General features: G+C 33.5%; 48 protein-coding genes, 1 other RNA gene and 1 pseudogene (1 of these 50 running past the window's edge). 31 read left to right on the top strand and 19 right to left on the bottom strand.

The window, feature by feature from the left end:
• The 3 genes from KO493_RS10235 to KO493_RS10225 form a co-directional block, all read left to right on the top strand.
• On the top strand, positions 1–2,697 hold the 3' portion of the coding sequence (locus tag KO493_RS10235) for a PQQ-dependent sugar dehydrogenase (protein WP_216067868.1). Its footprint begins 672 nt before the window's first position; 2,697 of the gene's 3,369 nt are visible here — the last part of the coding sequence; the start codon falls outside the window, past its left edge; it ends in the stop codon at positions 2,695–2,697.
• Positions 2,698–3,021: 324 nt separating this feature from the next.
• Positions 3,022–3,978: a bestrophin family protein gene (locus tag KO493_RS10230; protein ID WP_216067867.1), complete on the top strand. Its 957-nt coding sequence runs from the start codon at positions 3,022–3,024 to the stop codon at positions 3,976–3,978.
• A gap of 547 nt (positions 3,979–4,525) precedes the next feature.
• Positions 4,526–4,855: a phosphotyrosine protein phosphatase gene (locus KO493_RS10225; protein WP_216067866.1), complete on the top strand. Its 330-nt coding sequence runs from the start codon at positions 4,526–4,528 to the stop codon at positions 4,853–4,855.
• A 685-nt stretch (positions 4,856–5,540) separates the two neighbouring features.
• Here KO493_RS10225 and KO493_RS15930 read toward each other — a convergent pair.
• Positions 5,541–5,810: a hypothetical protein gene (locus KO493_RS15930; protein WP_252723212.1), complete on the bottom strand. Its 270-nt coding sequence runs from the start codon at positions 5,808–5,810 to the stop codon at positions 5,541–5,543.
• A 35-nt stretch (positions 5,811–5,845) separates the two neighbouring features.
• Complete coding sequence (locus tag KO493_RS10220) at positions 5,846–6,712, bottom strand: porin (RefSeq protein ID WP_252723211.1); 867 nt, start codon at positions 6,710–6,712, stop codon at positions 5,846–5,848.
• Positions 6,713–6,933: 221 nt separating this feature from the next.
• Here KO493_RS10220 and KO493_RS10215 point away from each other — a divergent pair, with 221 nt between their 5' ends.
• The 4 genes from KO493_RS10215 (at position 6,934) to mgrA (ending at position 10,307) form a co-directional block, all read left to right on the top strand.
• A complete protein-coding gene (locus KO493_RS10215) occupies positions 6,934–7,551 on the top strand; it encodes a YqaA family protein (protein WP_216067864.1) in 618 nt (205 codons plus the stop codon).
• Between the two features lie 54 nt (positions 7,552–7,605).
• Positions 7,606–7,902, top strand: coding sequence for a DUF3817 domain-containing protein (locus KO493_RS10210; RefSeq protein WP_216067862.1), 297 nt, complete (start codon positions 7,606–7,608; stop codon positions 7,900–7,902).
• Complete coding sequence (locus KO493_RS10205) at positions 7,899–9,146, top strand: mechanosensitive ion channel family protein (RefSeq protein ID WP_216067861.1); 1,248 nt, start codon at positions 7,899–7,901, stop codon at positions 9,144–9,146. Before KO493_RS10210 ends, KO493_RS10205 begins: the two co-directional genes overlap by 4 nt.
• Positions 9,147–9,293: 147 nt before the next feature.
• Positions 9,294–10,307, top strand: a complete 1,014-nt coding sequence (gene mgrA, locus KO493_RS10200) for an L-glyceraldehyde 3-phosphate reductase (protein WP_216067962.1) — start codon at positions 9,294–9,296, stop codon at positions 10,305–10,307.
• 29 nt (positions 10,308–10,336) lie between these two features.
• On the opposite strand, the gene KO493_RS10195 is transcribed toward mgrA, so the two are convergent.
• From KO493_RS10195 to KO493_RS10185, 3 genes are all read right to left on the bottom strand, one after another.
• Complete coding sequence (locus KO493_RS10195) at positions 10,337–11,002, bottom strand: hypothetical protein (RefSeq protein ID WP_216067860.1); 666 nt, start codon at positions 11,000–11,002, stop codon at positions 10,337–10,339.
• 184 nt (positions 11,003–11,186) lie between these two features.
• Positions 11,187–11,558 (bottom strand): 3D domain-containing protein, encoded by a 372-nt coding sequence (locus tag KO493_RS10190; protein WP_216067858.1) that lies wholly within the window; start codon positions 11,556–11,558, stop codon positions 11,187–11,189.
• 66 nt (positions 11,559–11,624) lie between these two features.
• Positions 11,625–13,601 carry an alpha-ketoacid dehydrogenase subunit alpha/beta gene (locus tag KO493_RS10185; protein WP_216067857.1) on the bottom strand — a complete coding sequence of 659 codons (1,977 nt, stop codon included), beginning with the start codon at positions 13,599–13,601 and terminating at the stop codon, positions 11,625–11,627.
• A 223-nt stretch (positions 13,602–13,824) separates the two neighbouring features.
• On the opposite strand from KO493_RS10185, the gene KO493_RS10180 reads away from it, so the two are divergent.
• The 8 genes from KO493_RS10180 to KO493_RS10145 all read left to right on the top strand — a co-directional run bounded on the left by KO493_RS10180 (position 13,825) and on the right by KO493_RS10145 (position 21,835).
• Positions 13,825–14,772 carry an isopenicillin N synthase family dioxygenase gene (locus KO493_RS10180; protein WP_216067856.1) on the top strand — a complete coding sequence of 316 codons (948 nt, stop codon included), beginning with the start codon at positions 13,825–13,827 and terminating at the stop codon, positions 14,770–14,772.
• 16 nt (positions 14,773–14,788) lie between these two features.
• Positions 14,789–15,118 carry a translation initiation factor gene (locus tag KO493_RS10175; protein WP_216067855.1) on the top strand — a complete coding sequence of 110 codons (330 nt, stop codon included), beginning with the start codon at positions 14,789–14,791 and terminating at the stop codon, positions 15,116–15,118.
• A gap of 3 nt (positions 15,119–15,121) precedes the next feature.
• Positions 15,122–16,063 carry a DUF1835 domain-containing protein gene (locus KO493_RS10170; protein WP_216067854.1) on the top strand — a complete coding sequence of 314 codons (942 nt, stop codon included), beginning with the start codon at positions 15,122–15,124 and terminating at the stop codon, positions 16,061–16,063.
• Entirely contained in the window at positions 16,053–16,928 is an 876-nt protein-coding gene (locus KO493_RS10165) for a nucleoside phosphorylase (protein WP_216067853.1), read from the top strand. Before KO493_RS10170 ends, KO493_RS10165 begins: the two co-directional genes overlap by 11 nt.
• A 4-nt stretch (positions 16,929–16,932) precedes the next feature.
• On the top strand, positions 16,933–17,502 hold the full coding sequence (locus KO493_RS10160) for a GNAT family N-acetyltransferase (RefSeq protein ID WP_216067852.1): 570 nt from the start codon (positions 16,933–16,935) through the stop codon (positions 17,500–17,502).
• A gap of 74 nt (positions 17,503–17,576) precedes the next feature.
• Complete coding sequence (locus KO493_RS10155) at positions 17,577–18,431, top strand: substrate-binding domain-containing protein (RefSeq protein WP_216067851.1); 855 nt, start codon at positions 17,577–17,579, stop codon at positions 18,429–18,431.
• A gap of 224 nt (positions 18,432–18,655) precedes the next feature.
• On the top strand, positions 18,656–20,296 hold the full coding sequence (locus KO493_RS16010) for a polysaccharide lyase family 7 protein (protein ID WP_216067850.1): 1,641 nt from the start codon (positions 18,656–18,658) through the stop codon (positions 20,294–20,296).
• Between the two features lie 165 nt (positions 20,297–20,461).
• Positions 20,462–21,835 (top strand): TlpA family protein disulfide reductase, encoded by a 1,374-nt coding sequence (locus tag KO493_RS10145; RefSeq protein ID WP_216067849.1) that lies wholly within the window; start codon positions 20,462–20,464, stop codon positions 21,833–21,835.
• A 170-nt stretch (positions 21,836–22,005) separates the two neighbouring features.
• On the opposite strand, the gene KO493_RS10140 is transcribed toward KO493_RS10145, so the two are convergent.
• Positions 22,006–23,574, bottom strand: a complete 1,569-nt coding sequence (locus KO493_RS10140; RefSeq protein ID WP_216067848.1) for an NAD(P)H-hydrate dehydratase — start codon at positions 23,572–23,574, stop codon at positions 22,006–22,008.
• Positions 23,575–23,917: 343 nt separating this feature from the next.
• On the opposite strand from KO493_RS10140, the gene thrA reads away from it, so the two are divergent.
• From thrA to thrC, 4 genes are all read left to right on the top strand, one after another.
• Positions 23,918–26,362 carry a bifunctional aspartate kinase/homoserine dehydrogenase I gene (gene thrA, locus KO493_RS10135; RefSeq protein WP_216067847.1) on the top strand — a complete coding sequence of 815 codons (2,445 nt, stop codon included), beginning with the start codon at positions 23,918–23,920 and terminating at the stop codon, positions 26,360–26,362.
• Between the two features lie 89 nt (positions 26,363–26,451).
• Entirely contained in the window at positions 26,452–27,372 is a 921-nt protein-coding gene (locus KO493_RS10130) for a homoserine kinase (protein ID WP_216067961.1), read from the top strand.
• A gap of 163 nt (positions 27,373–27,535) precedes the next feature.
• Positions 27,536–27,892, top strand: coding sequence for a four helix bundle protein (locus KO493_RS10125; protein ID WP_216067846.1), 357 nt, complete (start codon positions 27,536–27,538; stop codon positions 27,890–27,892).
• A 216-nt stretch (positions 27,893–28,108) separates the two neighbouring features.
• Positions 28,109–29,404, top strand: a complete 1,296-nt coding sequence (gene thrC / locus KO493_RS10120; protein ID WP_216067845.1) for a threonine synthase — start codon at positions 28,109–28,111, stop codon at positions 29,402–29,404.
• A gap of 56 nt (positions 29,405–29,460) precedes the next feature.
• On the opposite strand, the gene KO493_RS10115 is transcribed toward thrC, so the two are convergent.
• Positions 29,461–30,933, bottom strand: a complete 1,473-nt coding sequence (locus KO493_RS10115) for a carbohydrate porin (RefSeq protein ID WP_216067844.1) — start codon at positions 30,931–30,933, stop codon at positions 29,461–29,463.
• 161 nt (positions 30,934–31,094) lie between these two features.
• Positions 31,095–32,777 (bottom strand): hybrid sensor histidine kinase/response regulator, encoded by a 1,683-nt coding sequence (locus KO493_RS10110; RefSeq protein ID WP_216067843.1) that lies wholly within the window; start codon positions 32,775–32,777, stop codon positions 31,095–31,097.
• A gap of 345 nt (positions 32,778–33,122) precedes the next feature.
• Here KO493_RS10110 and gcvT point away from each other — a divergent pair, with 345 nt between their 5' ends.
• From gcvT to KO493_RS10080, 6 genes are all read left to right on the top strand, one after another.
• Positions 33,123–34,202: a glycine cleavage system aminomethyltransferase GcvT gene (gene gcvT, locus KO493_RS10105; protein WP_216067842.1), complete on the top strand. Its 1,080-nt coding sequence runs from the start codon at positions 33,123–33,125 to the stop codon at positions 34,200–34,202.
• Between the two features lie 4 nt (positions 34,203–34,206).
• Positions 34,207–35,121: a glutaminase gene (locus KO493_RS10100; RefSeq protein ID WP_216067840.1), complete on the top strand. Its 915-nt coding sequence runs from the start codon at positions 34,207–34,209 to the stop codon at positions 35,119–35,121.
• A gap of 23 nt (positions 35,122–35,144) precedes the next feature.
• Entirely contained in the window at positions 35,145–35,978 is an 834-nt protein-coding gene (locus KO493_RS10095) for a sugar nucleotide-binding protein (protein ID WP_216067839.1), read from the top strand.
• 55 nt (positions 35,979–36,033) lie between these two features.
• Positions 36,034–36,327, top strand: a complete 294-nt coding sequence (locus KO493_RS10090; RefSeq protein ID WP_216067838.1) for a 4a-hydroxytetrahydrobiopterin dehydratase — start codon at positions 36,034–36,036, stop codon at positions 36,325–36,327.
• Between the two features lie 107 nt (positions 36,328–36,434).
• Positions 36,435–37,145 carry a YebC/PmpR family DNA-binding transcriptional regulator gene (locus KO493_RS10085; RefSeq protein ID WP_216067837.1) on the top strand — a complete coding sequence of 237 codons (711 nt, stop codon included), beginning with the start codon at positions 36,435–36,437 and terminating at the stop codon, positions 37,143–37,145.
• A gap of 791 nt (positions 37,146–37,936) precedes the next feature.
• Positions 37,937–38,923, top strand: a complete 987-nt coding sequence (locus tag KO493_RS10080; RefSeq protein WP_216067836.1) for a Gfo/Idh/MocA family protein — start codon at positions 37,937–37,939, stop codon at positions 38,921–38,923.
• A gap of 85 nt (positions 38,924–39,008) precedes the next feature.
• Here KO493_RS10080 and KO493_RS10075 read toward each other — a convergent pair whose 3' ends face one another.
• The 6 genes from KO493_RS10075 to KO493_RS10050 form a co-directional block, all read right to left on the bottom strand.
• On the bottom strand, positions 39,009–39,740 hold the full coding sequence (locus KO493_RS10075; RefSeq protein WP_216067835.1) for an NYN domain-containing protein: 732 nt from the start codon (positions 39,738–39,740) through the stop codon (positions 39,009–39,011).
• Positions 39,741–40,020: 280 nt separating this feature from the next.
• Complete coding sequence (locus KO493_RS10070; RefSeq protein ID WP_216067834.1) at positions 40,021–40,569, bottom strand: 1-acyl-sn-glycerol-3-phosphate acyltransferase; 549 nt, start codon at positions 40,567–40,569, stop codon at positions 40,021–40,023.
• Positions 40,570–40,573: 4 nt separating this feature from the next.
• Positions 40,574–41,662, bottom strand: coding sequence for an iron-containing alcohol dehydrogenase family protein (locus KO493_RS10065; protein WP_216067833.1), 1,089 nt, complete (start codon positions 41,660–41,662; stop codon positions 40,574–40,576).
• Positions 41,663–41,791: 129 nt separating this feature from the next.
• Positions 41,792–42,493 carry an HAD family hydrolase gene (locus KO493_RS10060; protein WP_216067832.1) on the bottom strand — a complete coding sequence of 234 codons (702 nt, stop codon included), beginning with the start codon at positions 42,491–42,493 and terminating at the stop codon, positions 41,792–41,794.
• Entirely contained in the window at positions 42,487–43,197 is a 711-nt protein-coding gene (gene kdsB, locus KO493_RS10055) for a 3-deoxy-manno-octulosonate cytidylyltransferase (protein WP_216067831.1), read from the bottom strand. Before kdsB ends, KO493_RS10060 begins: the two co-directional genes overlap by 7 nt.
• 79 nt (positions 43,198–43,276) lie before the next feature.
• Positions 43,277–44,701, bottom strand: coding sequence for an ATP-dependent DNA helicase (locus KO493_RS10050; RefSeq protein ID WP_216067830.1), 1,425 nt, complete (start codon positions 44,699–44,701; stop codon positions 43,277–43,279).
• A 129-nt stretch (positions 44,702–44,830) separates the two neighbouring features.
• Here KO493_RS10050 and KO493_RS10045 point away from each other — a divergent pair, with 129 nt between their 5' ends.
• Genes KO493_RS10045 through KO493_RS10035 form a run of 3 tightly spaced genes read left to right on the top strand, consistent with a single transcriptional unit; the run spans position 44,831 to position 46,918 of the window.
• Entirely contained in the window at positions 44,831–45,568 is a 738-nt protein-coding gene (locus tag KO493_RS10045) for a hypothetical protein (RefSeq protein ID WP_216067829.1), read from the top strand.
• Positions 45,552–46,373: a DUF3822 family protein gene (locus KO493_RS10040; protein ID WP_216067828.1), complete on the top strand. Its 822-nt coding sequence runs from the start codon at positions 45,552–45,554 to the stop codon at positions 46,371–46,373. Before KO493_RS10045 ends, KO493_RS10040 begins: the two co-directional genes overlap by 17 nt.
• Positions 46,373–46,918 (top strand): RsmD family RNA methyltransferase, encoded by a 546-nt coding sequence (locus KO493_RS10035; protein WP_216067827.1) that lies wholly within the window; start codon positions 46,373–46,375, stop codon positions 46,916–46,918. Before KO493_RS10040 ends, KO493_RS10035 begins: the two co-directional genes overlap by 1 nt.
• 248 nt (positions 46,919–47,166) lie before the next feature.
• Here the strand turns inward: KO493_RS10035 and rnpB are convergent.
• Positions 47,167–47,519, bottom strand: an RNA gene (gene rnpB / locus KO493_RS10030) — RNase P RNA component class A.
• Positions 47,520–47,883: 364 nt separating this feature from the next.
• Between rnpB and dnaX the strand changes: the two are divergent.
• Both dnaX and KO493_RS10020 read left to right on the top strand, forming a co-directional pair.
• Positions 47,884–49,600: pseudogene (dnaX, locus tag KO493_RS10025) on the top strand (DNA polymerase III subunit gamma/tau).
• Positions 49,601–49,631: 31 nt separating this feature from the next.
• On the top strand, positions 49,632–50,213 hold the full coding sequence (locus KO493_RS10020; protein ID WP_216067826.1) for a tRNA-(ms[2]io[6]A)-hydroxylase: 582 nt from the start codon (positions 49,632–49,634) through the stop codon (positions 50,211–50,213).
• Here KO493_RS10020 and KO493_RS10015 read toward each other — a convergent pair.
• The 4 genes from KO493_RS10015 to KO493_RS10000 form a co-directional block, all read right to left on the bottom strand.
• Positions 50,210–50,803 (bottom strand): porin family protein, encoded by a 594-nt coding sequence (locus tag KO493_RS10015; protein ID WP_252723210.1) that lies wholly within the window; start codon positions 50,801–50,803, stop codon positions 50,210–50,212. The two genes, KO493_RS10020 and KO493_RS10015, sit on opposite strands and share 4 nt — an antisense overlap.
• Before the next feature lie 241 nt (positions 50,804–51,044).
• Complete coding sequence (locus KO493_RS10010; RefSeq protein ID WP_216067825.1) at positions 51,045–51,950, bottom strand: Ppx/GppA phosphatase family protein; 906 nt, start codon at positions 51,948–51,950, stop codon at positions 51,045–51,047.
• Positions 51,951–51,952: 2 nt separating this feature from the next.
• Positions 51,953–54,019 carry a polyphosphate kinase 1 gene (ppk1, locus tag KO493_RS10005; protein WP_216067824.1) on the bottom strand — a complete coding sequence of 689 codons (2,067 nt, stop codon included), beginning with the start codon at positions 54,017–54,019 and terminating at the stop codon, positions 51,953–51,955.
• A gap of 139 nt (positions 54,020–54,158) precedes the next feature.
• The gene (locus KO493_RS10000; RefSeq protein ID WP_216067823.1) at positions 54,159–54,644 is read right to left on the bottom strand and encodes a SixA phosphatase family protein; all 486 of its coding nucleotides are present in this window, start codon (positions 54,642–54,644) and stop codon (positions 54,159–54,161) included.
• A gap of 530 nt (positions 54,645–55,174) precedes the next feature.
• On the opposite strand from KO493_RS10000, the gene KO493_RS09995 reads away from it, so the two are divergent.
• Positions 55,175–57,671 (top strand): hypothetical protein (locus KO493_RS09995; protein WP_216067822.1); only part of this gene is annotated, 2,497 nt, incomplete at its 3' end.

Below are 57,671 nucleotides of genomic sequence, written 5' to 3'. Positions count from 1 at the left end.
TCGGCTGAAGATGTTTTGAATACAAATTCGTCATTCGGACTTAGTGATTTAAACAATCCTCGTTTAACCGATGGGGGTACAGGGAATTTAGATCTTTCTTCAGATTTTGAAGTACAAATTATCTTAAATAACGGTCAGTTTGGGGTTCGTCATGGCGCTAACAACAGTTATTTTACGAATATTAAACCAGAAAACGATATTGTGTACAACGTTTGGGTAGTAGTTGATAATCAAAATGATCGTTTTCAAGTTTTTGTTCAAGGCGGTGCTTATAGCTTTCCAACACCTGCTTCCATCACAGGCGGACAAACAAATTTTGCGTTTCGTAATGGCAGCATAGAATCATTAAAATCAATTTATTTGTTAAATGATCCAGATCAAGTTGGAACAGGAGTCGTTTATGTCGATCATTTTTACTTGGATAATAACAAAGAAAATATAGCCATGCCTGTAACAGTATCGGATCTTTCGAAATTTGTGGCCATTGAAACTTTTGAAGCGCTTAATATCGGAGAAATTAACGGTCAGAATCAGTGGATATCAGATACCAGTAACGCAACGGTTGAAACAGACCCTGATCATAATACAAATAAAATCATGATTTTTTCAGCTGGAGATGGCACAGTTTATCATGAAATTCCTAACGTAAGAGATTGTGAAGTAGGTACGTTATTTTTCCGAATAAAACGTGATGGTAATCTTAATGAAAATGTAGGACTTTCTGACGCCGTTTCACCTTCAGAATACACCGATTTTGAAAGTCAGATTAACATCACTCAGGATGAGCTAAGAGCCCGAAATAGCGCATCATGGACAAGTTTACAAGACCTCGATAATGATTTATGGTATTGTGTCTGGATGGTTTCAGATAACACTTCAGATAGCTATAAAATTTATATTCAAGGGACCGATGAAACGACACCAAGATTGGTTGGTTCGAATATAAATTACCGCAATGGTACCGCTACCAATCCATTAACCACATTTCTTATGAAGCAAAGCGACCGCAGTGGCATTTCGGGAACTTTTAGTATCGACGATATTTATTTGCATCATAATGAAATTAATTTAAGTCATCCGCATACAAAGACATGTGTTCATGAAGAACCAATTCCTGACCCAAATCAGCCCCTTGATGATCCTATTGCAGAACGCATCACAACTGATGGTTTAGGCCTTATATTAGAAGAGTTTGTAACGATACCGGCAAGTAATAGTGGGGCTCCTAACACAAGAATAAATTTTTTAGGACATGCTAATGATGGTAGCGACCGACTATTTGTTAACGACCTTAATGATAAATTACATGTTATTATAAACGGAATTGTTTCCACCTATTTAGATGTGAGTGCTGCATTTCCTTATTTCGCTGAAGAACCACGTTTGGGGTCTGGTTTTGGCTTTTTCGCTTTTCATCCTGAATTTGCTACTAATGGTAAATTTTATACGGTGCACACCGAAAGGTTTGAAGCTTTAAACACGTATACCCCAGATTATATTTCTGCAGGAACCGATGATATGCATGGTATAATTACAGAATGGACAGCTACAAACCCTGCTTCCAACGTATTTTCAGGAACAAAACGTGAAGTTTTAAGAATAGGATTTGATACGTACCTGCACGGCTTTCAGCAAATAGGATTCAACCCTAACGCCATTAGCGGGAGTGCCGATTATGGATTACTTTATCTAGCCCTAGGTGATGGGGAAGAGAACCCCGTGTTTTCTGGTGCGCCTCAAGATATTAGTGTGCCTCATGGTAAAATATTACGCATAGACCCACTAGGTAACAATGCTCCTAACGGCGCGTACGGCATTCCTTCAGGAAATCCTTTTGTGAATACTGCTGGGGCTTTAGGAGAAATATGGGCTTATGGTTTTCGTAACCCTCATCGTTTTAGTTGGGATTCCGAAGGCACAAATAAAATGTTTATAGGTAATATAGGTGAAAAAAATGTAGATGCTGTTTATCTTGGTGAACCTGGTGCAAATTATGGTTGGAATGCGCGCGAAGGGTCTTTTTTATTTAAAACAACAGACCCTAATAATGTGTATCCACTCCCTGTAAATGACAACTTTGGTTATACCTATCCTGTTGCCCAGTACGATCATGATGAAGGCTATGCATTGCTAGGCGGTTTCGTTTACCGTGGGAATACCTATCCAGATCTTCAAGGTAAATATATTTTTGGAGATGTTGTTAAAGGCCGTATTTTTTATACCGAAGAAAGCGACATGATTTCAGGTCAGTCTTTTGCAAAAATAAATGAGTTCATTATTTATGATGAAAACTTAAATCAAACCAGTTTTTTGAATTTAGCAAATTATTCACGCGCCGACCTTCGTTTTGGTATGGATGCGCAAGGTGAATTGTATGCCCTTTCAAAGCAAAATGGTAAAATTTGGCGTATTAAAGGAGAGCGCACGCTTACTACCGATGCTATTGCTGAAGTTTCAGAAATCAAAGTATTTCCAAACCCGGTTAAAGATCTTTTAAATATTAAACTGAACAACAAATTTGAAGGGTATGGGACAGTGGTCATCATGAATACTTTAGGTCAAATGGTTAAAACAAATAAAATTAATTGTATTTCAGGCCAATTTAGTGTTTCAGTTAACAATTTGCCAAGTGGTATGTATCTTATAAATGTTTCAATAAATAGTGAAGCACATACAGCTAAATTTCTTAAAATTTAAAAGCGAATAAACACCATATTCTGCTTTATTACAAATTTTATAAAGGGTGTCTATCTCAAAAGAGATGCCCTTTTTTAACACCATTTATAAATTGAAATTGAATAAGTTTTTCTTTTTGGAGATTTCGTCTAAATTAGCAGCTTTTCAATATTTATTTTTGAAAAAAGTTAATTTACATTTCTATGTTTTAAAGTTTTTTCCTCAAAAAAGGAGACTATTTTTATATTATTAAACCTACTTATTTATATGATTGTCACTAAAGGTATACGACTAATTTCCATGTTAAAATGGTCTGGAATCCATTTGGCTTGGTAAATGGTGTTTATGACTGCGATAGCGCTTACTTGTCATTTTGAAATTGTTAATTTTAAGGTGCATTGGGTACCCGTTTCAGTTATTGGTACTGCAGTTGCTTTTTACGTTGGTTTTAAAAACAATCAGTCGTATGAACGCTTATGGGAAGCGAGAAAAATTTGGGGAGGTATAATCAATGAAAGTCGTACTTGGGGAATGATGGTTGATGGCTTTGTTTCTAATTATTTTACCAATGAAAAAGTTTCTGAAGAAGAATTAAAAACTATAAAAAGAAGCTTGGTTTATAGGCATTTAGCTTGGGTGTATACCCATCGTAGTCAATTATTGGTAACCACCACTTGGGAACATGCCAGTCAAGGGGGGCACACAGGAAGAAGAACAAAATATTTGCAAAAAAACTACGGGGTTGGTTTAATTAATGATTTAACCGAAACAGAATTGAAATTGTTTTTATCGGAAGAAGAACATGACCGTTTGGTTAAATGTAAAAATACAGCAACACAAATAATTAACGAACAATCTAGGCATTTACATGAATTGAGAGAGAAAGGTTTAATAAATGATCTAAGACATGTTGAAATGCAAAAAGTACTACGCAGTCTTTATACGTTGCAAGGAAAAAATGAACGCATTAAAAAATTCCCATTGCCACGTCAATACGCAAATTTGAGTAGATATTTTGTTGGGATATTTATAGTTTTATTGCCTTTTTCTTTAATACCTGAAATGTTTCAAACTGAAGGTGGATGGGTTAAATGGTTATCTATACCTGTAACGGCTTTAGTAGGCTGGGTTTATGTGTGTATGGAGCTTGTTGCCGACTACTCTGCAAATCCATTTCAAGGCCTCGCGACAGATATCCCTATGTTGTCCTTGTGCAGAACCATAGAAATAGATTTAAGAGAAATGTTAGAGGAAACAGATTTGCCTCCAGCTATTGAAGCTAAAAAAGGTGTTTTAATGTAAAAACAAATTACCATGAAGTCGATGTCATTGTCCTAACTAAGGCAGAGCAAGCCTGAAACATAATTAACCAAGAGGTGTTTTTAAAGTGTAAGCTATTAAAACACCTCTTTTTTTGTAATTCCAAATAATCAGGTCAACTCCTTACGGAACGGCCAACTATTGTTTTTAACAAGAAAAGTGCCTTTACAGAAGCCCAGCCAAATGAAAGTGGGAGAGAAGGAGTAGACTTTATTATTAATACTAAAAATGGTAATGCTTATCAATTATTCTTTAAATGTATTGATGCTGTTACAGAAAAAAGTATTAAAATACCAAAATACGATTTAGGCGAATTAAAAGAAAATCTATTAATTGGTTTAGTTCTTTTAATTGAGAGCGAAGCGAAAGTTTTATATTTAATTCCATCAACCGTATTTTTAACTCCAAATGCTATATTTAAAAGCAATGACGTAATGTTAGCGCATTTATCAAATTGGGAAATTAGTGTGTTTACAAATGCAATTCCAGAATTGAGCAAGTATGCTTTAAATAATACAAAGCTTTAGTAATGAGAAATATATTATTTGTTTGTTCAGCAAACAAAGACCGTTCAAAGACTGCCGAAGATTATTTTAGCAAACATTTTCCCGATTTATATTTTGATTCTGCTGGGACGAATAAAAACACTTGTAATAAGCTTGGAACAAACTATATAAGTGAAGAACAATTAAATATAGCTGATAAAGTCTTTGTAATGGAAAACAAGCATTTAAAAGTAATTAAAGAGGTTTTTGGTAACAAGTATTTTAATAAAATAACTGTACTTAATATTAATGACATCTATAAATATGGTTCTAAAGAATTGATTGAAATTCTAAAGATCAAAATTATTATGTAAAATAGAATTTCTAATAGGAACGAAAATAAAACATTAATAGGAACTCAAAATATAACAAGTGTATAGAAATTTATTTTTCTTAAATTTTATACTCTTGTGGCAAGTTAACGAGAATCTTCTGAAAAAAATTACAACGAAGATTTCCTCGAATACGCAATTTTCAATAACATCTAAAAACTAGCTTTTTTTTTGGCGTTGGCAAGCGGCGGTAAATTGTGTTTAAAAATAAATGTTATTGAAACATTTAAATTTTTAAAAAGCAATCGAGTGATTGGCAGCGGCAATTTTACATAACGGCAAATTATAGTACAGAAATAGAATTATGATGCTTCTTGAGAATCGCATATTTAAAAAATGATTAAGGATTGTACAGAATTTTAAAATTATACGAAAAGCAAAACGATAAAGTTTAATGACCCAAGTTTGAGTTTTCTTTTAATTCTAAAAACTTTCTGGGATATTTTACATAATAGAGAATTATAGCTACACACTAATAAATACAACTACGAAGCCACAATTTGCTTGTACATAATTACTATCAATATAAGTCTGGGACGTTATATCTGTAATTATGTCAAATATCGCCCAAAAGCGCTATTACCCTAATTGTTGTAAAATGCACTATAATTTATATTATGTAAAATAGAAATTCTCAGTATCTACTCTAACTAGAATAATTTGTCTATTACAATGAAATATCCCACTGTACTCTAAAACGTAAACCATCTGCAGGTTCCACAAGTGAATTTGCTTCTATTTGAAAATATGTGAATTCAGTTGTTAATTTGTTTCTATGACCATTAAAAAACCAATTAAAAGCCAATCCGAATTCTTGTTCTAGATCTTTGGCAATTTTGGTATTCGGATTATAGTTTGCAAAACGTCCTGCGATTTCTAGCGGTTTTGGTACGAAATCCAAAATATTTGAAAAAAAGTAACCTGCTTGTAAATACATACCCCTTAAATGGGTTTCGGTATCATTTACATGATCTAATATGCTTTGCGGTGTAATTCACTTTGCCATGAGAACCCTTTATATTTAAAAGCTGTTTCAATCATAAACTGGTCTACTTTGTATTGTCCAGCGATTCCTTGGTCAAAACCTTCTAATTGCCCGCCACCAGATTGCGAAAATCGCGTATAAGGACTTGTATTTGATGCGGTGGCGATTGCTAACAAAGCTTCTGGTTTTTCTACAAAATCTAGATCTGATCCAGACATAGATACTTCGCGTCCAAGTATATTCCATTGTAAACGCCCCACATACATGAGTTTGTTATCATCATTTTCCGTAGAACCTCGTCCTGTTCCTGTTAGCAAAGACAGATGATAAGTTAAGTCTGCAGGCGAAGCTTCAAATAGGCGTCCGAAAAACGAAACCCCTTGTTGTCTGTCGATGGTAAAGGGTCTTGTAATGATTGAACGATCTACCATTTGCTGTTTCCCAGAGGAAATTATACGTTCACGATTATAATAGGTTTTCCACTGGCCTACTTTTATTTTAAACCCTTTCCATTTTTCAAACATAACTCTGAAATCCAGTAAATTAGACTGCGATAATTCATATTCAAAATAATACTTTAAATCTGGATTAAAAGCGTGACCACCTACCTTTAGTCGTGCACGGTTTATTTTAAAAACCGTTTTTTTCGTAGCATAAAAATCGTCATACGTTAGCGGGTTTTGATCGCCCGGTGTTGCAAATCTAAATTGTAATCGAGATTCAATTTGAAGAAGATGCTTATTATCAGAAGTTTTAAATTGCAACCCTTTACTTGTGTATTCAATTGCAATTTTTTTACTGGGTATCGAATCTTGCTTGATATCTTGGCTCATGGCATTAGCCCAGATTAACATAAAAGTTAACAATGCTTTTATAGTCAAGTGGCTCGGTAATTTTAAAAATCGAGTTTGCATTTTAATTTTTTGTTTGCATAAATTTATAGATATTGTTACAATTTTCGTTGCGAATCTTTTAAAAAACACAATAACAATTTAACATAAATCGCTCATAAATCTGTAGTTTAATTTATGTAAATATTAGAGTTAACTGTATATTTGCACTTTCAAAATAAAGAATGAAAAACAGCTCAAAATCTAAAAGTGAGAAATCACGTATTAAGCTATTACATCAGTATTATAGCTATACAGGGTTTTATAGTTTTGTATGGCAGGCAGTTAAAAAAGCTTTGCCTTATATTATAGGTATTGTGATTTTGATTTATGTTATAAATCATTTTTTTGACATCAATGCCGCGCTTACCGAACTCACCGAAATATTGCCAGCTTGGGGAGTGTTAAGTTTCTTTTTTGTATCAGAAACACTTTTAGGTCTTATACCACCTGAAATTTTTATTGCTTGGTCTGGTAAAATGCATAGTCCGTGGTTTTATTTGAGTTTATTAGCCGTATTGTCTTATGCAGGAGGACTTCTAGCTTATTGGATGGGCAGAACCATTACCAAGATTCCATCGGTACATCATTATTTAGAAGTGAAAATGGAAAAGCAACTTAAAAACTCCAAAAAATGGGGTGGTTTTTTAATCGTTGTGGGTGCTTTATTACCACTACCCTTTTCAATTTCTTGTATTGCAGCAGGGATTATAAAATTTCCTTTTAAGGCAGTGATTCTCTATGGATCTTTGCGCTTGTTACGATTTGTAATTTACGGATTGGTTATTTTTCATGCCCTTTAATTTTTTAAGTTATTGGTTTTTAGGGGGTAAATTAATTTAATAAAACAGAAAATTATGTTTTCATCAATCAATATTTTTAGACTCATAGCCCTTTTAGAAGGTGTTTCGTATATTTTATTATTATTCATTGCCACACCAATTAAGTATTTGGCAAACGATCCGCAATATGTAAAAATGTTAGGTATGCCTCATGGTTTATTGTTTGTGGCCTATGTTGCTATGGCTTTTATGTTTAAAAAAGAATTTGCTTGGAACACCAAACAATTCTTCACGGTTTTAATAGCTTCAGTTATTCCTTTCGGAACTTTTTATATTGACAAAGTATACCTGAAAAAATTAAGCGCTAAATGAATAATTTAAAACGTCGTTTTTTCGATTACCTAATTTCTTTGGGTTTAGATGAAAACCTTGCTAAATACATTAACGCTTTTGTTTTACTTTTAGGATTACTTATTATTATTTTTCTGATTGATTTTATCATTAAAAAAATAATTCTTCAAGCATTTACTCAGTTGTCTACTCGTACTAAAACGAATTTTGATGATTTATTGATTACAAATAAAGTACCAAGGAATATTGCTCATATCATTCCTTTTATTATTGCCTTAGAGTTTATCCCAGATATTTTTGTAGACTTCCCCGATTTTGAAATTATGATCGAAAAAGGGTTGCAAGTTTTTGCTATTATATTAATCCTTTGGGTGGTGAGAAGCTTGCTAAATACACTAAAAGATTATCTAAAAACCTTACCACGATTAAAGGACAAGCCCATCGATAGTTATATTCAAGTCTTTATGATTTTCGCATGGACCGTTGGTGTATTTTCTGCTATTGCAATAATGACAGGTATCCCATTTATCAATTTTATTACAGGAATGGGAGCTATTTCTGCTGTGATACTTCTGGTTTTTAAGGATACGATTCTTGGTTTTGTAGCTAGTATTCAGGTGGCAATTAATGATATGGTGCGTATTGGTGATTGGATTACTTTTGAAAAATATGGCGCCGATGGTGATGTGATTGAAATCAATCTGGCTACAGTAAAAGTTCAAAACTTTGATAAAACCATAACGACTATTCCGCCTTATGCATTAATTTCAGATTCATTCAAGAATTGGCGTGGCATGACAACTTCCGACGGACGTCGTATTAAAAGAGCTTTACTGATTAAGCAAGATGGTGTTAAATATCTATCAAATGAAGACGTTGAAGAGCTTAAAAAAATTCAACTTATAACCAGTTATTTAGAGCATAGACAGGCTGATATTGATACTTACAACAGCTCCAATGAAGTTGATAAAAGCTTGTTGCTTAACGGGAGAAATTTAACCAACCTAGGTGTTTTTAGAAAATATATCGATTCGTATCTGAATAATCATTCGGCTGTTAATAAGGACATGATGATTATGGCCAGACAATTAGCGCCAACTACCCAGGGAATTCCTTTAGAAATCTATGCGTTTAGTAGCGACAAACGTTGGGCAAATTACGAGTATATTATGTCTGATATCTTTGACCATTTGATTGCTGCACTACCCTATTTTGGATTAGAAATCTTTGAACTGCCTAGTAATTCAAGTTTTAATTCCAAGTAGTTTTATTTTAAGGTTTGCCTTGTTGAGCGTGATTCATTATTCCTCCCTAGGCAGGTGACTACAATTTACTGCCTTAACTTCAAAGGGTTTTATAATAGTGCACTGTGGAAACGATTGCTTATTTTAACATTTTAAAAGACTACTATGATGCAAATAAACGATAAATCAGGAAATAAGAGCTACCAAGCAGAATCAAAAAGATACGATGGCATGAGCTATAGGCGTTCTGGGAAAAGTGGCGTACTATTACCGGCATTATCTGTCGGATTATGGCATAATTTTGGGTTTGTAGATAACCTTCAAAAAGGAAGAGAGATTCTTAGGACAGCCTTCGATTTAGGGATTACACACTTTGATCTTGCTAATAATTATGGACCGCCTTACGGCTCTGCTGAAGAAAATTTTGGAACCATTTTTAAAAATGATTTTAAACCTTACAGAGATGAATTGTTTATTGCTACCAAAGCGGGTTATGATATGTGGTCAGGACCTTATGGTAATTGGGGTTCTCGAAAGTATTTAATTTCCAGTTTAGACCAAAGTTTAAAACGTATGGGGTTAGATTATGTGGATGTATTCTATCACCACAGACTAGATCCGGACACCCCTTTAGAAGAAACCATGGGCGCATTAGCCGATATCGTGCGTCAAGGAAAAGCATTATACGTTGGTATTTCAAATTACCAACCTGAAGAAACTCAAAAAGCGGCGGCTCTTCTAAAAGAGTTAAAAGTACCTTTTATTTTACACCAAGCCCGTTATTCCATGTTTGATCGCTGGGTTGAAGATGGTTTATTGAATACATTAAATGATAACGGTGTGGGATGCATTGCGTTTTCACCCTTAGCACAGGGTTTACTTACAGATAAATATATCAATGGAATTCCTGAAGGTTCGAGAGCATCAAAAAAATTAACTTATTTAGATGAAGATACGGTGTCTAATAATCTTGATAAAATACAAAAACTTAATGCTGTTGCTCAAAACAGAGGACAGAAACTTTCGGAAATGGCTATTGCTTGGATTTTAAGACAACCTCAGGTGGCTTCTGTTTTAGTCGGTGCAAGTTCTTCTAACCAATTAAAGGAAAACGTCAAGGCTTTGGATAATTTGAAATTTTCTAATGATGAATTGAATCTTATAGAAAAAATAATTTCCTAATATCTAAATTGGGGTTGTTAGCAAAAGTGCTATTCCTTAAAAACGATTACTGTAGCTTTCACGCCAGTAGCGAGATTCCATTGGTTGTGTGTTACAACTTTGCCCGTATCGTCAACAACTCTAAATTCGGCTGTATTTGGTCCAGATTCTCCTTGATTTAGTGCAACGAAATCAATGCGGTTCTCTCCTGGGTGTAAATCCAATTTAAAACCTTGAAATCCGTTGGAAAGAAAAATACGCGCTTGTACCACATCATCATTAACACGAACTTGGATGACATCGCCGTCTACATAGCCGTGGTCCCGATAGACTACATTTACAAACAAAGCACTACTTGTAAAATCACCCAAAAATTGATCGACAGTACTTCCATTTCGCATCTCCATCTCTTCTTTGCTCAACTTTAAATGATCTAGAGTTTTGTTGATTTTATCGACATACAATTCACCAGGATCTCCAAATTCTTCATCTGAAAACATGGAGAATTCCTTTTTTGGAAAAGGTAAGTTCGGTATAGGTTTAGGAATATTTAAATCGGGTTCAGCCTTTATTTCTGTATTTTCCGAACTGGAGTCATTCGTTTCTTTTGGAGCTTCAACTGCAGGAATACTAAAAGACTTATTTCGACTATCAATCTGAGCATAAGCAGATAGTGAAAATAAAATCATAAAAAGATAGACGATATAAGATTTCATTAATCTTTTAGTTATGGTATTAATTGAGGTTTCTACGCCGACAAAGATATTTTTTTCTACGAAACTCAAAAGCTTCATTTCTATATTTAGTAGATGTTTAACAAATAAGGTATAAAAACAACATCATAAGTTCTTAAGCTTTATGTTTTTATGCACACGAAAGTAATTCATTATGGCATCAATATTATTTATGGTCTTTAATTTCTACACCGTATTCAATATTTACCACTCTTCTACCCCATTGCTTCGCAGCTTCAACATCTAAACCCATATAAACATCAATATGATTTTTATAACGCTTATTCATTTTGTCTTTTACTATATAAATACCTTCAAGGCCTTCAATTTTTACTAGTGTATTATATGGCAATTCTTTTTTTAATAAATCGCGTGAAACGGCAATATATTTTTGTCCTGGGTGTATGCTATCACCAAATGCTGTGATATTAGGATTAGAACTTGTTTGTGCTACCAAAGAGTTATAAGCTGAAGCCGAAACTGTTTTTGGGTGCCAGGTATAGAGAATTTTAACGGGCTGTTCTTGTTTGCACCCCATAACTGTCAAAAAAATAATGAATAGAAGTAGTCTCAAAATCTGATTTTATTCTAATAAGATAAGAAATTAATAAGCAATTAAGCTGCTTAGCGCTATTTCAAAACGTGTTTTTGGTAAATATTGATCTTCTAAAGGTTTTGCAAAAGGAATAGGAGTTTCTAAACTACCCACACGTTTAACTGGCGCATCCAAATATTCAAAACAATATTCCATGATAAGAGCAGAAATATCACTTGAAATACCGCCAAATAACGAATCTTCTTGTAAAATAATGGCTTTTCCTGTTTTTTTAACTGAATTATAAATCGTTTCAGTATCTAAAGGCTGAAGTGTTCGTAAATCAATAAGATCGGCTGAAATGTTAGGATGCTTTTCTAAAGTTTCTAAAGCCCAATGTACGCCCATACCATAGCTGATAATTGTGATCTGTTCTCCCTTTTTGATAATTGAAGCTTCGCCAAAAGGTAAAGTATAATAGTCTGTTGGCACTTTCTGACTAATAGTTCTATACAGTCCTTTATGTTCAAAATACAAGACAGGATTGGGGTCGTTAATAGCGGTGTTTAATAAACCTTTAGCGTCATACGGAAATGCTGGATAAACCACTTTTAAGCCTGGGGTTTTTGTAAACCAAGCTTCATTGGTTTGCGAATGAAAGGGACCAGCACCAACACCGCCACCACAGGGCATCCTGATCACCACATCGGCATTTTGTCCCCATCTATAATATGACTTAGCTAATAAATTCACTACAGGGTTAAATCCAGACGATATAAAATCTGCAAATTGCATTTCCACAATACTTTTAATTCCGGCTATAGATAAACCCATTGCCGTTTCAATAATAGCCGATTCACAGATGGGCGTATTACGTATGCGTTCTTTTCCAAATTGTTCGAAAAAGCTTTCAGTGATTTTAAATACACCGCCGTATTCAGCGATGTCCTGCCCCATGATAACCAAATCTGTATGACGTGTCATACTTTGTTTTAAAGCATTAGAAATAGCATCAACAAAACGCATCTCTATTGAAATTGTGGTATTATTAACAATCTCAATATCATCTGCTTGAAATAAGTCATCTAACTCTTTAGTTTCATTTGAGGTAATATCAGGTTCACTAAAAGAATACTCCAAATTATCCTGGATGCTTTGAGTAAAATTCGCTTTTATCTCCTTGATAAGTGCACCTGTAAGTATATGTTCAGATTTCAAAAATTGCTCGAAATTATCAATAGGATCTTTCGTTTTCCATAGGTCAAAAAGAGCTTTTGGCACATAATCGGTTCCGCTAGATTCTTCATGGCCACGCATTCTAAAGGTTTTAAATTCGATTAAAACTGGCCTAGGGGAATTGCGCATACTTACAGCAAGTTCTTGAACTTTAGAATACACCTCAATAATATTATTACCGTCTATAACATGAGATTCCATGCCATAACCTAATCCTCTAAGGGCTAAATTTTCACAGTAAAATTGCTCATTTGTAGGTGTTGATAAGCCGTATCCATTATTTTCAATACAAAATAAAACCGGCAACTGCCATACTGAGGCTACATTTAAAGCTTCATGAAAATCACCTTCACTGGTTCCACCATCGCCGGTAAAAACGGCTGTAATTTGTTTTTTGTTTTTCAGCTTACTAGCCAGTGCTATACCATCGGCCACACCCATTTGTGGTCCTAAATGTGAAATCATCCCCACTATTTTGTGTGCTTGTGAACCAAAATGAAAAGAGCGATCCCGACCCTTTGTATATCCAGATGCTTTGCCTTTCCATTGTGAAAACAATCGATATAAAGGCATATTTCTAGTGGTAAACACCCCTAAATTACGATGCATTGGTAAGATGTATTCATCATTATTTAAAGCCATAGTAACCCCTACTGATACCGCCTCCTGACCAATGCCTGAAAACCATTTACTAATTTTACCTTGTCGTAGTAAAATAAGCATTTTTTCTTCAATTAATCGTGGTAATAACATCTTTTTGTAAAGTGCCATTAAACAGCTATCATCTAGATGTTTGGTATTGTAAATCATCCCTTGTTCTTGCTTTTTTTTAATAAAAATTTAATTACTAAAGCATACCAAAGATAGGATAAAAACTGACTTTATAAGGCTTCCGAAGGAAATGATGCTTTGCAAAATCAATCAATGTTTTTCGTACATTTGTGTAACACACCTGAACTAAACTGGGCCTTTTATCTGTAAATCAAAAAGAAATAAAGGCACCGCCAGATAAGTTCTTATCAAAAAACACCTCATGAACAAGATACCTAGTGTCGATTTAAAAGATTTTATTTCTGAAGATGCTAATAAAAAACAAAACTTTGTTAGCGCTATTGGTAAAGCATACGAAGACATTGGTTTTGTGGCTTTAAAAGGTCATTTTTTAGATGAAAAGCTTGTTGAAAACCTTTATAAAGAGATTAAAAACTTCTTTGATCTTCCTATTGAAACTAAACAGAAATATGAAATCCCTGAAATTGCAGGACAACGAGGGTATGTTTCTTTTGGTAAGGAAAGCGCAAAAGGTAAAAAGGAAGGTGATTTAAAGGAGTTTTGGCATTTCGGACAATATGTCGAAAATGACGAAGCGCTAAAAGCGGAATACCCAGACAATGTTTTTGTAGAAGAATTGCCTAATTTTAATAAAACAGGAAAAGAAGCTTATAAAATGCTTGAAAAAACGGCAAAGTATGTACTTCGTGCTTTGGCAATACACCTCAATTTAGATGAAACTTATTTCGATAAATATATCCTAAATGGAAACTCTATTTTAAGGCCTATCCACTACCCGCCCATTTCGGAAGAACCTAAAGCAGCCGAACGCGCTGCAGCTCATGGTGATATTAATTTAATTACACTTTTAATGGGAGCTCAAGGACGTGGGCTACAGGTTCAAAATCATAAAGGGGAATGGATTGATGCGATTGCAGAACCAGACGAACTCATGATAAATGTTGGAGACATGCTTTCCAGACACACCAACAACAAACTGAAATCTACTATACATCGGGTAATCAATCCGCCAAAAGAACTTTGGGGCACTTCGCGTTATTCGATTCCATTTTTTATGCACCCAATTAGTGCGATGAAGTTAGATGTTTTAGAGGCATGTATTGATGATGCAAATCCAAAAGCATTTGATGATATAACGGCTGGCGAATTTTTAACTGAACGTTTAATTGAACTCGGACTTATAAAATAAAAACCAAACTAACCAAATGGATTTACAAGACCAACTAAAGAACTTATTTCCCGATCATGAAATTGAGGAAAACCAAGCAAACACTAAGGATACTTCAGGTATCTGGATGCAGGACGATCCTATTTTATGTAAGTATGAAAAACGTAAAGGCAAGCCAATTACTATTTTAGATGGCTACACGGGTGCCACCGAGGATTTTAAAATATTAGCTAAAGAAATAAAAACCAAACTTAGTGTTGGTGGTAGTTTTAAAGATGATAAAATCATTATCCAAGGTGACTATCGTGATAAGATCATGGAAATGCTAAAAGAAAAAGGGTTTAATGTAAAACGTGTAGGAGGTTAATTTATGAGCAACAAACCACTTCACATTACAAATGGATCTGTTCTAACAGGCATACTGAATGAGTTAAAAATTGAAGGTGATTTTCTAAGTTGGCAAGCCATGCTTTGTGAGGGCCCAACCACCGAAATGGTTTTTTCTAATCGATTTTTAGAGATGAGAAAAGCTTATTTTAAGGCCTACTACAATGTGGAAGTCGACAATGAACTTATCCATAGTGAATTAGAAAAGTTAAATCACCCTGAGTTATATTCTGAAATTATTTTATGGTTTGAATACGATTTGTTTTGCCATATTAATATGGTCGCGGTTATTAGTTTAATTAAACAAAAGAAAATTGATCTTCCTATTTATTTAGTTTGTAGCGGACGAGAAAAAGGGAGTAAAAACTTAAAAGGTTTAGGTGAATTAAGTCCAGATCAACTAATGCAGCACTATGATAGTAAAATCTTGCTAAATGAAGAAGATTTAGATATGGCTAGAAGTGTTTGGCGTATTTACTGCGGTCTTGACCATAATTTACTAAAACCACTGATTGTAAAAAGTTCTTCCTTCGATTATTTAAGCAATTGTTTAAAAGCACATTTAGAACGGTTTCCAGATGCTATAACCGGGTTAAATGATTTGGAAAGAAACATTCTCGAAATTTTAAATAAGCATAAAATTACGTCAAAAAATCATTTGTTAGGCTACATTCTTAATTATCAGGGGTATTTTGGCTATGGTGATCTGCAATTGAAACGTATTATTGATGAACTCAGTATTTTCTATTCGGTTAATGATGATGGCGTAGTATTAAATAGAAATGGCCTACTAGCCCTTCAAGATCAACATAATTTTGCAGAAGACATTGACAATGGTATAACCTATGGTGGGGTTAAAAAAGCGGCATTCTATTTCAGTAAATCTGCAAATAAACTTGTTAAATCAGTGCATTATGACGATTAAAGATTCTGAGCTTATTTTAAATCCTGATGGTAGTATTTACCATTTAAATTTAAAACCTGAGCATATTGCAGACACTATAATTTTAGTTGGTGATCAAAATCGTGTAGAAAAAATATCTAAGCATTTTGATGCAGTGGAATTTGAAACTCAAAAACGTGAATTTAAAACACATACTGGAATTTACAAAGGCAAACGTATTTCTGTCGTTTCAACTGGTATAGGTCCAGATAATATAGACATTGTATTAAACGAACTGGATGCCTTAGTTAATATTGATTTTGAGACAAGACAACCTAAAGAAGGCTTAAAATCTCTAGACATAATTAGAATTGGTACTTCGGGTTCACTTCAAAAAAACATTCCAGTCGACGCCTTTGTTTTGAGTACACATGGTTTGGATGTTAATGGTATGCTTCACGCCTATCAAATTGACTCTATTGCTAATCCAGAAATTGAAAAAGCATTTATCCATCATACTAATTGGAGCCTAAATAAGGCCAAACCAATCGTAATAAAAGGAAGTGAGTTGCTTGAGAGAAAATTAGAAAGTAAATTAACTTACAAAGGGTTAACAGCTACTGCCGGTGGTTTTTATGGTCCGCAAGGGAGGGTTTTACGTTTAGCTGTTCAAGACCCTGATTTAAATGATAAAATGGATCAATTTAGTTATGAAGGTATTTGCATTTCAAATTTCGAAATGGAAACTTCAGCTATTTACGGATTAGCTAAATTACTCGGGCACAATGCTATGTCCTTAAACGCCATTATAGCTAATAGAGCAAACGGAACCTTTAGTAAAAATCCTTTGGCCGCCATTGAAAAGCTTATTATATATACTTTAGATAAACTGGTGGTTTCAAATTAAAAACATGAATTTAGATATTTTTTTTGCCTCAGAATTGATTCTTGAGAATCAAACCGTTTTACTTCGTCCGCTCACCAGAGATGATATTAATATTATTGAAACTATAAGTTATAACAAAGCATTAGGTGAATTTGGTGCCCGGGTTAATAATAGGCATGATTTAGAAGGTTATTTCGATTTTTGCTTAAATTCTAAGAAGGAAAAAGAAATTTACCCTTTAATTATAATAAACAAAGAAGATCAACAACCTATTGGTTTAACTATGTTGGGAAATATGAGTTTCACCAATAAAAGACTTGAAATTGGATGGACTTGGATTGCTGAAAAATTTCAAGGTACAGGTATTAACGCCATGTGTAAAAAACTTCTACTTGACCACTGTTTTGATACTTTAAACTTTAGAAGAGTAGAGTTTAAAATAGATATTCGCAATTTAAGGTCTCAAAAGGCCATAGAAAAATTAGGTGCCGTAAAAGAAGGTTTACTAAGAAATTATAATATGCAATCTTACGGCAAAAGCGAAGGTACTTATGTTTATAGTATCCTGAATGAAGAATGGAAAAAAAGGCAATAGATATTAATTATAGATTTTAAAGCATCTCGTTTAAGATTTAACCCGATCAAGTAAATAACCTTTCAGAAAAGACTATGAAAAGAGTAAGCATTGGTGGTGTTCCAGAACACTTTAATTTAGCATGGTATTTAACATTAAAGGAAGGTGAGTATAAAAAAGAGGGTATTAATTTAAGCTGGCAAGATTATCCAGATGGTACAGGAGCCATGTGTAAAGCACTCAGGTCTGGTGATATTGATATTGCAGTCATTTTAACCGAAGGTATTATAAAAGACATCATTGCAGGCAACCCAAGTAAAATTGTGCAGACTTTTGTGCAAACACCTTTAATTTGGGGAGTTCATGTGGCAGAACAATCAAACTACAAGACTATTGAAGCTTTAAAAGGTAAGAAAGCGGCGATTAGCCGTTATGGTTCGGGCTCTCATTTAATGGCTTATGTTAATGCTGAAAACCACCAATGGGACTTAAAAACTGATTTAGATTTTGAAATTATTAATGATTTAAATGGTGCCGTAAAAGGATTAACACAGGGAAAAGCCGATTACTTTCTTTGGGAGAAATTCATGACTAAACCATTGGTTGATCAAAAGATCTTTAGGCGAATTGATGACTGTCCTTCCCCCTGGCCTTGCTTTGTTATTGCAGCCCGTGAAGATTTTATAGAAACTAATAAAGATGAATTAAAAACCATTCTCCATATTATTAACCGTACTACTGCTGATTTTAAAGCTATTCCTAATATTGATTATACCATTGCTAATCGTTACAATCAAAAAATTGAAGATGTTCAAGAATGGTTAAATCTTACCGAATGGTCTCAAGGCTTAATTGATGAAGTGGCCGTCATGGAAGTTCAAAAGCAATTATTTTCATTAGATATTATCCCAGAAATCGTAGATCACAACAAATTAACCACGGTTGTTTAGGTGTCTATTTAAATTATCTGTCTTACCAAATATTCATTAATTAAAAATTTGCCTACCTATTTGGTTCTTAGGTAAATTCTTTCAAATAAAGTTTTTTACCGGATTAATTACACATATACTTTTGGGTTTTTAAGTTGTTTTATATAAATTCGCAAACAAATAATTGGTAAACCAGTTAGGTAAACCAATTTAACACAGAAACTAAAGACCCAAAAACTAACAAAATGAAACAAAACCTACTAAAAAGAAGCATACGTATTTTTATGCTAAGTATGATGCTTTCTATGGCAGCTCCTAATGTATTTGCTCAGGCAATTCCAGGGGATTTAATGAGAAATTGTAGCCAATGGAAAATCACTAAACCCGATGGATCCGAGCAAAAACCACTTTGTAATTTCGATAATCAAGATTATTATTATGTGAATAATACAGATGACGGCATCGTATTTAAAGTTGTTATTGATAACAGCAATGGCTCAACAGCAAACTCGAACTACATTCGTTCGGAACTACGTGAAAGATTACCTGATGGCAGTTTAGATGTTTATTGGACAACAGCAGGAACGCATGTTATTTATGTAGAACAGGCTATTACGCATTTACCTACATACAAAGACCATTTAGTAGCTACTCAAATTCATGGTGATAAAGATGCTGGAATTGATGATGCTATGGTGTTAAGATTAGAAGGAGATCATTTATTCTTATCATTTAATGGAGGGAAATTAAGAGAAGATGTGACTGTAAAAACAGGTTATACGCTTGGTACTAAGCATGAAGTAATTTTTGAAGTAATTGACGGAAAGCACTACTGCTACTACTCTGAGGCAGGCGGATTATTAACAGCTTATGAAAACGGAAATGCGACTCAATACCTGGTGACAACAAATGAAGATGACGATGGTAATGCTATCGCTACTAGAGATTATGTTATGGATATTGATTACGATCAATCTTACTTTAAAGTTGGTAACTATACACAATCTAACTTATCTAAGGAACAAGAATATGCTTCAAAAGCGGGTGCGAGTTTTGATGCTAATGCCTTGAATTATGGAGAAGTAGTAGTATACGATTTTAGTGTTACTCATAATGGAGAACAAGATGGTAATGGTGTAGGTGGTGTCGATCCTCCTGCTACAGGAACCACAACGCCTAGGGCCGACGAAATTACAATTGTTCATGCTACTGCTGTTGGTACTGAGGTTGGTGTAGATAAAGATTATGTTAGCCCACACTATGCTTATGATGGTGTCGTTGATACTGGATATTACTGGACTGGAAATGCAAGTGTTGAACCAGAGGTTTCTATTACATTAGATTTAGAGTGTAGTCGTGATTTAACAGAAATCGGTTTGTATTTCTTAAAAGCAGATGCTAGAACAACAAATTTTGATGTTGCTGTATCTCAAGACGGTAATTCATTTACTGATGTCATTTTAAATCAAGATAGTGCGGCATCTGGAGTTACAGTGGATGATGAGCAACTTTTTGATTTAACAGGAAACAACGCGCGTTATGTGAAAATTACAGGTAATGGAAACAGTGCTGGTTCTGGTTGGACTAGTATTGCTGAAATTAGAATCTATGGTGATAATGCTGATTGTTTAACTTTAAGCACGGAGCATGAAATTTCTAACCTAGAAGTATTTTCATTATATCCTAACCCAGCAAGCACAATTGTTAATTTCAATAACTCTAATGGGTTTGAAACTGTTACTATTTTTAATATCATGGGGAAAACGATTGTAAAACAAGCTATTCAAGGAAACTCAATTGATGTTTCAAGCTTAACTCCTGGATTATATATTTTTAAGTTTTCAGGTGAAAACGGATCGATAAATAAGCGCGTGATTATAAAATAAAAAGAAACACTATTATATTTTAAAAGGCAGATAATTGATTATTATCTGCCTTTTTTTATGACTTACAATTCCCTCTAAAAAACAGGAAATCAAATGTTAATAAAACTTTAAAATAATTATGAGCCTCTATCAAATTATTACATTTGGCAAAATCCAAAATAAACAATGAAAAAACTACTAATTTTAGCACTAGCTATTTCTGTCTTTAGTTGTAAAACAGAAACAAAACCAGATTACATTTTGATTTCTGGGAAAATTACTAATAAATTACCTTCTGAACTTTCTATAAATACGCAAGACCGTTCCTTTACTGAGGCCATTAATGTTGCGGCCGATGGTACATTCAAGGATACACTTACTGTAGAAAACGGCTCTTATGTATTATATGATGGTAAAAACCCAATCTTTTTACATTTAGAATCTGGTTATAACCTTAATATTAATTACGACGCTAAGGATTTTCAAAATTCATTAATAATCACTGGTGAAGGTGCTCCTGAAAACAATTATTTAGCAGAAAAACTAAAGAAAACCCGTGAGTTATTAGGGATGAATGCCAGTCTTTATGCTTTGTCTGAGAAGGATTATAAAGAAAAGCAATTAGCTATAAAAGACACTTTAACAACTATTTTAAATGCTGCTAAAGGTGTTTCTAAAAGTTTTAAAGCCCAAGAAGAAAATGAATTGCATTATAACTACTTAGGAAGTTTAAATGTTTATGAAAGAGCGCATGGATATTTCACGAAAAACACAGATTTTAAAGTATCTGACGATTTTTTAAATGAATTCGATGGATTCGATTACTCGAATGAAGCCGATTATAACGCTTCGCCTAGTTATAAGAAAATTGTAGCCGATCATTATGCTGTAAAAATTAAGGATTATATTGAGAAGGATTCCTTAACACAAGAAGAAGCCTTTTTTAAAACGGCTCGTGGTATTGAATCTGAATCTATTAGAAACACCTTTTTATTTGATGTAGCAAACCAAACGATAGTTCGCGCTAAAGATGTAGAAGCCTTTTACAAGACGTTTATGGAGATTTCTACAAACGAAGAAAATAATTCTGTAATCACAGAAAAATACAACCAATTAACAGCAGTAGTCAAAGGAAAGCCATCTCCTAAATTTGTTGATTATGAAAACTACAAAGGCGGTAAAACATCTTTAGACGATTTAAAAGGTAAATTCGTATACATCGATGTATGGGCTACTTGGTGCGGACCATGTAAACGTGAAATTCCTTTCCTAAAAGATTTGGAAAAGAAGTACCATGATAAAAACATTGAGTTTGTAAGCCTTTCTATTGATAAAGTTTCAGATCGTGAGAAATGGAAGAAAATGATTGAAACAGAAAATTTGCAAGGTGTACAGGTTTTAGCGGATAATGATTGGAAGTCAAAATTCGTTACCGATTACCAAATTCAAGGCATTCCAAGGTTTATTCTTATAGATGATGCAGGTAATATCGTAGATCCTAATGCGCCTAGACCGTCGGACCCTAAATTAGTTGAATTATTTACTGAATTGAATATATAAGGTCACCCTGAACTTGGTTCAAGGTCGCATCCAAACTTAACAAAAAGCTGTTTTAGAAGTGAAATATCACTTTTAAAACAGCTTTTTTTATGAGATTTATAAGAAGTGTTGTTCATTAGAATAGATCTCTCCAAAAGAAATTGTTGCTTCGTTCGCGTTTTTTAAATCGGTTAAGCTTCTTTTTGTTTTTCTTCATGCTCCGGTGATTTTTCAACTGCAGGTGGTTCTGGTTCAAGAAACAAATCTAAAAAGGCATCACCTAAGTATTCAATAACATGACTTGCAATCAAACTTTGAAAACCTAAATTTAAAGCGCCAAGATCTGCTGATTTCCCGTGTAAATATGTGCCAAATATCGCCGCTACACTAGGGTGATAACCCTGCGCTAGTAAACCCGTTATTATACCTGTTAGCACATCTCCACTTCCCGCTGTTGCTAACCCAGGATTCCCAGTGGAATTCACAAACAGTTTGTCGTTAAAAACAGTAATACTGTAAGCGCCTTTAATAATTAAAATTACTTTATACTTTTTAGTAAACGCTTTGACTTTATCAAGTTTTTCGAAATCATCTTTCCAAGCTCCAATTAGGCGTTCTAATTCTTTCGGGTGTGGCGTTAAAATGGTGTTTTCTGGAAGATATTTTAATAAGCTCTTTTTTGTAGACAACATATTTAAGCCATCGGCATCGATAACTAAAGGCGTTTTATTTTCTTTTAAAAAATGCTCTAAAGCTTCAAGGGTTTCGCCTTCTGTTCCCGCACCTATTCCAAACGCTATAACTGTTGGTTTAATGTTGTAATTAATTTTGGTTATTTTTTCTTCATGACTATCGGTAATCACCATAGCTTCTGGAAAAGAAGCTTGCATGGCGGTGTAGCCACATTTTGGAATATATGTAGTTACCAATCCGGCACCAACCGATAAGGTAGCCCTAGCAGTTAAGGTTACCGCCCCAATCTTGCCGTAACTACCTCCTATGATTAATGCATGTCCGAAATCGCCTTTATGCGAAAAGCGCTCTCTTGGTATATAATTTGGTAAAACTTCAGCCTTGCCAATGAGTTCGGCATCTGTTTCGGTGGTTAATAGAAATTCAGGATCTAACCCAATATCTAAGATCTCCCATTGTGCGGTATATTTTGCTGTTTCGGGTAAAAAGAATATCAGTTTTGGTGATGCAAAACTTAAAGTGAATCCAGCCCAAACGGCATCATTTTCGTTTTCAATAGCTTTGTCCGTAAACAATCCAGAAGGCACATCTACTGCTAATGTGAAGGCTTGACTTTTTCTAAAGTGCATGAACAAATCTTTCACCCATTTACTAATAGGGCGGTTTAGACCAATTCCAAAAATAGCATCAACAATAATGTCTTCAGGGGCAATTTCAGGAAAATCACTAGGATCGTGAATAGGTTCTGGCCAAGCTTTTGTTACACCTTTTAACCTTTCGTAATGTGCTAAAAAATCGGCACTACGCTTGTTGTTATAATCTACAATATAGGTTTTCACATTATAGCCATGAATAATCAAATGCCTTGCTATAACTAATCCGTCACCGCCATTATTACCAATGCCACAGAAGATATGTATAGGAACTTGAGCACCTTGCATACGTAAATGCATCCAATTAAAAATTTGAACACCCGCTCGCTCCATTAATTCAATAGAGCTTATTTTTTGCCTTTCGGAAGTTAATGTATCACCTGCATAGATTTGTGCTTTTGAAAATATTTTCATCTTAAAATTTTATTGTGGATTTTTCAGTACTTATTGAGGTTTGTCACTTATTTTTAATCAAACTGGATTCAATATAAGAATACTGCAAAAAGATTATTAAAGTTTTTTTATAACATTAAAAATAATACTTTTGAAGTGTACTATGTAATTATAATGAATCATTTCAGCCAAAATATTAACGCCATTAATTCCTTTTCAACAAAAGGAATCGTTTCTACATTTGGTACAACTACAAATATTACAACCCTTTGGGGTTGCTAATTACATATTCTTCGGACAATATTTGTGATTTTTTCAATCGCAACAATTCAATTATTATTTTTAATTATCAATTCATTAAAAAATGAAGGTTTTAAAATTTGGAGGGACTTCTGTAGGTTCTTCAAAAAACATAAATAGCGTTATCAGTATATTAGAAAATTACAGTCAAAATGATACTGTAATTTGTGTAGTTTCAGCAGTTGGTGGGATTACAGATCAATTGCTTTTAGCCGGAAAACAAGCGCAAAACAAGGATCAAGCATTCTTAGAAACTTTTAAAGGCATCCAAGAAAGACACTTCGAAATTGTAAAGGAGTTAAACCCTGATAATAACGAGTGCATTTTAAATTACGTTGTAGAGCGGTTAGAAAGCTTAAAGAGTTTACTGGAAGGAATTTATTTAATAAACGAATTGTCTCCAAAAACCTCAGATAAATTAGTGAGTTTTGGTGAATTATTATCTTCATTTATTATTGCTGAAACAATAAAAAACAGAGGTGGTTCTTCGGAAAGAAAAAATTCTCAAGAGCTTATCGTTACCAATTCAAACTTCACAAAAGCTGAAGTTGATTATAAAATAACAGATAAGAACTTTCAAGATTATTTTAAATCGGCTCCTCAAAAAATAACCATTCTTCCTGGGTTTATTTCAAAATCTAAAGCTGGAGAACAAACGACTTTAGGTCGTGGTGGTTCAGATTTTACAGCCGCTATTATTGCAGCGGCATTGAAAGTGGAACAACTTGAAATATGGACAGACGTTAGTGGTATGTACACTACAAACCCTAAATTGGTAAAACAAGCCTACCCTATCGATAAAATTTCATATCAAGAAGCTATGGAGTTATCGCATTTTGGTGCAAAAGTCTTGTATCCACCAACGGTACAACCTGTGTTAAGTTTAGGAATTCCTATCCATATTAAAAACACTTTAGAACCAGAAGCTGTTGGAACAATTATTTCTAATGATGAAACCAATTCTGTTGCGCCTGTTAAAGGAATTAGTAATATTAGTGATATTGCTTTATTGACCTTAGAAGGTAGTGGTATGGTGGGTATACCTGGGTTTTCAAAACGTTTGTTTGAAACTTTATCGCAAGAGAAAATTAATATCATCATGATTACCCAAGCATCTTCTGAGCATTCCATCTGTTTAGGTGTTGAAGAAAAAGATGCACAAAATGCTAAAATTGCTATTGATGCTGTTTTTGAAAATGAAATTGCACTGAATAAAATTGAACCTATTAGTGTTGAAACTGGTTTATCTATCATCGCTCTGGTTGGTGATAACATGAAAAACCACCAAGGGATAAGCGGTAAAATGTTTAGTAGCTTAGGAAAAAACAATGTGAACGTTAGAGCCATTGCTCAGGGCGCTTCAGAAAAGAATATTACCGCGGTTATTGCCGAAAATGATGTTAAGAAGGCTTTAAACACCTTACATGAGCAGTTTTTTGAAACGAACACAAAACAACTTAACGTATTTATTACTGGTGTTGGAAATGTTGGCGAACGATTGGTAGAGCAAATTCACCAACAAAAGAAATTCTTAAAAGACAACTTAAAAATTAAAATGCGTGTTGTTGGATTGTCAAATTCAAGAAAAATGCTTTTTAAAGAAGATGGCATCAATTTAAATAATTGGAAAGCCCAATTAAACGATGGTGAAGATGCTACGTTACAAGGCTTTTTTGAAAAAACCAAAGATTTAAACCTACGTAATAGCATCTTTGTAGATGTGACTGCTAATAAAAATGTAGCCGATTTATACGCTCAGTATTTAAGAGAAAGTATTGGTGTGGTAGCTTGTAATAAAATTGCTTGTTCTAGTGATTTTGAAAACTATAAATTACTAAAACGTTTATCATTAAAATATAATGCACCGTTATTATTTGAAACAAATGTTGGTGCTGGCTTACCTATTATAGATACGCTCAATAACTTGGTAGCTTCAGGTGATAAAATCAATTCTATCCAAGCGGTATTATCTGGAAGTTTAAACTTTGTTTTTAATAATTTCAACGATACTACTAAGTTTTATGATGTTGTAAAACAAGCTGGTGCTGAAGGGTATACAGAGCCTGATCCAAGAATTGATTTAAGTGGTGTTGATGTGGCACGTAAGATTTTAATTCTTGGTAGAGAAAGTGGTGTGGAGATGAATTTAGAAGACATCGATAACAAATCTTTTTTATCTGAATCAGGTTTAAAAAGTGATTCTGTTGAGGATTTCTACGAGACTTTAGTAAAAGATGAAGCCCATTATCAAGCTTTATATGCTTCCGCGAAAGCGAACAATTGCCAGTTAAAATATGTAGCTTCATTTGACAATGGGAAAGCTAGCGTAAGTTTACAGGAAATTCCTGAAGGCCATCCTTTTTATAACCTAGAAGGAAGCGATAATATTGTGATGTTCTACACGCAACGCTACCCAAAACAACCTATGATTATTAAAGGTGCTGGTGCTGGAGCCGATGTGACTGCTTCAGGATTATTTGCTGATATTATTAGAATTGGGAATGAATAGTATTAAAGGCTATAAAAATTAAGAATATGTTACACGAAAAAAATTCTAGTTTCTGTTCAAGTGCAGCCGAAAATTATTTAATAGATAGCATGAATGAAATAAAAGTATTTTCTCCTGCAACCGTGGCTAATGTGGCTTGTGGATTCGATGTTTTAGGTTTTTGCCTGGATAGCGTTGGAGACGACATGGTGATAAGAAAGGTTGAGAAAAAAGGCATTCATATAACTCGAATTGAAGGCTTTGATTTACCGCATGAAGCGGAATTGAACGTGGCAGGAGTTTCTGCTTTAGCCATGTATGATGCTATTGATGTGGATTTCGGATTCGAAATTGAAATTTATAAAAACATAAAACCAGGTAGTGGAATTGGAAGTAGCGCGGCTAGTGCAGTTGGTAGCGTTTTTGGAATGAATGAGCTTATTGGGCGTCCGTTTAATAAAACACAACTTACTGAATTTGCTATAAAGGGTGAGGCCTTAGCGAGTAAATGTGAACATGCCGATAACCTTGCTCCTGCTCTTTTTGGTGGTTTTACTTTAGTGAAAAGCATAAAACCATTACAAATTTTAGAAATTCCGTCACCAGATGATATTTACGCAACAATTATTCATCCGCAAATAGAAATTAAAACCTCAGAATCTAGAGCAATTTTACCTAAAGAAGTGGCTTTAGCTGATGCCATTACACAATGGGCTAATGTGGGTAGTTTGGTGCATGCATTACATACTTCAGATTACGATCTAATTAAAGATTCCTTACATGATGTCATTGTAGAACCGCATAGAAGTAAGTTAATTCCATATTTTAATGAAGTTAAAGAAGCTGTTTTAAACGCTGGAGCTTTAGGTTGTGGTATTTCAGGGTCTGGACCTTCAATTTTTTCAGTAAATAAAGGATTAGAAACCGCTAACAAAGTCAAAGAAGCCATGGAACGTATTTATTCGAAAACAGGTATTACTTTTGATATTCACGTGTCGAAGATTAATACGAGTGGCGTTAAAATAGTATGACGGAAGACGGGTGACGGCTGACAGGAGCGCTTACTCTTATGGGAAAAGGTAATGACAAAAGACGTGTGACGGGTGAAAGTTGAATATTTATGAAAAACATACGGCTCGATACGGAAACAATCTTCCGTCTTCGGTCATTGGGTCACCGGTCAAAAAATTAAAAATGGACAAATTCAAATTTGAAAAACTTATAATTTGGCAAAAGGCCATGGATTTCGGGGAAGTTATTGATAAACTTTCCTTAGAATTCCCTGATAGAGAAAAGTTTAACTTGTCTTCTCAAATTTGTAGAGCATCAGATTCAATAGCCTTAAATATATCTGAAGGTTCTATAGGACAATCAAATCTTGAGCAGAAGAAATTTATAGGCTATTCTATACGTTCTTTAGCAGAAGTTGTAACTTGTTTATTCAAAGCAAAAAGAAAAAATTATATTACAGAAAAACAATTTACCTATTTATACGATGAATCTTATCATCTTATGAATATGATGAGTGCCTTTAGAAAAAATATAAATTAACAACAGAAACGTTTACATTTATTAATATGATAATTAGTTTTATAAAACATAAAGAATATACTTTTCAACTGAAACGTAAACAATATTCCGTCTTCCGTCATCGGTCTTCGGTCAATAGCTAAACGAAAACAATGCCCCGTCATCGGTCTTCGGTCAATAATTAAATATCAACAATCCCCCGTCTTCCTTAAACGGTCTTCGGTCAATTTCAAAACAATGAACTATTACTCACTTAATCATAAAGCACCCAACACGACTTTTGAAAATGCTGTTGTTAAAGGATTAGCACCAGATAAAGGCCTTTACTTTCCTGAAAGTATTACGCCGCTGCCTAAGTCTTTTTTCGATAACATTGATAATTTATCGCATTCTGAAATTGCGTTTGAAGCGATTAAACAATTTGTTTCTCCTGAAATTCCTGAAAGTGTTTTAAAAACCATTGTTGAAGAAACATTATCGTTCGATTTTCCTGTTGTAAAACTCAATGAATACATTTCAACTTTAGAGTTGTTTCATGGGCCAACCATGGCATTTAAAGATGTGGGAGCCCGTTTTATGGCGCGTTGCTTAGGTTATTTCAATAAAGAAAACACTAATGAAGTGACTGTTTTAGTAGCAACCTCTGGAGATACTGGTGGAGCCGTAGCAAATGGGTTTTTGGGTGTTAAAGGCGTGAATGTTGTGATACTCTACCCTAGCGGAAAAGTTAGTGACATTCAAGAAAAACAATTAACAACACTAGGGCAAAATATTAAAGCCTTAGAAGTTAACGGAACTTTTGATGATTGTCAAGCTATGGTTAAAGAAGCCTTTTTAGACGAAAGCTTGACTAGTAAAATGCAATTAACATCGGCTAATTCTATTAATGTAGCACGTTGGTTACCACAGTTATTTTATTTCATGTTTGCTTATAAGCAATTACATAACGATCATGATGATATTGTGTTTTCTGTACCTAGTGGAAACTTTGGTAATGTTTGTGCAGGTATGATGGCGCAAAAATTAGGTTTGCCTATTAAACATTTTGTGGCTTCTAACAATGAAAATAATGTGGTAACACGTTATTTACAAAGTGAATTATACGAACCTAAACCATCGGTGCAAACTATTAGTAATGCCATGGATGTTGGTGCACCAAGTAACTTCATTAGAATTCAAGAAATTTATAAAAACAACTTTAAAGATTTAAAGGAAAATGTGTCTTCCTATAGTTTTTCGGATGACGAAACGAAAGAAGCGATGTTAGAAATATATGATAAATACAATTATGTAGCAGATCCTCATGGTGCTGTTGGATATTTAGGTTGTAAATCACATTTAGAAAAAAATCCAAAAGCACATTGTGTGTTTTTAGAAACGGCGCATCCAACAAAATTCTTAGATGTTGTTGAAGTAGTAATTAAAGAAAAACAACCATTACCAGAGCAAATTCAATCGGTTATGGGGAAAGTAAAAGAAGCCACCTTAGTTTCTAATTATAGTGACTTAAAAGCATATCTTTTAAATAAATAGAAGTTACTTTAACAGAATATATAACTCGTTTGAAATTTATTTTTTAAACGAGTTTTTTATTTCCAAAGCCACCATTCGGCTTTAAACCCTAAGTAATACCCCCATCTATTTTCGCCAGAAAATTGCAAATAAGGTGAATACAAACTTTCCATAGCATAATCATTGTAACGTGCTACCGAGGCCACGAATCTCAAATGCGGACGTGCCCAAATGTCTCGTAAACCAGTGGGCACTAAAACAGGGGCAACACTTAGTTTCACCATAGAAGCATAGGGATTCGTACCATCTTTTCTTTGCGAATAATGCAGTTCTGCTAACAAGTGAAAATAATCGGTTAGAAAAAATTCATTCCTAGAACCGATTGTGAAATCAGTTTTCCGGTTATAAACTTCTTTTTCGAAATATGTGGGTGCTAAGTTATCTAAATCTGATCCTCCCTTACTTTTAGTGTAAATAACATATCCGTTAAAGGTATAATTATCGGAGACGTTCAAAACCGTATGGTTAACTAATGCCAAAGAATAGGCGTTTTTAAACCGTAAACTGTTTTCATCTGGAGCACCAAAAGTAAGCCATGTTTTTGACAGGCCTCCATCTCCCCCATTTGCGATACCAGCACCATAACGGAGTGTAAAATCATTAAAGGAACCTGGTTTAAGCTTTTTAAATTGCCTGTGATATCGAGCACCAAGCACATAACCATAATCTGAAGGAAAATTGACAGCATCTTCTAAATCGTCGTCAGCGTCTTCGGGTAAGGCATTATCTTCACCTTTTTCCATATGATGGTATTCAGCCAGTGCGGTAAAACGATTAGCGTCATCAATATTAAAATCATGTTCACCAATAAAAACAGCGCGTTGCCTTAATGCTGCACTTGGTGTTCCTGTTTTTATATTCAGATAAAAATAAGGTGGTAAAGTAGAAGTGGTATCTACTGAAGCTACAAAAATTGCAGATAATCTACTGTTTTTATATTCTACCCCAGCGCCTTGACCAGAATGATCATTAAAATAAAAATGGTCGGCAATATGTACATCGGCTCCTCGATACATGCGTGAACCAATCCAAACATTTAGTCCTGAACCTCGTATATTACGAGCTTCTGCATATATTTCTGGTAATGCTAAGGATAATCCTCCAACACTAGAAGTCGACGTATTCCCTATTGATGTTAAACTTGTAGAGTATGCTGCTAAACGAATTTGCACATGAATTTCTGTACTGTCTCCTTTTTGGGGTTTAAAGACTAAATTAGGCACCAGTTCCAAATAATCTTGTTCTTCTAGTCGACCACCAATACTCCCCATATTGTTCAAATTTAGACGTCTGCCTATAGAGCCTCCGTTTTCAAAAGACCAATCGACACCGACTCTGCCATAAGATCCTAGATAGAATTTTTTATTCTTAGCATATTCATAATTAATTTGGGAATAACCATTAAAGCTTAGAATTGTTAGAAAAAATAATAGAGTAAGGCTCCTTAAAAACTTTTCGTTTTTTTCTATGGAGGGAATGTTTGTACGCATTAGTTTGGTTGGTTTCTAACAAATATACGAGGAAATCATTTTAATCTCAACAGCCATGTTAATAATAATCTTACAGATTATCAGGGAGTTATTAGGTAAATTATATCCCAAAAAGCAATACGAAAAATAGCCGTTACAACATATATAGGATCAAATTCAATCTAGTTTAAATTAACAACATCTTTTGTTTGATTCTTTAAAACAGTAAAAAGTGTTTCTTTATTAAAAGGTTTTGCGAGGACATCGTCAAAACCAAGCTTTTCCAGTTTAGAAACAAATTCGGTACTTGGAATGTTCGCTGTAAATGCAATAACAGAAATATTTGACCTTATACTTTTAATGTATTCAATCGCTTTAAAACCATTCATTTTTGGCATCTCTAAGTCTAAAAGCACTATATTAATGGCTTTATTTTCCTTTACTTTTTCTATGGCTTCAATACCATTTGTGGCTTCTTCTATATTAGAAACATGTTTTTCTAAAAGCTTCTTAGCATACATCATGCTAACCAAATTGTCTTCAACTAACAATATGTTTAAATCTAATTTAAAATCATCTGTAATAAATTCGCTTTTCGAATGTTTATCAAGCGTTAAGGTGCTTAGATTTAAAGTTAATGGAAATTGAAAACGGGTCCCTTTGTTTATGACACTTTCAATAGTTATTTCAGAATTCATTGCTTTTATAATCGACTGAGAAATAGATAATCCTAAACCTGTACCTCCAAATACGGGATCCTTTTCATTTTTTATTTGATGAAAGCTTTCAAACACCCTTGATAAGTTTTTTGGAGCAATCCCTATTCCCGTATCATCCACCATAAATTGAATAGCAACTTGCTGGTCGTTTATATCTATAATTTCAGCTGAAAAAGTAATATGACCCTGTTCGGTAAATTTTATGGCGTTCGAAATCAGATTATAAATTACCTGTGCGATACGTTTTTCATCGATATTTACAACAATCCCTTTTAATCTAGGATCTATAAAGGATTGTAATTCTAGTTTTTTTTCTTCCGCTTTGTTTATGAAAGGGACAGTGATTTTTATTAAAAAATCATATAATAACTTAGGTGAGTCGGAGAGTTCAAAAAGGCCCGATTCCATTTTATGAACATCTAACATATCATTAACTAACAATAACATATTACTGTTGCAATGGTCTAATATCTCAAAATATCTTTTGTTTTTAGTTTCAAGAGAATTATCACCCAAAATTAACTGAGTTACTCCATTGATACTATTAATTTGAGTTCGCAATTCGTGACCTAAATTAGATAATACTTGGGTGCGTCGGTCTTTTTCACTTTCAGCGTTCTCCTTATCAAACGAAATTTTCTTTATAATTGAATTATTATATTTCAATGCTTGAAGTGAGAACAACATCATAACCCCGAAATTAACTACAGAATTCAACATGAAGCGATTATGAACCTGCTCCCTAGTTAAGTCTTCGTAATATTCAGAATACATTGGAGAAATTAAAAAAGTAACTATTAACAGCCCAAGCATTATCGAATAAAGCGTATTGGTGTGTCTTTTAAAATAAACCTCTCTTCGAATGACATATGGTAGTGAAAAAAGCAACCCGAATAGAAACCAATAATAGCCAGACATGATCCCTTCTAAATAGGTTAACCCCAAAGCTGCAATGCCTAAAGACAGAAAAACACTATAAGGACCTATAATATAATTACGCTTAAAACCAGAAGCATATACACTTATAGTAAAACTTATAAGAGGTAGCAGAATTAAAACAAATGAAGCAGTTAGTCCATTTTGATAACTTATGTATACATAGTAAATATTAAACAGGATAGCAGTCAAATAGACATATACCGTCAACTTAAAAAAAGTTTTGCGTTTTAAATTGTTAAAACTAAGTGTATGAAGTCTTTGTAGCATTGAGAGATAGCAATATTCAAAAGTAAGTATAACAATATGTTAAATGCAAACTTTAACTACTTAGTTATCCGTAAAAATTTGTCTGTTTTATTTTTAATTAGTCTAAAAAACAGGGTGTTTCATTATTAATCTAAAAAACCCATGTCATTCTTCTTAAAAACAGCCGATTAGTTAAAATTTAATTTCATAAAAACAGCCAGTGCTTTTTAACGCTATTTAACAAATTGACCTCACTTTAAACCAGATTAATTTCAATACTTTTGTGCAACAATCAAAAGATATAAGATGAAAAATATAGCCTTAACAGAAACTCACAAAGCCCTTGGTGCTAAAATGGTTCCTTTTGCAGGATACCATATGCCAGTACAATATGAAGGCGTTAATATAGAACACGAAACCGTAAGAAAAGCAGTTGGTGTTTTTGATGTTTCTCATATGGGTGAATTTTTAGTTGAAGGCGAGCATGCTTTAGCTTTAATTCAAAAAGTATCAAGTAATGATGCTTCAAAATTGACCATTGGAAAGGCACAATATAGTTGTTTGCCAAATGATGATGGTGGTATTGTAGATGATTTAATCATTTATAAAATTAAAGAAGAAACTTTTTTATTAGTGGTGAATGCCAGTAATATTGAGAAAGATTGGGCATGGATTCAGTCTAAAAATGATGTTGGAGCGACCATGAGAAATTTAAGTGATGACTATTCGCTTTTAGCCATTCAAGGTCCTAAAGCCATCGAAGCTATGCAAAGTATTACGAGTCATGACTTAGCTGGTATCAAATTCTATAATTTTGTAGTTGGCGATTTTGCTGGAATCGAAAATGTGATAATCTCGGCAACTGGTTACACTGGTAGTGGAGGTTTTGAAATATATTGTAAAAACAGTGAAGCGCAGCAAATTTGGGATAAAGTTTTTGAAGCGGGCGCTGAATATGGTATTAAGCCAATTGGTTTAGCTGCACGCGACACGTTACGCTTAGAAATGGGTTACTGCCTATATGGAAATGATATTGATGATACTACATCTCCTATTGAAGCTGGTTTAGGTTGGATCACAAAATTCACTAAAGATTTTACAAATTCTGAAGCCTTAAAGGCACAGAAAGAACACGGCCCAGAACGCAAGTTAATTGCTTTCGAAATGGATGAACGAGGTATTCCTCGTCAAGGATACGACATAGTTGATGATAACGGAAATAAAATTGGCGTTGTATCCTCTGGAACCATGTCCCCTAGCCTTGGAAAAGGAATTGGTTTAGGTTATGTTCCTACAGTTTTTACAGATGTAAATAGTAAAATTAACATACAAATTAGAAAGAAAGCTATACCGGCCACAGTTGTTAAATTACCTTTTTACAAATAAATATATGCTAGACTATCAGAGCATTATAAACGCTATTTATCAAGATGCAATTAAAGCAAAAGATAAAGGGATAGTGGCATCTTACATTCCAGAATTGGCTCATATAAACAGTGATAATTTTGGTATTCATTTAAGGACTTCTAAAGGCGAAACTTTTGGTGTAGGTGATTTTGAAAAACCTTTTTCAATTCAAAGTATATCAAAAGTTTTGGCTTTATCTAAAGCCATGTCGCTCATTGGAGAGGATATTTGGAAACGCATAGATGTGGAGCCTAGTGGAAATCCCTTTAATTATTTATCTTTAATTGAAGTTGAAAACGGTATTCCTAGAAATCCATTCATTAACGCTGGAGCTATAGTTATAGCCGATATATTGGTTTCAAATTTACAAAACCCAAAAGAAGATTTTTTAAAATATATTCAAGCTTTAACTGGAGATGATAGTATTATCTATAATAAAGATGTAGCCAACTCTGAAAAAATTACGGGTTTTAAAAATTATGCTACGGCCAATCTTTTAAAATCGTTCAGCAATTTAAACAACTCTGTTGATGTCGTTTTAGATTTCTACTTTCATCAATGTGCTCTAGAAATGACTTGCAGTCAGCTCTCAAAGGCTTTCTATTTATTTGTAAATCAAGGAAAATGCTTGCAAAACAAAGTCCATATTACCAATCAGCAAGTAAAACGTATTAATGCGTTAATGCTAACTTGTGGTTTTTATGATGAAGCTGGCGAATTTGCTTTTGAAGTTGGTTTGCCTGGCAAAAGTGGTGTTGGTGGTGGAATTGTAGCCCTTTTACCAGAAAAATTCGTGATAACCGTTTGGTCTCCAGGCCTGAATAAAAAAGGCAATTCTAGATTGGGCATGCTTGCATTAGAACAATTTACTACCAAAACCAAACTTTCTATTTTTTAGAAGTCTGTAATGAAGGCTTATTTATGTTAAAGCGCGAAAATAAACATAGAATTTTAATTTTAGGCGGGAGTGGTTTTCTTGGTGGTGCTATTTATAAAGAACTCTGCCCCTATTTTAGAACTTTTGGCACTTACAATGTAAGTAATCGCACTCTTGAAAAGAACAAGCACTTTTTTCAGTTTAATTTTGAAGAAGATGATATTTACGAAATCTTGGATATTGTTAAGCCTACTGTAATTGTTTCTGCACTTCGTGGCGATTTTTCAAAACAAGTTTTGCTCCATCAGCATCTTGCTGAATATGTGTTGCATAATAGCGTGAAATTACTCTTTTTATCATCAGCAAACGTATTTGATGCTTATAGTAAATTCCCTAGTTATGAGTTAGATAAAACCTATAGCAATAGCATATTTGGCCATTTCAAAATAAAAATTGAAAACATGTTGTTGCGCCTACCAAAAGAAAAGGTTGCAATAATTAGGCTTCCCATGGTTTTTGGTACGCAAGCACCAAGAATTCAAGAAATGCTGCATTTTTTTAAAGCAAAAGAACCCATTGAAGTGTTTCCGAACCTAGTTATGAATGTTACGAATGATTCTAAAGTGACGCAACAAATTCATTATATCATTAATCGGAATAAATCGGGAATTTTTCATTTAGGAAGTGAAGACTTGGTACATCACGATGATTTTGTAAAAGAGATTATAACATCTTTCAATTTACAACATCAAGCCATTTTTAAACAAGTTTATACGACTAACGACGAGCGTTATTTGGCAGTCCTACCAAAATTCAATAAACTACCTAAACATCTTCGACTTAAAAGCGACGATATTTTGACTGAATTGAAATTATAGTTGATTAGAAACCTGCAATTACGTAAATTGTAAAACACTAAAATACAGACAAATTATGAGCAAACTTTCAGAACAAGACATTGAAAAAAGATTACTTCGATTACCAGATTGGGAATATTATGATGATGCTATTCATGGGGAGTTCGAATTCGAAAATTTCAAAGATTGCTTTAGTGCCATGAGTAGAATTGCTTTCGAATGCGAAGCATTAAACCACCATCCTAATTGGACAAACGTATATAATGTCCTTACCATTTCATTATCTACTCATAGTGAAAACGGAGTTACCGCTAAAGATTTTGATTTAGCTAATGCCATTGAACACATAGTAGAACCTGAAGAAGAATAAGGTTAATTATTTGTTTTTGATTTGAAGGTTTTTAAATTTGTCAAAATAATACACAATCAGTTTAATTTAACATAATTCCTATCTCGGTAGGGTAACAATATATTATTATGGGAAGAGCTTTTGAATTTCGAAAAGCAAGAAAGATGAAACGTTGGTCTGCAATGAGTAAGGCTTTTACACGTATTGGAAAAGACATTGTAATGGCCGTAAAAGAAGGCGGTCCAGACCCCGCTAGTAATTCACGTTTGCGTGCTGTTATACAAAATGCAAAGGCTGTAAATATGCCTAAAGACAATGTTGAACGCGCTATTAAAAAAGCCAGTGATAAAAGTCAGGGTGATTACAAAGAAGTTATTTTTGAAGGCTATGCACCGCATGGAGTTGCTGTTTTAGTTGAAACAGCAACCGATAATAATACACGTACCGTAGCTAACGTTAGAAGTTATTTTAACAAATGTGACGGGAGTTTAGGGACTTCTGGATCTGTAGTATTTATGTTCGACCACACTTGTAATTTTAGAATTAATGCTGAAGGTTTAGATCCTGAAGAATTAGAATTAGAATTTATCGATTTTGGTGCTGAAGAAGTTTTTGCCGATGATGATGGCATTTTAATTTATGCACCTTTTGAAAGTTTTGGAGCCATTCAAGCGGAATTAGAAAGTCGAGAAATAGAAATACTATCTTCTGGTTTTGAACGTATCCCACAGGTCACTAAGCCTTTAACCCCAGAACAAGTGGCCGATGTAGATAAGCTGCTTGAAAAACTTGAAGAAGATGATGATGTTCAAAACGTATACCATACCATGGAAGAGTAAACGCATTTAAACACAAGGTATTCAATAGAAACCCCGCCATTGTTGGCGGGGTTTTATTTTTTGTAATTATTTATTTGTAGGTAAGTAGCGAGTCACATACTTTTAAGATAAGCTTTAACCAAAAATCAGGAGCGCAGTCGAGATCCGATGTTTAACACCAAAAAGTTATCGACTTCGCTAGAACGGACAATAGTAAAACATGCAACATTCTTATTTTCAAATTTATCTTGAGTTTAAATTATAGTATTTATCTACCGTCCTATATATTTATTTTAATTACCATTCCGAACAAATAACGAACAGATGAATTTCAAGTTTTATTTAGGCTCGTAAAAAAAACAAAATGGAATTCAATCTTTATGACTAAAGCTTGAATAGCTCTAAATATGACGTCTTATGTATTGATGCAAATGCTTCAATATTAAAAGCGAAAGGATTTAGGGCGGCTACCTGTGTGAAATCACTTGTTTTTAAGCTGGCTGAATAATTTTTTTATGTTCTTTTTTTTCTTTCTATGAATTTGGCTCAGGTAATACTGTCCAATTTCAAAAAAATAAACATTTAAGATTTTCACAGTTTCCTCGTAAAATAAATATAAAAATACATCGGATGTGTTTTGTAGGATAAAACATCTTAAATGATTTGATTATTTATTTCAGTAATGCTTTTTTATTAGTATTTTAGTTCAGACAACAACTAAACTACAGTACGCCAATACCAATTCATTAATTTGTAAAATATTTAATGACAAGAGCGTACTACCACTATTTAAATGAACAACAAAAGCTACCATGAAAGGATTATCCAAAAACGTAAAATGGGGCATTATCGGGTGCGGTAATGTTACAGAAGTTAAAAGCGGTCCAGCCTACAAGATTACTAATGGTTTTTCCATTGCTGCCGTAATGCGACGAGATGCTGAGAAAGTAAAAGATTATGCTAAACGTCATAATATAAAAACTTACTATACAGATGCAGATCAACTAATAAATGATAGTAATGTTGATGCTGTTTATATTGCAACACCTCCAGATACTCATAAATATTACGCATTAAAAGTTGCAGCGGCTGGTAAACCATGTTGTGTAGAGAAACCTTTGGCGCCTAGTTATGCTGATAGTTTAGAAATTTATAATGCTTTTAAATCTAAAGACATCCCGATGTTTGTTGCTTATTATAGACGATCGCTTCCTAGGTTTCTTAAAATTAAATCCTATATTGACGCTGGTTATATAGGAGATGTAAGACATATTTCGACACATTTAAGCAAACCACCAAGTGAAACCGATTTATCTAAATCTTATAACTGGCGTACGGATGCTGAAATTGCTCCTGCTGGGTATTTTGATGATTTAGCAAGTCATGAATTGGATTTGTTTACCTTTTATTTTGGAAATATTAGGGATGCTCATGGCATTAGTGTTAATCAACAAGCATTGTATTCTGCTAAAGATGCTGTGTCTGCAAATTGGCTACATGAATCTGGAGTTACGGGATCTGGAACTTGGAATTTTGGTTGTAATGAGCATATTGATAAAGTCATTATATATGGGTCTAAAGGCACAATTAAATTTTCTGTGTTTCATGAAAACCCAATTACCTTAAAATGTGAATCAATAAAAAAGGAAGTCTTCATTGAAAATCCAAAACACATTCAGTTTCCTCATGTAGAAAACATGATGTATTGTTTTGAAGACCCTACTAAAGTACATCCGTCAACTGGGGAAACGGCACTTCATACCAGTTGGGTGATGGATAAAATTTTAAATAAGATATAGGTATTAAAACAATTAAGTTTCATACTTCTTAAAACAATGATGCTAAGAAGTATGAAACTTTTTATCAATTTTAGGCTATTAAGATTTACTTTTTATTCTTTACATAAATCAATTTGAAGCGACCATTCGTTTGATCACGTTGCTCTAAGTCAAATTGGTCTAAGGACTTAAATAAGGGCGTCAATTTTTCAAAACCAAAATTACGTGAATCAAAATTGGGTTGTTTTTTTATGATTAATGACCCTACATCTCCTAAAAACGCCCAACCATCATCGTCTGCGGTATCTTCAACAGTATGTTTTAAGAACTGAATAACTTTTGGAGTGATATTATAAAGGTTTTCCTTTGTTTTTGGAGCGCCATCTGATGGTTTTTCAGAATCTTTCTTTAAAATTTCTAAATAAATAAACTTATCACAAGCCACAATGAATGGATTAGGGGTTTTCTTCTCACCCATCCCGTAAACCACTAAACCAGCTTCACGCAATCGGGTGGCTAATTTAGTAAAGTCACTATCTGAGGATACCAAGCAAAAACCGTTGACTTTTTCTGAATACAAAATATCCATAGCGTCAATTATCATTGCCGAATCTGTAGCATTTTTACCGGTTGTATAGCCATATTGTTGAATGGGAGTAATAGCATTTTCCAGTAGAATGGTTTTCCATTTGGCTAAATATGGCTTGGTCCAATCGCCATAAATTCTTTTTATTGTTGGTGTGCCGTATTTAGTGATTTCTTCCATCATTTCAGAAATGTACTTTGCTGGAATATTATCACCATCAATTAAAACTGCAATTTTTGTATCTTTTATCATAAGCTTTAAATATAGGTTAATTTGAAACCTTACTACTCTTTATGTGTTATAATTTCAACTTATAAAATTAAATTTATAATTAGGTATCTTAGATTAAGTTCGAATAAATTGCTATATCAATGGTAACTTCTAGTTTAATGTTCAGTCAAAAAATAAGTTTAACTCTAATAGTACGACTATATTTACCGCTTTCTAAATAATACAAGTTTACGATTTATTATTTTTCCAGTTAACTAACTAAAAAACAACTCTATTAACTATACTTTATTAAACTTATTAATTAAGAGTTTTCTGAAATTTTACCTTTAACATTCTCGAAAAAACTGTAGATATATTTGAAGTCTTCTTCTATATCATCTGTTGGATAGAAAGGTTCTGACACGAGGTTTTGTTTGTTTTTATAATCAAGTGTAAACATAATAATAGGTACCTGCGCCTTTTTCGCAATGTAGTAAAAACCCGTTCTAAATTTTTCAACTTTTTGACGTGTTCCTTCAGGAGCTAGTGCGATTCTAAACTCTTCATTTTCATTAAATAATTTCGCAATGGCATCAACTTTATTTTCGTTTTCTTGTCGATTTATTGGGCTACCACCAACTGCTTTTAAAAACCAACCTAAAGGAAATACAAATAGTTCTTTTTTAGCAATAAAATTACTTTTAAGCTGAACAACAGCGCGCATTAACACGCCAATATAGAAATCGTGCCAACTGGTATGCGGAGCAGCAATAAGAATGGCTTTTTTTACGGTGTCTTTTGAAAAGTTTGTATTACCAATAATACGCCAACCTAACCATTTAAAATAAATTAACTTAGCCAGTTTCTGCATGGTATTACATTTTTTGATAAAGTGCTTTTAATTTTTCTCTTGTAATGGTTTTTTTCCAATTTTTACCAATGGCATTTTCCCATAGTGGTTCAAGACTTAAGGCAACATCAATCATAATATCGAATTCTTCATTACTCAATTGAGCACAAACATTTTGAGGTAAGATAATGTTATGCTTCATTTTCATTTCTTTGAATAAAGCGACACCTTCTGGATAAAATTCCTCTAAATGGTCAAAAACAATACAATTTCCAATACCGTGTTTTGTTCCTAATAAATATGATAAACCATAGCTCATTGCATGTGCTACACCCACCTGTGAGTAAGCGATACTCATTCCGCCATGCCAAGAGGCCATCATTAATTTTTCCTGGGCTTCTACATCTGATATGTTAGCAGAATTATCTAAGAAAATTTCTTTACAAAGCTCTAAAGACTTTTCGCCGTAACTTTGGCTAAATGAATTCAAATATGAGCCATTTAATGATTCTATACAGTGAATATAACAATCCATTCCTGTATAAAACCATTGGTCTTTAGGAACATCCTTTGTTAATTCTGAATCTAGTATAACTTGATCAAAAGGTGTAAAATCTGAATTGATACCCAATTTTTTTTCTGGTCCTGTTAAAACTGTCGTTCTAGACACTTCTGCTCCTGTACCAGATATCGTAGGGATGCCAACATGATAAATAGCAGGGTTTTTTACTAAATCCCAACCTTGATAATCCTTAGCTTCACCTTCATTGGTAAGCATAATAGAAACAGCTTTTGCTAAGTCTAAAATAGAACCACCACCAATTCCAATAATCCCTGAAGGACGCGCTTTCGTGTTTAAAATAATTTTTTCAACAAGTTCATCAACCTGTGTTGTTTTAGGTTCCTCATTTGTAGAAATAAAAACAATTTCATCATCATAATAAAGCGATATTCTAGATGTTAATTCTGTATTATTTTTAAAAACATCATCAATCAGATATATAAAAGGTGCGCTAATACTCAGGCGCTTAGGCGCTAAAATCTCATTTAACTGATTAAAACTACCTCTACCAAAAATAACTCTTGGTACCATTGGAAAGTTCTTATAACTCATTTAACACGTTTGCTTTTAGAATTTTCAAAAATACTATTAATTTAACTTTTATAAGTGCAATTCTTACCTAAATTTTACCGCAGTTTATATCTAAAATCATCGTTTTAAACACATCACTTTTGACTCGTTTTATTTTAGAAAATTAAGAATTTCACTTATAGAATCTATAGTTTTATATGTTTTACCGTTTGTTTCTTCTTCTTTAACTTCTTCATGCGCCCATGTGGTATGAAATGGCACATGCACAGCATGGGCATTGATATTAACCAGAGGCAAAACGTCTGATTTCAAAGAGTTTCCAACCATTAAAAATTCTTTCGGGTCAATATTCAGATGTTTTAATAGCTTAGAGTAATTGATTTCTTTTTTATCACTTAAGACTTCTATGTGATGAAAATATTTTGTTAGTCCTGATTTCTTTAATTTCTGCTCTTGATCAAGTAAATCACCTTTTGTTGCAAGTATTAATCTGTATTTTTTTGATAAAACTTCTAAAACTTCCTCAACGCCATCAAGTACTTCAACTGGCATATTCAACATAGTCTTTCCGATATTAAGAATAGCTTCAATAGTTTTAGGTGAAACAGTTTTGTTGGAAAGTTCTAAGGCACATTCTACCATAGATAATGTAAAAGCTTTCACACCATAACCATATAATGGCAGGTTTCCAATTTCCATTTTAAAAAGCTCTTGGTCAATTTTATTTGGCGTTTCAAATTTTGATAAAAGCTTTCCGAATTCTGCTTCAGCATTTCTAAAATACGTTTCATTCACCCATAACGTATCATCAGCATCAAAACCAATAACTTTGATGTTTTTATAGTCTACCATATTTTTTTGGCACGTTCTAGATCTTCTGGTGTATCAATTTCAACACCCTCCACATCAGTTTCTACCATTTTTATACGTTTGCCATACTCTAAATATCGAATACATTCTATTTTTTCTGAAGCTTCTAAAGGCAACATAGGTAATTTATAGAAATCTAATACGGCTTCTTTCCTAAAGGCATAAACCCCCTTGTGTTTGAAGTATTTGGCTCCAGAATCTTTATCTCTTAAGTAAGGTATTGGACTTCGCGAAAAGTATAATGCAAAGTTGAATTTATCGACTATAACCTTAACAGTGTTTGGGTTTTTTATTTCGTCTTCATTGGTGATATGCACCATTAAAGAAGCCAAATCTATACTTTTATCTTGATCTTCTTTAAACACTTCAATAAGTTTACGAAGCGATTCTTTATCTGTAAAAGGCTCATCTCCCTGAACATTAATAACGATATCAACATCCAAGAATTCCACAGCTTCAGCAATTCTATCACTTCCACAATCATGCTCCTTTTTACTCATCATGGCCTTACCACCATGACTAATAATTTCTTGATATATAATATCACTATCTGTAACAACAAAAACGTCGTCAAACAGTTGTGTCGCTACAGTAGCTTCATAAGTTCTTAAAATAACTGTTTTACCACCAAGGTCTTGCATGAGTTTTCCAGGAAAGCGTGAAGCCGCATATCTTGCCGGAATCATTGAAATTATTTTCACAAGTTTAAATTTTATATGGATTTAAGATCATTCAATTTCAGTTCAAAAGTACTTAATTTAAAAACTATTCTTCAAAAAAATCATCTTTAAAACCAATTAAGTATAATTTTTCTTTGGCTCGGGTAACTGCGGTATAAAGCCAACGTAAATAATCTTTATCAATACCATTTGGTAAATAAGGCTGTTCTACAAAAACGGTATCCCACTGCCCTCCTTGTGATTTATGGCATGTAATGGCATAGGAGAATTTTACCTGTAAAGCGTTAAAATGTTTACTCGCTTTAACTTTTAGAAACTTTTTATAGTTACTACCTTCGTTTTCAAAATCTTTTAAAACCTCTTGATATAGTCGGTTAGAATCTTCGTAAGTTAATGACGGGCTCTCACCTTCTATGGTATCCAAAAGTAGAACAGTTTCAATAGGATTCATATTTGGGTAATCTACCATTCTAACTTTAACTTCTGCAAAACGAAATCCATAAAGCGCTTGAATACTAAAGATTTCTAAAACTTCAATAATATCACCATTCGCTATAAAACCAGCCTCTGTTGTTGGTTTTATCCAAAAATAATTATTTTTAACTACCATTAAGTAATCACCTGCAGATAATTCATTTTCATTAAAAAGAATACGACTTCTAATTTGCTGATTGTATAAATTGGCTCGTTTATTGCTCCTTACTATAATAGCCGTTTCCTCGTTACCTAATTCACTATATGAATCATTTATGGCATCCATGATCTCATACCCATCTACAAGTCTAACAATATCTTTAAATGGTGTAATATCAAACTTAAAAGCATCAAAAAAGGAACTCGCCAAGGTTTCTCTTAGAGCCGTAGCATTCATCAAAATCCCTGAGTCCTGTTCTTGCCTCACCACTTCATCCAATTCCATTCTTGTGACTTCCTTATCGTAATTTAAACTCAACGTATTTTCGTCAAGAGCAGGACTTAAGTCTAATTTCACAGGGGGTAATTGTGCGGTATCTCCTATTAATAAAAGTTTACAATGGTGTCCAGAGTAAACATATTGCATCAAATCATCTAATAGAGATCCATTTTCCACAAATTTAGATTCACCAGGGGTATCTGGAATCATAGAAGCTTCATCTACGATAAAAATGGTGTTTTTATGTTTGTTTGGTTGTAAAACGAATTTTACACCACCTCCTTTATCTTTCTTTGGGAAATAGATTTTTTTGTGAATTGTAAAGGCTTCTTTACCTGAGTAATTAGCTATTACCTTAGCGGCTCTACCAGTTGGTGCTAGTAGTACAGCACTCTTTTTTGCCTTCCATAAATTGGAAACAATGGCACCAACTATAGTTGTTTTTCCAGTTCCAGCATATCCTTTTAATAAATAAAGTGCATTTGGAGAATTATTAAAAATAAATTCAGATAATTGTTGAAGAACAATATTTTGTTTTATCGTGGGATTAAACGGAAACTGCTGTTTTATAAGCAGATAAAATTGAGAAGCATTCATCTTAAGGAATCTGGGGGAATTTTTTATTCAAAGATAGAAATGATTTTTACTCTCTTTGTTTTTACGGTTAAAAAAAAATTGTAGATTTGCTAAATACCTTAAAAATAATTTTTAATTAAAGAACATACTATGTTAACATTTATTCTTATTGCAGTTGCTGTAATACTAGTTACAATTGGCTTGGTTAAGTTGATTGACAAAGTGATACCTCAAAAACTTAAACCTGTCTTAACTATTGCCCTTTGGGTTTTAATTGGTTACTTAGGTTATTTAACATACATGTCTGTCTATGAGCCAATTAAGTTTAACAAAGTAAAAAACAAACGTTACGTTCAAGTTATTGAAAGTTTAAAGGATATTAGAGATTCTCAACTTGCGCATAGACAAGTTACTGGTAAATTCGCAAAAGATTTTGATCATTTAATAAAATTTATTGACACTGCAGAGTATACAATTACACAACGTAGAGACTCTACTATTATTGATGAAGAAAAAACGAAGTTATATGGTGTTGATTCTTACAAAGAGATTGTAGTGATTGATACGCTTGGTTTTGTTCCTGTAAAAGATTCTTTATTTAAAGCTTCTAACAGATACAAAACAATGATGAATGTTCCTGTTGGAAAAGAAGGTGCTAAATTTGAAATGAAATCTGGATTTATCGAGCAAAACAAAATTAATATCCCAGTATTTGAAGCAGGAGTAAAAAAACGTGTTCTTTTATATGATCAAAACAATGACCTTATAATTCAAGAGAATCAAGTGGTTTCTGTTGATGGTGTTAATGGTGATGCTTTAAAAGTAGGATCTATGGACGAGGTTAAAACTACTGGAAACTGGCCTAAAACATATGGCGATAACGAATAAGAGTTCTAACGAGCTAACAAATATAGAATTGTCCATTCAACTAAGTTTGAGTGGACTTTCTTTTTGTATACTGAATCGTAATTTAAATACGGTTATAAATTTGAGGGAAATTCAGTTCGAAAAAAAACTGAACCCTTTAGAGCTATTAGATCGACTTAAAGAGTTATTTCATAATCAAGAAACCTTATCTTATAACTTTTCTAAAGTTTCGGTTATACATGAGAATGACTTATTCGCAATAGTTCCACAACCCTTATTCAATGAAGATTGTTTAGCCCATTATTTAAAATTCAACTCAAAAATCCTTAAATCGGATTATATAACTTACGATACCATAAAGGAAAATGATAGTGTGAATGTTTATGTGCCATACATAAATATAAATAACTTTATCTACGACAAATTTGGAGCGTTTACCTTCAAGCATATTTCCACAGTTTTAGTTGAAAACCTGCTTCAAGTTGAAAAAAACAAATTAAATACGCGAGTATATATTAACGTAAGTTTCGATCATTTCGAAATCGTAATCATTGAACATTCCAAATTAAAACTCTGTAATACTTTTACATATGGTTCTTATGAAGATTTCATTTATTACATTTTATTTACTGCCGAACAATTAAATCTTAACCCAGAAACGCTTAAATTGGTTTTCTTAGGTCAAATAGAAAAAGGTGATAAACTTTATGAAATAGCCTATAAATACATTCGAAACATTAGTTTTGGAAATAGAAATGACACTTTTAAATTTGAAAAACAACCTCAAACAAGCTACTCAAACTTCACTTTAATAAACAATTTTTAATGCGAATTATATCAGGATTATATAAAAGTAGAAAGATTATTGCTCCAAAAAACTTACCTGTGCGCCCAACAACGGATATGGCTAAGGAATCTTTATTCAATATCATAAATAACTTGTATTATTTTGATGCTATAACTGTATTAGATTTATTTGCAGGTACTGGTAATATTAGCTATGAATTTGCTTCAAGAGGCACCGAAAACATTACCTGTGTAGATCAAGACTTTGGTTGTATAAAGTTTATAAACCAAACCGCCGAAGCTTTTGATATGCCTCTTCAAACGATTAAAAGTGATGTTTTTAAATTTCTTGAAAAAACTAAAATCCAAGCAGATGTCATTTTCGCAGATCCACCTTATAATTTTTCAGAAGAACAATTTTCTAGAATCCCCGATTTAGTTTTTGGAAACAATTTACTACTTGAGGATGGTGTGCTCATTGTAGAGCATTCTAAACATACAGACCTATCAAATGTAAAGCATTTCTCCTATTCTAAAAGTTATGGTGGAAATATGTTTAGTTTTTTTGAAATTACTGCACAATAAATTATTATAATTCGCTTTTTTTTCAGTACTTTAGAACTAATCCAGAAAAAACGAATAAGCACACCTAAACAATACAATAAATACTTATTATTTTCAAGTGCTATGATAGGTATTTGTCTTAAGGTGATAGAAACAAAACTTAAAAATCATTAAGCATATTAATGTGACTTTTTAAAGATTATAATTATTAGTTAGTCACTAGTTTTTAAATGATAAACCCTTCTTTAAATCAAAGAAGGGTTTATTTATGAGTAAGTAAATCTATAAGCCGAATCCTGTATGTTTAGTATTTCGATTAGAGTTCTCTAATAAAAACTAAACACCCTTATCATTTATCTGAATGTATGATTACCCATACACTTAAGCTGTCTACCCTCTAGCATCAAACGTGCTGCCTTCTCCCGATAACTATCGGCGCGCTAGTATACATGACATTGCACCACATAGAGTTTACCTGGTTTCACTACAGCATTACCTGTACATCCTTTCTGTTGCACTTTTCCTAATCTCACGACTGGTGGCCATTAACCACTATGTTGCACTATGGTGTTCGGACTTTCCTCTATTCATTTACATGAACAGCGATAAGGCGATTTACTTGGGAGCAAAAGTACAACTCTCTATATCCAATTTCCTAATTGAAATGATTAAATTTTGGGCGCTCCAAAAAAGGCCGGGCTTTCCGTTATATCTTTTTTTGCCATAGGCGGCAACAAAAAAAGGATACCACTACAATCCCTAGCGCAGGTGTCTGCCAAGACCATTATATACCTACTTATATAACTTAAATCTACATGGTTCCATCCCTTTCAAGCAAAGCTATAATTTGTGCTTTGATCTGCTAAATCAAGAAAACACACATCACGCTACTCCGTTTCTTTTTGTTAATAACTCCTCTTAAATTATAGGTTCAAAATTCTAAATTCTAAATTGAATTTTTAACTTTGTCTATCTAAGATTTTTCAATGGAACATTTTGTTGTATCGGCTAGAAAATACAGACCACAAACGTTTAAAGACGTTGTTGGTCAGCAAGCTATTACAAATACTTTACTCAATGCCATTGAAAATAATCATTTAGCACAAGCCTTATTGTTTACAGGTCCTCGTGGTGTAGGTAAAACAACTTGCGCCCGTATTTTAGCTAAAATGATTAATAGTGACGGAAAAGAAACCAATGAAGAAGATTTTGCTTTTAATATTTTTGAACTCGATGCCGCTTCAAACAATTCGGTTGATGATATTAGAAGTTTAACAGATCAAGTTCGTATTCCGCCACAGGTAGGTAAATACAAAGTGTATATCATTGATGAGGTGCACATGCTCTCGCAAGCAGCTTTTAATGCGTTTCTTAAAACATTAGAAGAACCACCTAAGCATTGTATTTTTATTTTAGCAACTACCGAAAAGCATAAAATAATTCCAACCATTTTATCTCGATGTCAAATATTTGATTTCAAGCGTATTACTGTTAAAGATGCTAAGGATTATTTGAAATACATTGCTGAAGAACAAGGTATTACTGCCGAAGACGATGCCTTGCATATTATCGCACAGAAGGCTGACGGTGCGATGCGTGACGCCCTTTCTATTTTTGATAGAGTGGTAAGTTTCTCTGGAAAAAACCTAACTCGACAAGCAGTTACCGAAAATTTAAACGTGCTTGATTACGAAACGTATTTTACAAGTACCGATTTAATTTTAGAAAATAAGATTCCAGAATTACTAATACAATTTAATAATACCCTTTCTAAAGGTTTTGATGGGCATCACTACATTGCTGGTTTAGCATCACACTTTAGAGATCTTTTAGTTAGCAAAAATCAAGAAACTATAGAATTACTGGAAGTTGGAGATCAAACCAAAACAAAGTATTTAGAACAATCTAAAAAGGCTTCTCAGGAGTTTTTAATGCAGGGTATTAACCTAGCAAATGATTGCGACCTCAAATACAAAACCAGTAAAAATCAGCGACTTCTCGTCGAACTATGCCTTATGCAGCTTGCCTCTATCACTTTCGATGGAGAAAAAAAAAAATGGTAAACATTACATAATACCAGCTTCTTATTTTAAGAAGAAAGGCATTACGCCTATTCCTGTTAAAAAGGAAATAGAAACGCCAAAACCTGTCACAACAGCAGCTCCTGCAGCGGATAGCGCTAAAAACCCAACGGCTTCATTTCAAGTAAAAGAGCCACCTAAAGTTGTTTTAAAGCAAGAAACAAAGCGTACTTCCGGACTTTCACTTAGTAGTATTAGAGCTAAGAAAGCACATCAAATCAAACAAATGGAGGTGGTTGTTGATGAAGAAAATTTACCAACAGAAGCATTTACTGAGGAGGAGTTTTTAAAAGTATGGCATGAGTTTATTGGTATATTGCGTAAAGAAGGTAAACATAACTTGGCCTCTATTTTAGCCATTGACACACCAAAACTAAAAGGTACCACAGCACATTTAGTATTTCCTAATGCTACTAATAAAATAGAAGTTGAACGCCAGTCGTACGAGCTCCTCCTACATATTAGGCAATCCCTAAGTAATTATGATATCTCTTTAGAAATTACGATTAATGAAGTTATGGAAAAGCAATATGCATATACTACAGAGGAGAAATTTGAAAAATTGAAAGAGAAAAATCCAAGTATCGATCTTTTGCGAAAAACTTTCGATTTAGGACTTTAACTTTTTCATTTAATTGTTAAAACATAAAATTATGCTCGGATTAAAATTACCAACAGACCCTCGATGGGTTAATATTGTAGAAAAAAACATTAAAGAGATTTTAACCGATCATGCGTTTTGTGAGCAAAAAGCAACCAGCACAGCTATTTCTTTAATTGTAAGTTTTCCAGAATATACAGAGCTAGTTCAAGAAATGACTGCCTTGGTAAAGGAAGAAATAAGTCATTTTAAAATGGTTCACGATAAAATTATTGAACGTGGTTGGGTTTTAGGTCGTGATCGACGTGATGATTATGTTATACAATTGTTGAAATTTTTCCCTAAAGGAGGAAGTAGAACCACCCAATTAACACACAGATTGTTGTATGCCGCATTAATTGAAGCTAGAAGTTGTGAACGCTTTAGATTATTGTCTGAGGAATTGGAAGACCAAGAATTGGCTACATTTTATAGGAATTTAATGGTGAGTGAAGCCAACCATTACACGATGTTTTTAGGCTTTGCAAGAAAATATGGTGATAAAAAAGAAGTTGATGTCAAATGGCAAGAACTTCTTGATTATGAAGCTGAAATTATGAGTAATCTGGGAACTTCTGAATCTATTCACGGTTAAAATTTATAACCAACCCCTATTTGAAAATTCTTGTTTTTTGCACCAAGACCGGAGTCGTCATCAAATACATTTCTAAGTCCGTTTGAGTGACGTACATCTACATATAAAGCATAATTAATTCTATATTCTAAACCTAAAATTGACGAGAAACCGAAATCGGCTGCCCTATCATCAACTTCATGTATTTTTAAACCAACTTGCGGACCGAAATTAACATGTATTTTTTTAAATAATTTAATGCTAATTAAAACTGGCATTTGTATATAATTAAATTGTAATTCATCAGTTTTTGAGCCTTCATATGAAAATTGAAGCTCAGGAATAAGTGATATGCCTTTAGTTAATCCTATATCAGCTAAAACGCCAAAATACACACTGTTTCTGTGTTTATTTTCAACCGGAATTTCACTGTAAAAATCTAAACTGGAAGTGTTCATTCCTCCACGTACCCCATATTTTACATTTTGAGACTGTCCAGTCCAGGAGCACATTACTATAGTAGTTAATAGGTAGATATATTTCATAATAAATAGGCTATTTGGGTTGTTTAAAAATTTTCGATTGATGTAGCTATCAAATATTTTATTCATTTTGGAAATATGAATTGCTACATTAATCTCAATAGAATTTCACGCGATTTCGGCAATTAGTCATTTCTCAAAAACATCTATACAATTATATATTTGGTTGATTCTTAACCGCGGATATAGGCAAAAACTTCATGTTTTAATAGTGTTTAAGCGATAGTTGCATTATCGAATAATATTATTAAAGACGAATATATATTATAATTGTAAACACCTACAACAATAAAAGGTGAAGTGCAGAATTTTACTGTGTATTGCTTGAAACGGTATCGTAGTAAATACTTTTTATCACCCCATCTGCTAGTCCAATTTTCGGAACATAAATGTTTTTAGCACCGCTCCACTTCATGGCAGATAAATATATACGCATTGCTGGAATAATCACATCTGCACGATCTTGGTTAAGATCTAACTCTGTGATGCGTTCGTCGTAAGAGTAACTTTGAAGGGTGTTATAATAGGAACTCATATAGAAATATGAAAGTGGTTTTCCCATCGATTTTCCTGAAATTTTAAATATTTTATTAATATTTCCTCCAGACCCAATAACTGAAAGTTTATCATAACCTAAAGCATGGGTGGCGATCCATTCGCGAAGTTCTTGCCAAGCTTCATTCTTAACCATATCATTTAGAAGTCTAACCGTTCCTATTTTAAAAGATTTAGAAACAATAGACTTACCATGATCTATTACTGTAAATTCGGTACTACCACCACCAACATCAACATACAAATAAGTTTTATTAGGGTCGATGTATTTATTTAAATCGGTTGCTGCTATTATAGCCGCTTCTTCTTCACCTTCGATAACATCTATACTAATTCCAGCATGGTCTAAAACCAAATCAACAATTTGTTTACCATTTGTTGATTCACGCATAGCAGATGTCGCACAAGCCTTATATTTCACTACTTTATGAGATTTCATAAGCAGTTTAAAAGCAAGCATCGTATCTAGAATACGTTGTGTGTTTTCCTTAGAAATTTTTCCTTTTACAAAAACATCTGCACCTAAACGAATTGGAACTCGAACTAAAGAGTTTTTCTTAAATTGTACAGGACGCCCTTTTTGTTCAATTATATTAGAAATAAGGAGACGCACTGCATTTGATCCAATATCTATGGCAGCATATTTTTTTAAGGAAAGCATATTTAATTTTCTAATTTTTTTAGATAATAATCGTAAAGTGCATACTGAGAGCGAAGTCTCTCTTCATTATTTACGCGGTATTCATTTTCTTGCGAATCGTTTAATATTCTGGCCTTCACGTTATCATTCCAGCAAATATTAAAGGTTTCAATAATTTCTTGTTTGATATCGTCATCATAGATTGGGCAACTAACCTCAACTCTATTTTCAATATTTCTTGTCATCCAATCGGCAGAAGAGATATATACTTTAGGCTTACCTTCATTGCCGAAGATATATACCCTAGAATGTTCTAAAAATTTATCAACAACACTTATAACTTCAATATTCTCACTCATTCCAGGAACCCCAGGAATTAAACAACATAAACCTCTAACAATCATCTGAATTTTAACACCTGCACGACTAGCCTCATAAAGTTTATCAACCATATTATAACTAGAAATACTATTCATTTTTAATCTAATAAGCCCTTCTTTCCCCTGACGTACACTCTCAATTTCGTGATCAATAAGTTTGAAAACTTCTCTTTTCGTATAATGAGGTGAAACAATGAGGTGTTTGTATTTATTAATTCGATAATTCGTTTTAAAGAAGCTGAAAATTTTATCAACATCTTTTAAAATCTTTTGATTAGCAGTAAAAAGCGTGTAATCCGTATAAATTTTAGCGGTAGATTCATTAAAATTACCGGTACTTACAAAGCCATAACGGCGTATTTTCTTGCCTTCTTCACGCTCAATAACACACATTTTACTGTGTACCTTCAGTCCAGCTACGCCAAATATGAGGTTAACACCAACTTCCTCCATTTGTTTAGCATAATTAATATTGGCTTGCTCATCAAATCGAGCACGAAGTTCTATTGAAACAGTAACTGTTTTTCCATTTATAGCCGCATTTATTAAGGAACTTGCGATATGAGATATTTCGGCTAAACGATAAATCGTAATTTTAATAGTTTTAACTTTAGGATCTAAAGCGGCTTCCCTTAAAAATTTTACAACATAAGAAAATGTTTGATAAGGAGCGTGTAACAAATAATCCTTCTTCACTATTGCTTTAAAAATACTGCTTTGTAAACTCAATCCCTTAATAGGAAGCGCTTCAATTTTATCATACAAAAGATCTGTTCTTCCTAAGCTTGGGAATCCCATATAATCTCTTCTGTTGTGATAACGTCCTCCAGGAATGATACTATCGGTAGCATCAATGCCCATTTTCGACATTAAGAATTGTAAGGTATCTTTATGAATGGTTTTATCGTAAACAAATCTAACGGGCTCACCTACTTCTCGATGTTTAACACTATCGGATAATTTATCAATAAAACTTTTACTTAAATCACTTTCAAAATCTAACTCACCATCGCGAGTGATTTTTATCATATGCGCAGAAATGCTTTTATAGTCGAAAATATTAAAGATATCACTTAAACAATGACGTAATAAATCATCTACGGCAATAATAAAAAATTTATCATCTTGTTTTGGTAACACAACAAATCGATTAACCGACTTCGGTATTTCGATTAAAGCAAATTGCTTTTTATCTCCTGGCATTAACATTCTAACAGCTAAATACGCACCACTATCTTTTAAGTTAGGAAGTACAACTTCATCGTTAAGAATGATAGTTACAAGGGCTGGGCTTACCTGTTTTAGAAAATATTCTTTAATAAACTCATGCTGGGAGTCATCAATTTGAGTTTCATTAATAAGGTAGATGTTTTCTTCTCTTAGCTTATTGCCAATTTCATGTAAAATATCTAGACTTTCACTTTGCTGACTAATTACAATTTGTGTGATAATTTCAAGCAACTCCTTTGCTCTAATACCTCCAAGTTCATTTTTAGCACCTTTACCTGCCTCAACAATACGTTTAACTGTTGCATAACGTACTTTAAAGAATTCATCCAAATTATTAGAAAAAATTCCTAAAAAACGCAACCTTTCGATTAAAGGAACCGATTCATCTTCAGCTTCTTGTAGTACTCTAGCGTTAAATTGTAACCAACTTATTTCTCTATTAATGTAACTATTATTTACAGAGGCTTCTGTTTTTGTCATTCAGCAAGGTTTTATTTATCCAAAACAAATATATCGTATTTTGATGTAATATTGTTAACAATACCACTTGGTAATTGGTAAAAATAGACGAGAATTAATGATAATTTAAGATTAGAACTTTATTATACTAATGTAGTATTTACTTTAAATCACGTGGAAATAATGTTTTAACAGTTTCACCTTGTTCTATTTCATTCCAGTGTAAAACATCAAATTGTATTTTAACTAATCCTGAAGTTGGCACATTATCAATTGATCGATTACCGTATGTATTTACAAAATCTGTGATAGCATGGTTATGTCCAAAAATCATCAAATTGTGAATAGCATCACTACAAGATTTTATAAACTCTATAAGATTATAACCTGCAAAATCATATAAATCATAGTGGTAACTTACTATGTTATTATCAATTTTTAAATTGGATATAAATATACCAGCGGTGTCCTTGGCACGTATAGCATCACTAGAAACTAATTGATCAATGCTTACACCGTCTTTATGAAGCTGTTTAGAGACTAAATTAGCATCAGCAACACCACGATTGTTCAGTGGACGCTCATGATCGATAACATCAAATTCCCAGGAGGATTTTGCATGTCTTATTAAGATTATATTTTTCATAATACATTAGAATTCACACGTTTTGTAACGCTTAATTGTTTAACAATTTTACATCATTTATCTGTAAATACTCACAAAAGAACAACAAAACACACTTAAACAAGAGAATTTTTTATCTAAATAAACTCTCGGCGACAAATTACTAATATTTCCGTTTAACAACTTTTAATAAACTCTTAAACGAATATTTAAGTGATTTAACATTTTTTTTTGAACTTCATTATTCATATAGCTTCATTTGTTACACCTACAAAATGCAATCTTATGTACCCAAACCGAACCAAAATATTGTTAAACTATCGCGCTATAGTTTGTCTTCCCTCTTTTTTCAACTCTAAAATAATAACACGAATTCATTTTAATTGCTTCTATCTATCACTTCAAAAATAGAAACAGGCCTTTAAAACGAACCATACAACTATATATAACCACTTTATTAATGCAATATGAGAAATAATTACAATTGTATTTCGGTAGTCAAAATAAAAAAAGCATTATCTATATTGCTTTTTTCAATGTTACCTAGCTTAATGTTTGGTCAATCAAATGCCAATTCAATTAAGACAGGAGCCACTTTTACTTGGATGAGTTCTCAACCAAACCCTGAAGATTCTGCAATATTAGATTATATCACTATAGACGGGACGGAATATAATACTTTTGTAGTTCCAACCAGTTATGAATTATCTAGACTTGGTTTTGAGGGTGATTCTTATAATAAAATTTATAAAGATGACAATGTAATCGAATCAACGAGCGCGAGTTCTACATGGGACTCTAATGCTCTACTTGCTTTTAGAGATCATAATTTAAACCATTATTTTACATCCAATCATAATGGTGAAAACATATGTAATGATTTTTCGTTAATTGTTGAAGTTGGAGACGCACCACCTATTGGTTATGGTTTTGATGCACCGCCACAAGTACAAACTATTTTTTATGACCCTGCGATTCCTGCCAATGAGGACGGTGTATTACTTGTTACAGAACGTAATGCAAACAACTGCTTTCATATAGCGATTTATGGAACACCCGCAGGTGGTGGTCCAGAGGAATTACTAGGACAAACTTTTATAAATGCAAATAACACGGCTATTACTGGACCACAAGGGGGGACTGCACCAGATCCTAGTACAAATTCAGATTATTGGTTATCTGATAGAGTAAATGATAATAACGGTACGATTGGTATCGCATTATTTTACTTAAGTGATATTGTTCCTTTAGGGGCGAATATTACAAAAATTCAATTTCGTGGATCTACAAGTGATCATGGTGATGGTAAATTTTTACTACTTCAAAAATATGCCGTCGACCAACAACTTATAGAGTGTTTAGGTAATACTTATAATGGAGACTTAACTGTTCTTAATAACGCCCCTGCTAAAACTAAATACACTTTAGAATCTGGACCAATTACTGGGAATTTAGTTTTAAACACAGACGGAACATACACTTACACACCACCTAGTACTAATTTTATGGGTGACGTGGAATTTCAATACAAACTGCAATTAGTTGATCCTAATGAACATGTAGTGGAGTATGGTTCTGTAAAGTTAAGTTATGTTGCGCGACCTCCTGCTCCGACTTATGATATTACCTGTAACACAGCTAATGAATTTACTGTTGAAATTACAAGTCCGATTGGAACAGATCCGGACGAATTTGAATATTCCATCGATGGAGGTACAACTTATCAAACAACAACTACTTTTGATAAATTACCAGAAGGAAATTATACCATCAACGTTCGAAGCACCTTCACTAATTGTGACTTAGGAACATCTACAGCAACTTTAGATCTGTTTGATTTAAAAGTTAACGGAAGCTCCTCAGAAGATGCCTGTAGCCCGACACCTTCAGGAAAAATAGATTTAACTGTTACAGGAGGACTTCCTAATTACACATATAGTTGGACTGGCCCGAACTCTTTCACAGCAACCACTAAAGACTTGACAAGTTTAGAAGCAGGAAACTACACCGTCACAGTAACGGATGATAAAGGTTGTAGTACAGATAAAAGTTTCACTATAAACACCGCTTCAGATTCGGTGTCTCCCACTGGAACGACTCCTAACGGCACTACCAATATTAATGCTTGTCCGGTTGAAGTCGATATTGACGCTATAGTAACAACGGTATCAGATATCACAGCTATTGAAGCGGCATATACAGATAATTGTGGAACGGTTACAGCTTCTTTTGTAGATCAAACACTTACAGGTGACCAATGTGCTTGGAGTTTGGAACGTACTTATACTGTTTCAGATGGTATTGCTTCCAACGATTTTGATATCACAATAACACATTCAGGTAGTGATCAACAAGCTGCAACAGGAATTGCTCCTAGTGGAACTACCAATATTGATGCTTGTCCAATTGAGGTTGATATTGACGCTATAGTAACAACTGCATCAGATATCACGGCTATTGAAGCAGCATATAGTGATAATTGTGGAATTGTAACTGCATCTTTTTTAAGTCAAACACTATCAGGTGATCATTGTGCTTGGAGTTTGGAGCGTACTTATACGGTTTCAGATGGTTGCATGGCTAACGATTTTGATATCACAATAACACATACGGGTAGCGATCAACAAGCAGCAACAGGAATTGCTCCTAGTGGAACTACAAATATTGATGCTTGTCCGATTGAGGTTGATATTGACGCTATAGTGACAACCGCATCAGATATCACTGCTATTGAAGCAGCATATACAGATAACTGTGGAATTGTAACTGCATCTTTTGTAAGTCAAACACTTTCAGGCGATCAATGTGCTTGGAGTTTAGAGCGTACTTATTCTGTTTCGGATGGTTGTTCTGCTAACGATTTTGATATCACAATAACACATACGGGTAGCGATCAACAAGCAGCAACAGGAATTGCTCCTAGTGGAACTACAAATATTGATGCTTGTCCAATTGAAGCCGATATTGACGCTATAGTGACAACGGTATCAGATATCTTAGCTATTGAAGCAGCATATACAGATAACTGTGGAACGGTTACAGCTACTT

The sequence above is a fragment of the Pseudotamlana agarivorans genome (assembly GCF_018860245.1).
GTDB classification, from domain to species: domain Bacteria; phylum Bacteroidota; class Bacteroidia; order Flavobacteriales; family Flavobacteriaceae; genus Pseudotamlana; species Pseudotamlana agarivorans_A.
The sequence above is the reverse complement of the archived record's forward strand: the minus strand, read 5'-3'. Positions and strand labels throughout refer to the sequence as shown.

Coding starts and splice junctions, on each gene's coding strand:
- KO493_RS10190 (WP_216067858.1), bottom strand. CDS start 11,558: ATGGGGTGCAAACAAGAACAGCCCGTTAAAATTCTCTATACCTGGCAC.
- KO493_RS15930 (WP_252723212.1), bottom strand. CDS start 5,810: ATGTATTTACAAGCAGGTTACTTTTTTTCAAATATTTTGGATTTCGTA.
- KO493_RS10205 (WP_216067861.1), top strand. CDS start 7,899: ATGAATAATTTAAAACGTCGTTTTTTCGATTACCTAATTTCTTTGGGT.
- KO493_RS10170 (WP_216067854.1), top strand. CDS start 15,122: ATGAGCAACAAACCACTTCACATTACAAATGGATCTGTTCTAACAGGC.
- KO493_RS10155 (WP_216067851.1), top strand. CDS start 17,577: ATGAAAAGAGTAAGCATTGGTGGTGTTCCAGAACACTTTAATTTAGCA.
- KO493_RS10115 (WP_216067844.1), bottom strand. CDS start 30,933: ATGCGTACAAACATTCCCTCCATAGAAAAAAACGAAAAGTTTTTAAGG.
- KO493_RS10020 (WP_216067826.1), top strand. CDS start 49,632: ATGCTCGGATTAAAATTACCAACAGACCCTCGATGGGTTAATATTGTA.
- KO493_RS10230 (WP_216067867.1), top strand. CDS start 3,022: ATGACTGCGATAGCGCTTACTTGTCATTTTGAAATTGTTAATTTTAAG.
- KO493_RS10130 (WP_216067961.1), top strand. CDS start 26,452: ATGAATGAAATAAAAGTATTTTCTCCTGCAACCGTGGCTAATGTGGCT.
- KO493_RS10165 (WP_216067853.1), top strand. CDS start 16,053: ATGACGATTAAAGATTCTGAGCTTATTTTAAATCCTGATGGTAGTATT.
- gcvT (WP_216067842.1), top strand. CDS start 33,123: ATGAAAAATATAGCCTTAACAGAAACTCACAAAGCCCTTGGTGCTAAA.
- KO493_RS10015 (WP_252723210.1), bottom strand. CDS start 50,803: ATGAATAAAATATTTGATAGCTACATCAATCGAAAATTTTTAAACAAC.
- thrC (WP_216067845.1), top strand. CDS start 28,109: ATGAACTATTACTCACTTAATCATAAAGCACCCAACACGACTTTTGAA.
- KO493_RS10215 (WP_216067864.1), top strand. CDS start 6,934: ATGAAAAACAGCTCAAAATCTAAAAGTGAGAAATCACGTATTAAGCTA.
- KO493_RS10085 (WP_216067837.1), top strand. CDS start 36,435: ATGGGAAGAGCTTTTGAATTTCGAAAAGCAAGAAAGATGAAACGTTGG.
- KO493_RS10125 (WP_216067846.1), top strand. CDS start 27,536: ATGGACAAATTCAAATTTGAAAAACTTATAATTTGGCAAAAGGCCATG.
- KO493_RS10000 (WP_216067823.1), bottom strand. CDS start 54,644: ATGAAAAATATAATCTTAATAAGACATGCAAAATCCTCCTGGGAATTT.
- KO493_RS16010 (WP_216067850.1), top strand. CDS start 18,656: ATGAAACAAAACCTACTAAAAAGAAGCATACGTATTTTTATGCTAAGT.
- kdsB (WP_216067831.1), bottom strand. CDS start 43,197: ATGATTCCGGCAAGATATGCGGCTTCACGCTTTCCTGGAAAACTCATG.
- KO493_RS10080 (WP_216067836.1), top strand. CDS start 37,937: ATGAAAGGATTATCCAAAAACGTAAAATGGGGCATTATCGGGTGCGGT.
- KO493_RS10140 (WP_216067848.1), bottom strand. CDS start 23,574: ATGAAAATATTTTCAAAAGCACAAATCTATGCAGGTGATACATTAACT.
- KO493_RS10090 (WP_216067838.1), top strand. CDS start 36,034: ATGAGCAAACTTTCAGAACAAGACATTGAAAAAAGATTACTTCGATTA.
- KO493_RS10160 (WP_216067852.1), top strand. CDS start 16,933: ATGAATTTAGATATTTTTTTTGCCTCAGAATTGATTCTTGAGAATCAA.
- KO493_RS10180 (WP_216067856.1), top strand. CDS start 13,825: ATGAACAAGATACCTAGTGTCGATTTAAAAGATTTTATTTCTGAAGAT.
- KO493_RS10100 (WP_216067840.1), top strand. CDS start 34,207: ATGCTAGACTATCAGAGCATTATAAACGCTATTTATCAAGATGCAATT.
- KO493_RS10075 (WP_216067835.1), bottom strand. CDS start 39,740: ATGATAAAAGATACAAAAATTGCAGTTTTAATTGATGGTGATAATATT.
- KO493_RS10210 (WP_216067862.1), top strand. CDS start 7,606: ATGTTTTCATCAATCAATATTTTTAGACTCATAGCCCTTTTAGAAGGT.
- KO493_RS10175 (WP_216067855.1), top strand. CDS start 14,789: ATGGATTTACAAGACCAACTAAAGAACTTATTTCCCGATCATGAAATT.
- KO493_RS10145 (WP_216067849.1), top strand. CDS start 20,462: ATGAAAAAACTACTAATTTTAGCACTAGCTATTTCTGTCTTTAGTTGT.
- KO493_RS10070 (WP_216067834.1), bottom strand. CDS start 40,569: ATGCAGAAACTGGCTAAGTTAATTTATTTTAAATGGTTAGGTTGGCGT.
- KO493_RS10095 (WP_216067839.1), top strand. CDS start 35,145: ATGTTAAAGCGCGAAAATAAACATAGAATTTTAATTTTAGGCGGGAGT.
- KO493_RS10065 (WP_216067833.1), bottom strand. CDS start 41,662: ATGAGTTATAAGAACTTTCCAATGGTACCAAGAGTTATTTTTGGTAGA.
- ppk1 (WP_216067824.1), bottom strand. CDS start 54,019: ATGACAAAAACAGAAGCCTCTGTAAATAATAGTTACATTAATAGAGAA.
- KO493_RS10220 (WP_252723211.1), bottom strand. CDS start 6,712: ATGTTAATCTGGGCTAATGCCATGAGCCAAGATATCAAGCAAGATTCG.
- thrA (WP_216067847.1), top strand. CDS start 23,918: ATGAAGGTTTTAAAATTTGGAGGGACTTCTGTAGGTTCTTCAAAAAAC.
- KO493_RS10185 (WP_216067857.1), bottom strand. CDS start 13,601: ATGATTTACAATACCAAACATCTAGATGATAGCTGTTTAATGGCACTT.
- KO493_RS10045 (WP_216067829.1), top strand. CDS start 44,831: ATGTTAACATTTATTCTTATTGCAGTTGCTGTAATACTAGTTACAATT.
- mgrA (WP_216067962.1), top strand. CDS start 9,294: ATGCAAATAAACGATAAATCAGGAAATAAGAGCTACCAAGCAGAATCA.
- KO493_RS10050 (WP_216067830.1), bottom strand. CDS start 44,701: ATGAATGCTTCTCAATTTTATCTGCTTATAAAACAGCAGTTTCCGTTT.
- KO493_RS10225 (WP_216067866.1), top strand. CDS start 4,526: ATGAGAAATATATTATTTGTTTGTTCAGCAAACAAAGACCGTTCAAAG.
- KO493_RS10035 (WP_216067827.1), top strand. CDS start 46,373: ATGCGAATTATATCAGGATTATATAAAAGTAGAAAGATTATTGCTCCA.
- KO493_RS10040 (WP_216067828.1), top strand. CDS start 45,552: ATGGCGATAACGAATAAGAGTTCTAACGAGCTAACAAATATAGAATTG.
- KO493_RS10060 (WP_216067832.1), bottom strand. CDS start 42,493: ATGGTAGACTATAAAAACATCAAAGTTATTGGTTTTGATGCTGATGAT.
- KO493_RS10010 (WP_216067825.1), bottom strand. CDS start 51,950: ATGCTTTCCTTAAAAAAATATGCTGCCATAGATATTGGATCAAATGCA.
- KO493_RS10195 (WP_216067860.1), bottom strand. CDS start 11,002: ATGAAATCTTATATCGTCTATCTTTTTATGATTTTATTTTCACTATCT.